Annotated in this window: 50 protein-coding genes (1 of these 50 running past the window's edge); 26 read left to right on the forward strand and 24 right to left on the reverse strand. The window is 54.8% G+C overall.

Annotated features, from left to right (window positions below; translation table 11 throughout):
• Positions 1–718 precede the first annotated feature (718 nt).
• Positions 719–2,074, forward strand: a complete 1,356-nt coding sequence (locus LKE08_RS16655) for an AAA-like domain-containing protein (RefSeq protein ID WP_324705369.1) — start codon at positions 719–721, stop codon at positions 2,072–2,074.
• A gap of 187 nt (positions 2,075–2,261) precedes the next feature.
• Here LKE08_RS16655 and LKE08_RS16660 read toward each other — a convergent pair whose 3' ends face one another.
• Both LKE08_RS16660 and LKE08_RS16665 read right to left on the reverse strand, forming a co-directional pair.
• Positions 2,262–5,753, reverse strand: coding sequence for an AAA-like domain-containing protein (locus LKE08_RS16660; protein WP_324705370.1), 3,492 nt, complete (start codon positions 5,751–5,753; stop codon positions 2,262–2,264).
• A gap of 284 nt (positions 5,754–6,037) precedes the next feature.
• A complete protein-coding gene (locus LKE08_RS16665) occupies positions 6,038–7,462 on the reverse strand; it encodes an NADP-dependent isocitrate dehydrogenase (RefSeq protein ID WP_324705371.1) in 1,425 nt (474 codons plus the stop codon).
• A gap of 594 nt (positions 7,463–8,056) precedes the next feature.
• Here LKE08_RS16665 and pckA point away from each other — a divergent pair.
• Positions 8,057–9,778, forward strand: a complete 1,722-nt coding sequence (gene pckA / locus LKE08_RS16670; RefSeq protein WP_324705372.1) for a phosphoenolpyruvate carboxykinase (ATP) — start codon at positions 8,057–8,059, stop codon at positions 9,776–9,778.
• A 185-nt stretch (positions 9,779–9,963) separates the two neighbouring features.
• Here pckA and cysS read toward each other — a convergent pair whose 3' ends face one another.
• The 4 genes from cysS to LKE08_RS16690 form a co-directional block, all read right to left on the reverse strand.
• Entirely contained in the window at positions 9,964–11,514 is a 1,551-nt protein-coding gene (gene cysS / locus LKE08_RS16675) for a cysteine--tRNA ligase (RefSeq protein WP_324705373.1), read from the reverse strand.
• Position 11,515: 1 nt separating this feature from the next.
• Complete coding sequence (gene hisI / locus LKE08_RS16680) at positions 11,516–11,860, reverse strand: phosphoribosyl-AMP cyclohydrolase (RefSeq protein WP_324705374.1); 345 nt, start codon at positions 11,858–11,860, stop codon at positions 11,516–11,518.
• A 280-nt stretch (positions 11,861–12,140) separates the two neighbouring features.
• A complete protein-coding gene (gene cysK / locus LKE08_RS16685) occupies positions 12,141–13,082 on the reverse strand; it encodes a cysteine synthase A (protein ID WP_324705375.1) in 942 nt (313 codons plus the stop codon).
• A gap of 112 nt (positions 13,083–13,194) precedes the next feature.
• Entirely contained in the window at positions 13,195–13,632 is a 438-nt protein-coding gene (locus LKE08_RS16690) for an Rrf2 family transcriptional regulator (protein WP_324705428.1), read from the reverse strand.
• 404 nt (positions 13,633–14,036) lie between these two features.
• Here LKE08_RS16690 and LKE08_RS16695 point away from each other — a divergent pair, with 404 nt between their 5' ends.
• From LKE08_RS16695 to LKE08_RS16715, 5 genes are all read left to right on the forward strand, one after another.
• Positions 14,037–15,017, forward strand: coding sequence for an SDR family NAD(P)-dependent oxidoreductase (locus LKE08_RS16695; RefSeq protein ID WP_324705376.1), 981 nt, complete (start codon positions 14,037–14,039; stop codon positions 15,015–15,017).
• A gap of 1 nt (position 15,018) precedes the next feature.
• Positions 15,019–15,843, forward strand: a complete 825-nt coding sequence (locus LKE08_RS16700) for an SDR family NAD(P)-dependent oxidoreductase (RefSeq protein WP_324705377.1) — start codon at positions 15,019–15,021, stop codon at positions 15,841–15,843.
• Positions 15,840–17,186, forward strand: a complete 1,347-nt coding sequence (locus LKE08_RS16705) for an NAD(P)-binding domain-containing protein (protein ID WP_324705378.1) — start codon at positions 15,840–15,842, stop codon at positions 17,184–17,186. Before LKE08_RS16700 ends, LKE08_RS16705 begins: the two co-directional genes overlap by 4 nt.
• 159 nt (positions 17,187–17,345) lie before the next feature.
• Positions 17,346–18,995 (forward strand): BCCT family transporter, encoded by a 1,650-nt coding sequence (locus LKE08_RS16710; protein ID WP_324705379.1) that lies wholly within the window; start codon positions 17,346–17,348, stop codon positions 18,993–18,995.
• Positions 18,996–19,055: 60 nt separating this feature from the next.
• A complete protein-coding gene (locus LKE08_RS16715; protein WP_324705380.1) occupies positions 19,056–19,985 on the forward strand; it encodes a universal stress protein in 930 nt (309 codons plus the stop codon).
• A 3-nt stretch (positions 19,986–19,988) separates the two neighbouring features.
• On the opposite strand, the gene LKE08_RS16720 is transcribed toward LKE08_RS16715, so the two are convergent.
• On the reverse strand, positions 19,989–20,411 hold the full coding sequence (locus LKE08_RS16720; protein WP_324705381.1) for a hypothetical protein: 423 nt from the start codon (positions 20,409–20,411) through the stop codon (positions 19,989–19,991).
• Positions 20,412–20,823: 412 nt separating this feature from the next.
• On the opposite strand from LKE08_RS16720, the gene thiO reads away from it, so the two are divergent.
• From thiO to LKE08_RS16750, 6 genes are all read left to right on the forward strand, one after another.
• Entirely contained in the window at positions 20,824–21,933 is a 1,110-nt protein-coding gene (gene thiO, locus LKE08_RS16725) for a glycine oxidase ThiO (RefSeq protein WP_324705382.1), read from the forward strand.
• A 16-nt stretch (positions 21,934–21,949) separates the two neighbouring features.
• The gene (locus LKE08_RS16730) at positions 21,950–22,528 is read left to right on the forward strand and encodes a hypothetical protein (RefSeq protein ID WP_324705383.1); all 579 of its coding nucleotides are present in this window, start codon (positions 21,950–21,952) and stop codon (positions 22,526–22,528) included.
• 165 nt (positions 22,529–22,693) lie between these two features.
• The gene (locus LKE08_RS16735) at positions 22,694–23,755 is read left to right on the forward strand and encodes a potassium channel protein (RefSeq protein WP_324705384.1); all 1,062 of its coding nucleotides are present in this window, start codon (positions 22,694–22,696) and stop codon (positions 23,753–23,755) included.
• Positions 23,752–25,332 carry an ammonium transporter gene (locus LKE08_RS16740; RefSeq protein ID WP_324705385.1) on the forward strand — a complete coding sequence of 527 codons (1,581 nt, stop codon included), beginning with the start codon at positions 23,752–23,754 and terminating at the stop codon, positions 25,330–25,332. Before LKE08_RS16735 ends, LKE08_RS16740 begins: the two co-directional genes overlap by 4 nt.
• Positions 25,329–25,529: a hypothetical protein gene (locus LKE08_RS16745; RefSeq protein ID WP_324705386.1), complete on the forward strand. Its 201-nt coding sequence runs from the start codon at positions 25,329–25,331 to the stop codon at positions 25,527–25,529. Before LKE08_RS16740 ends, LKE08_RS16745 begins: the two co-directional genes overlap by 4 nt.
• A 59-nt stretch (positions 25,530–25,588) precedes the next feature.
• The gene (locus LKE08_RS16750; protein WP_324705387.1) at positions 25,589–25,975 is read left to right on the forward strand and encodes a hypothetical protein; all 387 of its coding nucleotides are present in this window, start codon (positions 25,589–25,591) and stop codon (positions 25,973–25,975) included.
• 25 nt (positions 25,976–26,000) lie between these two features.
• Here LKE08_RS16750 and LKE08_RS16755 read toward each other — a convergent pair whose 3' ends face one another.
• On the reverse strand, positions 26,001–26,996 hold the full coding sequence (locus tag LKE08_RS16755; protein ID WP_324705388.1) for a LysR family transcriptional regulator: 996 nt from the start codon (positions 26,994–26,996) through the stop codon (positions 26,001–26,003).
• Between the two features lie 306 nt (positions 26,997–27,302).
• Between LKE08_RS16755 and LKE08_RS16760 the strand changes: the two genes are divergently transcribed.
• From LKE08_RS16760 to LKE08_RS16770, 3 genes are all read left to right on the forward strand, one after another.
• Positions 27,303–27,764 (forward strand): SRPBCC family protein, encoded by a 462-nt coding sequence (locus LKE08_RS16760; protein WP_324705389.1) that lies wholly within the window; start codon positions 27,303–27,305, stop codon positions 27,762–27,764.
• Positions 27,748–27,936: a CPXCG motif-containing cysteine-rich protein gene (locus LKE08_RS16765; protein WP_324705390.1), complete on the forward strand. Its 189-nt coding sequence runs from the start codon at positions 27,748–27,750 to the stop codon at positions 27,934–27,936. Before LKE08_RS16760 ends, LKE08_RS16765 begins: the two co-directional genes overlap by 17 nt.
• Before the next feature lie 269 nt (positions 27,937–28,205).
• A complete protein-coding gene (locus LKE08_RS16770) occupies positions 28,206–29,444 on the forward strand; it encodes a permease (RefSeq protein ID WP_324705391.1) in 1,239 nt (412 codons plus the stop codon).
• A gap of 97 nt (positions 29,445–29,541) precedes the next feature.
• On the opposite strand, the gene LKE08_RS16775 is transcribed toward LKE08_RS16770, so the two are convergent.
• The 6 genes from LKE08_RS16775 to LKE08_RS16795 form a co-directional block, all read right to left on the reverse strand.
• The gene (locus LKE08_RS16775; RefSeq protein WP_324705392.1) at positions 29,542–29,877 is read right to left on the reverse strand and encodes a DUF3082 domain-containing protein; all 336 of its coding nucleotides are present in this window, start codon (positions 29,875–29,877) and stop codon (positions 29,542–29,544) included.
• A 31-nt stretch (positions 29,878–29,908) separates the two neighbouring features.
• The gene (gene ispE / locus LKE08_RS16780) at positions 29,909–30,850 is read right to left on the reverse strand and encodes a 4-(cytidine 5'-diphospho)-2-C-methyl-D-erythritol kinase (RefSeq protein WP_324705393.1); all 942 of its coding nucleotides are present in this window, start codon (positions 30,848–30,850) and stop codon (positions 29,909–29,911) included.
• Between the two features lie 44 nt (positions 30,851–30,894).
• Positions 30,895–31,791 carry a 16S rRNA (adenine(1518)-N(6)/adenine(1519)-N(6))-dimethyltransferase RsmA gene (gene rsmA, locus LKE08_RS16785; RefSeq protein ID WP_324705394.1) on the reverse strand — a complete coding sequence of 299 codons (897 nt, stop codon included), beginning with the start codon at positions 31,789–31,791 and terminating at the stop codon, positions 30,895–30,897.
• 358 nt (positions 31,792–32,149) lie between these two features.
• Complete coding sequence (locus tag LKE08_RS29310; RefSeq protein ID WP_375341437.1) at positions 32,150–32,410, reverse strand: type II toxin-antitoxin system RelE/ParE family toxin; 261 nt, start codon at positions 32,408–32,410, stop codon at positions 32,150–32,152.
• A complete protein-coding gene (locus tag LKE08_RS16790) occupies positions 32,403–32,654 on the reverse strand; it encodes an antitoxin family protein (RefSeq protein WP_324705395.1) in 252 nt (83 codons plus the stop codon). The genes LKE08_RS29310 and LKE08_RS16790 overlap by 8 nt, the downstream gene beginning before the upstream one ends.
• Positions 32,655–32,837: 183 nt before the next feature.
• Entirely contained in the window at positions 32,838–33,077 is a 240-nt protein-coding gene (locus LKE08_RS16795; RefSeq protein WP_324705396.1) for a hypothetical protein, read from the reverse strand.
• Here LKE08_RS16795 and LKE08_RS16800 point away from each other — a divergent pair.
• Together LKE08_RS16800 and LKE08_RS16805 are read left to right on the forward strand one after the other, a co-directional pair.
• On the forward strand, positions 33,067–34,008 hold the full coding sequence (locus LKE08_RS16800; protein ID WP_324705397.1) for a hypothetical protein: 942 nt from the start codon (positions 33,067–33,069) through the stop codon (positions 34,006–34,008). The two genes, LKE08_RS16795 and LKE08_RS16800, sit on opposite strands and share 11 nt — an antisense overlap.
• A gap of 205 nt (positions 34,009–34,213) precedes the next feature.
• Positions 34,214–35,050, forward strand: coding sequence for a Uma2 family endonuclease (locus LKE08_RS16805; RefSeq protein WP_324705398.1), 837 nt, complete (start codon positions 34,214–34,216; stop codon positions 35,048–35,050).
• Positions 35,051–35,109: 59 nt separating this feature from the next.
• On the opposite strand, the gene LKE08_RS16810 is transcribed toward LKE08_RS16805, so the two are convergent.
• On the reverse strand, positions 35,110–35,892 hold the full coding sequence (locus LKE08_RS16810; RefSeq protein ID WP_324705399.1) for an MBL fold metallo-hydrolase: 783 nt from the start codon (positions 35,890–35,892) through the stop codon (positions 35,110–35,112).
• 224 nt (positions 35,893–36,116) lie between these two features.
• Here LKE08_RS16810 and LKE08_RS16815 point away from each other — a divergent pair, with 224 nt between their 5' ends.
• The 3 genes from LKE08_RS16815 to LKE08_RS16825 all read left to right on the forward strand — a co-directional run bounded on the left by LKE08_RS16815 (position 36,117) and on the right by LKE08_RS16825 (position 38,622).
• Positions 36,117–37,343 carry a hydrogenase gene (locus LKE08_RS16815; protein ID WP_324705400.1) on the forward strand — a complete coding sequence of 409 codons (1,227 nt, stop codon included), beginning with the start codon at positions 36,117–36,119 and terminating at the stop codon, positions 37,341–37,343.
• A 263-nt stretch (positions 37,344–37,606) separates the two neighbouring features.
• Positions 37,607–37,945, forward strand: a complete 339-nt coding sequence (gene rpsF, locus LKE08_RS16820) for a 30S ribosomal protein S6 (protein WP_324705401.1) — start codon at positions 37,607–37,609, stop codon at positions 37,943–37,945.
• Between the two features lie 119 nt (positions 37,946–38,064).
• Entirely contained in the window at positions 38,065–38,622 is a 558-nt protein-coding gene (locus LKE08_RS16825; protein WP_375341438.1) for an Npun_F5560 family protein, read from the forward strand.
• A gap of 40 nt (positions 38,623–38,662) precedes the next feature.
• Here LKE08_RS16825 and LKE08_RS16830 read toward each other — a convergent pair whose 3' ends face one another.
• From LKE08_RS16830 to LKE08_RS16840, 3 genes are read right to left on the reverse strand one after another with little or no spacing between them, the layout of a single operon-like run.
• Positions 38,663–40,690 (reverse strand): response regulator, encoded by a 2,028-nt coding sequence (locus tag LKE08_RS16830; RefSeq protein ID WP_324705403.1) that lies wholly within the window; start codon positions 40,688–40,690, stop codon positions 38,663–38,665.
• Between the two features lie 46 nt (positions 40,691–40,736).
• Positions 40,737–41,372, reverse strand: a complete 636-nt coding sequence (locus LKE08_RS16835) for a chemotaxis protein CheC (protein WP_324705404.1) — start codon at positions 41,370–41,372, stop codon at positions 40,737–40,739.
• A 12-nt stretch (positions 41,373–41,384) separates the two neighbouring features.
• The gene (locus LKE08_RS16840; RefSeq protein ID WP_324705405.1) at positions 41,385–41,756 is read right to left on the reverse strand and encodes a response regulator; all 372 of its coding nucleotides are present in this window, start codon (positions 41,754–41,756) and stop codon (positions 41,385–41,387) included.
• 579 nt (positions 41,757–42,335) lie between these two features.
• On the opposite strand from LKE08_RS16840, the gene LKE08_RS16845 reads away from it, so the two are divergent.
• Positions 42,336–42,887 carry an ADP-ribosyltransferase gene (locus tag LKE08_RS16845; protein WP_324705406.1) on the forward strand — a complete coding sequence of 184 codons (552 nt, stop codon included), beginning with the start codon at positions 42,336–42,338 and terminating at the stop codon, positions 42,885–42,887.
• 222 nt (positions 42,888–43,109) lie between these two features.
• Here LKE08_RS16845 and LKE08_RS16850 read toward each other — a convergent pair whose 3' ends face one another.
• The 3 genes from LKE08_RS16850 to LKE08_RS16860 form a co-directional block, all read right to left on the reverse strand.
• Positions 43,110–43,499, reverse strand: a complete 390-nt coding sequence (locus LKE08_RS16850; RefSeq protein WP_324705407.1) for a DUF1667 domain-containing protein — start codon at positions 43,497–43,499, stop codon at positions 43,110–43,112.
• A gap of 198 nt (positions 43,500–43,697) precedes the next feature.
• Positions 43,698–44,960, reverse strand: coding sequence for an FAD-dependent oxidoreductase (locus LKE08_RS16855; RefSeq protein WP_324705408.1), 1,263 nt, complete (start codon positions 44,958–44,960; stop codon positions 43,698–43,700).
• A 152-nt stretch (positions 44,961–45,112) separates the two neighbouring features.
• On the reverse strand, positions 45,113–46,540 hold the full coding sequence (locus LKE08_RS16860) for an NAD(P)/FAD-dependent oxidoreductase (RefSeq protein ID WP_324705409.1): 1,428 nt from the start codon (positions 46,538–46,540) through the stop codon (positions 45,113–45,115).
• A 639-nt stretch (positions 46,541–47,179) separates the two neighbouring features.
• On the opposite strand from LKE08_RS16860, the gene LKE08_RS16865 reads away from it, so the two are divergent.
• A complete protein-coding gene (locus LKE08_RS16865; protein ID WP_324705410.1) occupies positions 47,180–47,593 on the forward strand; it encodes a hypothetical protein in 414 nt (137 codons plus the stop codon).
• Between the two features lie 110 nt (positions 47,594–47,703).
• Here the strand turns inward: LKE08_RS16865 and LKE08_RS16870 are convergent, their stop codons facing one another.
• Positions 47,704–52,194 carry a response regulator gene (locus LKE08_RS16870; RefSeq protein WP_324705411.1) on the reverse strand — a complete coding sequence of 1,497 codons (4,491 nt, stop codon included), beginning with the start codon at positions 52,192–52,194 and terminating at the stop codon, positions 47,704–47,706.
• A 539-nt stretch (positions 52,195–52,733) separates the two neighbouring features.
• Here LKE08_RS16870 and LKE08_RS16875 point away from each other — a divergent pair.
• Positions 52,734–53,255 carry a DUF4330 domain-containing protein gene (locus LKE08_RS16875; RefSeq protein ID WP_324705412.1) on the forward strand — a complete coding sequence of 174 codons (522 nt, stop codon included), beginning with the start codon at positions 52,734–52,736 and terminating at the stop codon, positions 53,253–53,255.
• 171 nt (positions 53,256–53,426) lie between these two features.
• On the opposite strand, the gene LKE08_RS16880 is transcribed toward LKE08_RS16875, so the two are convergent.
• A complete protein-coding gene (locus LKE08_RS16880) occupies positions 53,427–54,272 on the reverse strand; it encodes a cyclase family protein (RefSeq protein ID WP_324705413.1) in 846 nt (281 codons plus the stop codon).
• 190 nt (positions 54,273–54,462) lie between these two features.
• On the opposite strand from LKE08_RS16880, the gene LKE08_RS16885 reads away from it, so the two are divergent.
• Together LKE08_RS16885 and LKE08_RS16890 are read left to right on the forward strand one after the other, a co-directional pair.
• The gene (locus tag LKE08_RS16885) at positions 54,463–54,717 is read left to right on the forward strand and encodes a hypothetical protein (RefSeq protein ID WP_324705414.1); all 255 of its coding nucleotides are present in this window, start codon (positions 54,463–54,465) and stop codon (positions 54,715–54,717) included.
• A complete protein-coding gene (locus tag LKE08_RS16890) occupies positions 54,714–54,875 on the forward strand; it encodes a hypothetical protein (protein WP_324705415.1) in 162 nt (53 codons plus the stop codon). The genes LKE08_RS16885 and LKE08_RS16890 overlap by 4 nt, the downstream gene beginning before the upstream one ends.
• Here the strand turns inward: LKE08_RS16890 and metH are convergent.
• A protein-coding gene (metH, locus tag LKE08_RS16895; protein ID WP_324705416.1) for a methionine synthase crosses the window boundary here: on the reverse strand, positions 54,872–57,671 show its 3' portion. 749 nt of this gene lie beyond the right edge of the window; 2,800 of the gene's 3,549 nt are visible here — the last part of the coding sequence; the start codon falls outside the window, past its right edge; its stop codon occupies positions 54,872–54,874. The genes LKE08_RS16890 and metH overlap by 4 nt on opposite strands.

The raw sequence follows: 57,671 nt of genomic DNA on the forward strand, positions 1-57,671 counted from the left end.
CTAAAGACGCGGGGATTCTTAAGCCGTCCAAAACTGAACTCTTAAAGGCATAGTCAATGTGCCTCTACCAACTCCTTGAAGAGAAAATCCTCAAGTTGTTGCTACTTTTGTAAGCCGGTTTTCCGAAGCCAAAAGACACCTTTGCGATCGGTGAAAGCTTGAGAAAGTTGTGACATAAATCAGCATATTTGAAATGGTCTTAATCTGTCAAGGTCAGAAAAGTCAGAAATTTTTATCTTACCTTTCTTACCTTCGATCTGACCTTTTCGACTCAAAAATCTTACCTTTCTTACCTTCGATCTGACCTTTCGGGTGCAAAAATCTTACCTTTCTTACCTTTTTGGGCGATCGCCGGGAAAAGGTCAGATCGGGGTCGGATGCGATCGCGTCCGGTAGCCGGCTAATCGGGATGAGTCAAAATAACTATTGCGATCGGGGGGGCTCAAGCCCAACAACGAATGGGCGGTGGGGTGCGATCGCGTGCGGTGGCCGGCCAATCGGGATGGGTCAAAATAACTATTGCGATCGGGGGCTAAAGCCCAACAACGGGTGACGGGTGGGGTTCAAGCCCAACAACGGGTGACGGGTGGGGTGCGATCGCTCAATGATAAGGGGAAGTTTCGATTTGATATTGGGCAACTGAACCGAACATGATATGATAGTCCTGGATGTGAACTTCCGTCAATTCTTGTCACCGTTTCGATGCCTTTCCTTACAAATGAATAGCCACAAAAAAGCCCTGCAATGGATTCAAAATGTTTTGGCTCCCCAAGAACTCACCCAGTTGGAAGAAGTTGTATTGCAGATGACGTTTGCCGGTCAATCCTATCAACAAATGTCTCAAGAAACGGGATATCATCCCGGTTATCTGAAAGACATCGGTTCCCGGCTGTGGCTTTCCCTGTCTGAACGGTTGGGCTGCGAAGTCAAAAAGCGAAATATTGTGTCGATTGTCAGCCAATTTTCTCGGGGCAATCTCGAAAGGTCAAAGTTTGTCGAAACTCTGCCGAATTCCGGTTGGGAGAAACTGAATTTTCCGGGCTGTCCGCTGGTGTTTAACTCGCCTTTATATATCGATCGCCCTCCCATCGAAACCTGGGCTGTTACCACCCTCCGACAACCCGGAAGTCTGCTCCGAATCAAAGCACCGCATCAAATGGGTAAAACCTCTTTAATACACCGCCTGAACGGCATTGCAGAGCGGGAGGGAATGCGAACGGTTGTGGTCAATATGCAACAGGCTGACCCGACAACCATCGAAGATTTAGAACGATTTTTGCGCTGGATTTGTTTGACGATAACTCAACAGTTAAATTTGGCTCCAAATTTGGACGATTATTGGATTGAGGGGGCGGGGAGCAAGACCAACTTTACAGTTTACCTACAAGAGTATGTTTTGGAAGAATTGAAAGAGCCGCTGGTTCTCGCTTTCGACAAGGTTCATTCACTGTTTAACATTCCCGAGTTGGCCGGTCATTTTTTGGCGATGGTGCGGTGTTGGTACGAACAATCGCGCACGCAAGATGGATGGGATAATTTGCGGTTAGTTCTCGCCTATTCCGGAGAATTAACCTTGCCGATACAGACCAACCAATCTCCCTTTAATGTCGGAATTTATTTGAAACTGCCGCCCTTCACCGCTTCGCAAATTTGCGAGTTGGCAGAGCGCTACGATCTCGACCCGGGGGAGATGGAAATGCTGGACTATTTGAAGCCTTTGCTGGATTTGGTGGGGGGTCATCCTTATCTGTTACAATTGGCGTTTTACTGGCTGCGATCGCACTATTGGTCTTTGACTCAACTCGTCGCGGAGGCCCCGACGGATCGAGGGATTTATGGGGAATATTTGGGTCAACTGCGGCTGGCTTTGGAACGCGATCGACGGTTATATCAAGGATTTTATCAGGTGTTGTCGAGTCCCGAACCGGTGCCCCTCGATTCGGATGTCGCCTATGCTTTGGAAGGGTTGGGTTTGGTGAAACTCAAACAACTGATGGCGAGTCCCGCCTGCGAACTCTACCGACAATATTTTTGGAGGCACTATCACAGCGAGAATTATCTCAAATCGGTTTGATTTTCGCCCCTTGATAAAATTCAAAAGTTGCCTATCACCCATCACCCATCACCCATCACCCATCACCTATTACCTATTACCTATTACCTATTACCTATTGCCTATTGCCTATTGCCTATAACCCATCACCTATAACCTATTGCCTATTGCCTATAACCTATTGCCTATAACCTATTGCCTGCCATACTCACTCCTCATCGAGTTGACAGAGTGCGCGATCGCCGTCCGTGACGCGGGGATTGGTGTTCAGATAATCCGCCACCCAATCGCAGGCATAATCCAACGGTTGCAGGTTCAAAATATTGGCGATATTCCAAAACACCACTTTTTTATCATCTCCGGCGGAGGCCAAAACGTTTCCATCGGGCCGAAAAGCCAAGCTGCGAATTCCCGACGTATGACCTTCTAGGGTGGTCAACAATTCCCCTTCCATCGTCCAGAGTTTGACCCTTTCATCGATACTGCCAGTCGCGACCAAAGAGCCGTCGGGATTAAATGCCACCCCCCAAACTGCCGCCTGATGTCCTTTTAACGTCGTCACCAAAGTTCCGTCTTTGCGCCAGATTTTCGCCGTTTTATCGCCACTCCCGGAGATGAGATATTCCCCGTCGGCACTGAACGCCACCCGCCACACGGCCGAATCATGTTCGAGGGTGTGGAGTAACTCGCCTTCCCGACTCCAAAGTTTCGCCGTACCATCGTTGCCTGCGGTGGCAAACTGACTGCCGTCGGGACTGTAAGTGATGTCCCAAATCGGGGCGGCGTGCCCCGACCAACGGTCAAGTTGTTTTCCTCGGCTATTCCAGCGATAAATAGAAGCTGAGGCGGTTGCCGAGACGATTTCCTCGCCACTCGGATGCCAATCGGCTCCCATCACGGCTTCGTCATGGTCGCCAATCGTTTGCACAACCGTTCCGTCCAACCGACGGATGGCGATCGTCCGATTTGTCCCGGTAGATAATATCTGGTCTCGGGTCGGATGCAATGACAAATTCGTGACGACTAACTGTTGAGCATCTACAGATTGAATCGTCAAATCGGCGATCGATGCCAACAGAAGATTATCTCGATCTCCAGTTGTTATCAAACGTTGTCCGTCACGGCTGTAAATCGCACTTAATGCCCTTCCCCCCATTCCGTGTAAGTTGCGGTGGAAAGGATGGTGAGTTTTCCAAAGCAGGACTGTATTATCTGCTCCAGTTGAAGCCAGCATCTCGCCATCGGGACTGATAGCGAGGCCCCAAACGGCAGATTGATGCCCTTTGAAGGTGTCGATCAACGTGCCGTGACGAGTCCAAACCGAAAGGGTTTTGTCGTAGCTGGCGACAAAAAAGGTTTGCCCGTCGGGATGAAAATCGATATCCAAAATGCCCGCCGCATGATGGGTCAAGGTTTGGATTGAAGTTCCATCGCCGTGCCAGAGTTTGACGGTTTGATCTTGGCCACCCGTGACCAATCGTTCTCCATCGGGACTGAAGGCGATGGCATTAATGGCCGCCTCATGAGCTTTGATGGTCCGTTGCCGTCGTTCATCGAGGTCAAAAAAAGTGATTTGACCGTCATTTCCTCCGACGGCGATTTGATTTTTATCGGGATGGTACGCGACCGATAATGCCCCCGATGCTGCGATCTTGAAGCGGTCGATCGGGGAACCGTCAATTTGCCACAATTCTACCAGATGGGGACTTCCGACCGCCACCAAAGTTTGTCCGTCGGGACTGAACGCGAAATCCGACATCCCATTTAAACGAGTGGGAATGCTGCGTTTAAACCGACCCGAGGGAGTCCAAAATTTCATTTTTCCGTCATCTGCCCCCGTCACCAAAAATTGACCGTCTGGGCTAAATTTTAGAGCTCGAATCGTCGCCGAATGTCCCTCAAATTTCGAGAGCAATTTTCCCTCTCGATTCCATAATTTGACTGTGGTATCGACTCCCGCCGTGGCGATCGTTTGTCCGTCGGGACTGATATCAATTGTCAGGACTGCGGCTTCGTGACCATCTAAGCGGTTGCGCTGATTAATATTTAAAATTACCTGTTCTAGTATGGCATCGGCTTGAGTTTGTAATGCCGGGTTCACCCGTTGCCAGCGTTCGAGTTGTCGTTGACTCCGAATCGCTTCTAACAAAGCCTCAAAGGAGCGATCGGAGGCGAATAGGGCTTCGGCCGCTTGGGCGACGGCTTCGGCTTCCCGCAGGGAGGCGAGACGATATTGATACCGGGCGACCATTCCGAATCCCGCCGCGATCGCCAACGCGCAACTCACCCCCGCCAAAAAGATGCGCTGCCGCCTCAAACTGCGCCGCTGTTCTTCGCTGCGCTGACGTTCCGCCGCCAGCCGCGCTTCGACTTCTTTTAAACGGGCATTTTCGGCTTTGGCGAGGCTTTCCTGTCGGTCTAGGGCTTGGCTGGCGGCGAGGAAGCGGTAATCCATATCGCCGAGGCTTTGATTTTGTCCCCAAGCCAATATTTCTTTTAACGCCTGTCCCCTCAGCAGCCAGGAGTCATCGCTGCAGTCGGAGGCGACCCAGGCATTTAAGGCTTGAGAATAGGGGCGCAGTTGGTTCAATTGTTCTCGAATCCATTCCTCGTTGAAAATGGCTCGATAAATGGGGTTTTTGACCTGCAATTTTCCGCGCCGTTTGGCGACCAATCCCGACAGCAGCAGTTCCGTCTGTTCGGGACTGTCGTCGCTGACCACGCCGCCGGTTTCTAAAATGTTTTGATACAATCCCAACAGCCGCCCGGCCCGCCGTTCGTCGTAGAGGAGGCGATTGCGGATGGTGCGGAGATGTTCGGGTTCGTCTCGGGATTGCCAATTCTCGACGATCTGGGTTTTGACCATTTTTTCGATCCACTGGTCTTCCGTTCCCGGCGCCAGGTTGAGACGGGATTCCCTGGCGTCCGAAGTCAAAGAAGTGACGGTTTTGCAGAGTTTTTGGGTTAAAAAAGGTTGCCCCCCCGTCCAATGTAAGATGGCTTTCAGGACGGCGGCGCAATCGGGGAGGGTGGCGGGCAAGAATTGCAGCAGGGGTTGGGCCTGTTCAAATTGAAAGTCTTGCAGGTCGATCGCGCGGCCGATGTTGAAGGGGGTGCGGGTGCGATCGCGGATCAAGTCGGAGGGGGTGGCGACGCCGAAAAATGCCCAAGTCAACCGCCGATAATTGGGTTGGTGGGGGCGCAATTCGTAGCAGAGGCGGACGAAGGCGAAAAAGTCGTTGACGGGAAATGGCAGGCTGAGAATGCTATCGATTTCATCGATAAAAATAAACAGTTTGGTGTCCGGAATTTGTTCGAGGATCTCGTCAATCAACAGACTCAACTGCTGGACGAGGGGCAAGTTGTCCCAGTCTTTCCAGCGCTGTTTGAGGGGGATCTGTTTCGAGAGTTGAAATTTGCTCAACAGAATGAGCATGATCCCCCGATACCACTGCCGATAACTGACATTTTCGGTGCCCAACTGAGTCATGTCGAGATAAATGCAGCGATATCCCTGTTGCTCTAGCCGTCGTCGCATCTGGACCCGCAGGCTGGATTTGCCCATCTGTCGGGCGTTGAAGACGTAGCAGAACTCTCCGGCTAGGAGGGCTTCGTAGAGGAGGCGATCGGCCGGACGGGTGACGTAAGTTACATCGTCTACCGCCAGACTCCCACCCACTTGGTAGGGATTTTTAATCATGGATGCCAATTGAAGGCGGTGGGACGATTCAACTCAATTGGAGTCTATCACGTTTCTTTCAATTTGTCCGGTGTCGCGATCGCCCGTCGTTCGGGGGAATTGCTATCAGTTGGATGCCCACCCCCAGTGGCGGGGGGAGGGGAAGAAATGCGATCGCCCATTTGTTATTGCAACAGACAGAACGAACATCAACGGTTTTCCTCGTCAGCCTCGATCATTTTTAACCGAAAATGAAACGCCCCCCCGATAAAACGGGGGGGCATCACAGTCGGTTTCGCTGGCAATTAATCGTCAAAGTGACTGATAATTGCTTCGCCGAATTCGGAACATTTCAGCGGTTCGGCGGGGGGGTCCATCAGTCGGGCGAGGTCGTAGGTCACTTCCCGGTTGGAGATGGCGGCGCCGATGCCTTTTTTAATTAAATCGGCGGCTTCTTGCCATCCGAGATATTCCAACATCATCACCCCGGAGAGGATGAGGGAACCGGGGTTGACGCGATCGAGTCCGGCGTGTTTGGGCGCCGTGCCGTGGGTGGCCTCGAAGACGGCGCAGGTGTCGCCGATGTTCGCCCCCGGACCCATGCCCAGACCGCCCACCATCGCGGCGGCGGCGTCGGAGAGGTAGTCTCCGTTTAGGTTCATGGTGGCGAGGATGGAGTATTCGTTGGGACGGGTTTGGATTTGCTGGAAGATACTGTCGGCGATGCGATCGTTGACCATGATCTTATCTTTCCACTTGCCGTCCCCGTGGGTGTCCCAGATGGTATCGAGTACGCCTTTCACTTCGTCGCAGATTTCTTGGCGCTTTTCGGGGGTGAGGGAGTCGAAACCGGGTTCCACCTTGCGGGCGTTATCTTCTAAAGAGATATCGGGGTTGCCCTCCTTGTTGCTGAGAATCCAGGATTCCCGCTCGGTGATGCACTCGTCCCGAAACTCGGTGGTGGCGAGTTCGTAGCCCCAATCCCGGAAGGCGCCCTCGGTGTATTTCATGATGTTGCCCTTGTGGACTAGCGTCACCATCTGTTTTTCTTTGGGGAGGGTGAGGGCGTGTTTGATGGCGCGGCGGACGAGGCGCTGGGAACCCGTCTTGCTGATGGGTTTGATGCCGATGCCCGAGTCGGTGCGGATCTGCTTTTTGCCGTGTTCGGGGGTGGCGGGGATCAGGTCGTCGTTGAGCAGGTGGATCAGCTTTTGGGCGATTTCGGTCCCTTCTCGCCATTCGATGCCGAGGTAGATGTCTTCGGTGTTCTCCCGGTAGATGATCACGTCGAGTTGTTCTGGGTGTTTGTGGGGGGAGGGGGTGCCGGAGTAGAAACGGCAGGGGCGCACGCAGGCGTAGAGGTCGTTGATTTGACGCAGGGCGACGTTGAGGGAGCGGATGCCGCCGCCGATGGGGGTGGTCAGGGGGCCTTTGATGGCGACGCCGTACTCCCGGATGGCGGTGAGGGTGTCTTCGGGGAGGTATTGGTAGGTCCCGTACTGTTCGCAGGCTTCGTCCCCGGCGTAGATTTTGAACCAACTGATTTTGCGCTGGCCGCCGTAGGCTTTTTCGACGGCGGCGTCAATGACGCGCTCGGTGGCCGGCCACAGGTCAACGCCGGTTCCGTCCCCCCGGATGAAGGGAATGATGGGGTTGTCGGGGACGATGGGTTCTCCGTCTTTGAAGGTGATGGTTTCGCCCGTCGTGGGGGGGGTGATTTTTTCGTACATATCGCTTCACACTCTAATCCGTGGGTCTACCTATTCTGTCACGATTTTTTACGACATGAGGCGGCGATCGCGACAGAACCCCATGATTTCTTCAGAATTGCCGCCGGGCCCATCCGGTGTCAAGCACAATTCCTCGCGCAATTTCGGTGTATGATGATGCAAAACCCGCATCGTCGATCAAATCTTCAAACTTTTCAATAAAACTACAATTACAACTTAAAAAATTGTAACAGCACATCCCGAGCGATGGGTGTAGTATTTCTAAGTAAAGGTAACGTACATAGCAGATTTTCCCAAACAAAGTTACCGGCATTACAAAGCGATCGGGCATTGAGAAAAGACATCCGAACACGGCTCCGCGGCTCCCAACCCAACCGTTCACTCAATCTTTCACGCTTTCTGTTGGAATCTGCCGCTCACGAAACGAGCTCGGGATAGAAGCTTGACATTCAAACCAGACCCTTGGGGTTAAGATTTATTTAATAATTCGGACTCCCCAATTCCAGTTTTTCTCAATCCATCATCCCACCCCGATCAAAAAGTTGTCATTCAGAAGATAGCGGGTTCTCTTCAGCACATTGGAGGCTATATATCATGGATAACGTCAGCACGGTCAACCGCAATATCTATCAGGATGTCTCCGTTTCGACCCTGATCAACAGTCGCTTGGCCGACCAAGACCAAGTTTTCCCGGTCAGCGAGACGGCCAAATCGAGCGATCGCCCCCTGATGGGAGATCCCAGCTACGGTTTGGACACCCTCGGACTGAAAAACGTCGGTCACGTCTACCACAACCTCCCCGTCCCCATCCTGATCGAACACGCGATCGCCCGGGCGGAAGGAATTTTAGCCTCCAACGGCTCCCTGTGCGTCAAAACGGGCAAATACACCGGCCGATCCCCCCACGACAAATTCATCGTCGATGAACCGAGCAAACACAACGAAATCCACTGGAGCAAACTCAACGTTCCCATCCCCGAGAAAAACTTTGATCGCCTCTACCGCAGGGTCCGCTCCTACGTCCAAGGTAGGGATCTCTACATCTTCGACGGCTTCGTCGGCGCCGACCCCAACCACCGTTTCGGCGTCCGCATCATCAACGAGGGAGCCTCCCAAAACCTGTTCGCCCACCAACTGTTTATTCGGCCCACCGACGAGGAACTGCAAACCCACCGGGCCGATTTTACTGTGATCGCGGTTCCCGGACTCCACGGCGACCCCGAAGATGACGGCATCAACAGCGAAGCGTTCATCGTCCTGCACCTGTCCAAGCGGCTGGTGATCATCGGCGGGTCCAAATATGCCGGGGAAATCAAGAAGTCCGTCTTCTCCCTGATGAACTACTTCATGACCAAAGCCGACGTCCTCCCCATGCACTGTGCCGCCAACGTGGATGACGCTGGTAAAACGGCGTTATTTTTCGGTCTGTCGGGCACCGGAAAAACCACCCTTTCGGCCGATCCCGATCGCTATTTGATCGGCGACGACGAGCACGGCTGGTCCGAAGAGGGGATCTTCAACTTCGAGGGAGGATGCTACGCGAAAACCATCCGCCTGTCCCGGGAAAATGAACCGCAAATTTGGGATGCCATCCGGTTCGGTTCGCTGATGGAAAACGTGGTCCTCGACCGCCACAACCGCGTCCCCGACTACGATGACGGCACCCTGACGGAAAACACCCGGGTCGCCTACCCCATCGACTACATCCCCAACGCCGTCATCCCCGGCATCGCCGACCACCCCAAAACCGTGATCTTCCTGGCGGCGGATGCCTTCGGAGTCCTGCCCCCCATCGCCAAACTGACCCGCGAACAGGCGATGTACCACTTCATGTCCGGCTACACCAGCAAGGTGGCGGGGACGGAACGGGGCATCAAAGAGCCGGAAGCGACATTCTCCGCCGGGTTCGGAAAATGTTTCCTTCCCCTGGAGGCGGCGGTTTACGCCAATTTGCTGGGCAAACGCCTCACCGACCACCCCGAAACCAACGTCTATCTGGTCAATACCGGCTGGTCCGGCGGTCCCTACGGCGTGGGTTCCCGGGTGCCGATCAAGTACACCCGCGCCTTGGTGTCGGCGGCGGTGAACGGAGATTTGGATAACGTGAGTTTCCACCCCCACCCGATCTTCAAAGTGTTGGTTCCCGACGCGGTGCCGGGAGTCCCCACCGAACTCCTCGACCCGGTGAAAACCTGGGCGGACGCCGGGGAGTACGAAAAGCAGGCTAAATACTTGGCGAAATTGTTTGTGGACAATTTCCAGAAGTACGAGAATGTGCCGGAAGCGGTGATCGAAGCCGAACCCGCGATCGGTTAATTTTAGAGGGGGGAAACCCTTCATTTTCCCCCTCCGTCCGAGTTACCTTCCCTAGCTCTTACATTCACGGTTTTCAACCTTTGAAGCCGTGAATTTTTTTGGGGGAGTAGAAACCGGGTTTCTAGGTGAAAATTGGGTGGGGAAGTCGAAACTCTCGTAGAAACCCGGTTTCTCAGGGGCAACTTTTAACGGTGCCAGATGGTTTCTCCGCCGGGGCGGTCAATCAGGGTTATTCCCAATTCTTGAAGTTGGTCGCGGATGCGATCGCCCTCCGCATAATTTTTCGCTTTCCGGGCCTCCTGCCGCCGCTTCACCAACGCCTCTATTTCCCCATCGCCCATCCCCTCTGTTTGAGATTCCGTTTCCGCTTCCGGCGAGGCTTTCAAACCAAAAACCCCCGCCAATTCGACCAAGATTTTCCATGTGGAATAGATGCGATCGCTCGGCGTTTCCGTCTTCCCTTCGTGCGCCAACAAATTGCGTTCCCGCCGCAACTCTTTCGCCAATTCAAATAACACCGCCAATCCCCCCGGCGTATTGAAATCGTCATCCATCGCAGTCCGGAACCGTTCCACCGCCTCCTCTTTCCCCCCCTTACCAAGGGGGGTTAGGGGGGATTCTTTCTGAGGGGTTAGGGGGGATTCTTTCCCCCCCTTACCAAGGGGGGTTAGGGGGGATTCTTTCTGAGGGGTTAGGGGGGATTCTTTCCCCGGCCAACCCAGGCGATCGCCGTATTCTTCCCCAAACAATAACCCATCTTTCAACGTCGCCCAACCATTTTCGGCAGATGCGATCGCTTCATCGGTAAAATCCAGCGGTTTGCGATACTGAGCCTGCAAAATAAACAGCCGCACGACCATCGGTTCCAAAGGGCGATCCAACAATTCCCGAATCGTGGTAAAATTGCCCAAAGATTTGGACATTTTTTCGCCCCCCACCGTCACCATGCCGTTGTGCATCCAATATCGCGCCAGGGGTTGGCAAGTCGCCGCCTCGGACTGGGCGATCTCGTTTTCGTGGTGGGGAAATACCAAATCACCGCCACCGCCGTGGATGTCGATGGTTTCGCCGAGGAGTTCCCCCACCATCGCCGAACATTCGATGTGCCACCCCGGACGCCCCGGACCCCAAGGAGAATCCCAGGCGGGTTCCCCCGGTTTCGCGGCTTTCCACAGGGCAAAATCGGCGGGATCTTTCTTCTTCGTCCCCTCCCCGCCGGCGGATACCCGGCCGCTGGCGCCGGCTTGCATATCTTCGAGTTTCCGACCGGAAAGTTTGCCGTAGTCGGGAAATTGGCGGACGCTGTAATAGACGTCGCCGCCGACGGCGTAGGCGTGCCCGCTGGCTTCGAGGCGACGGATCAGGTCGTGGATGGCACTGATGTGGTTCGTCACTCGCGGATAGGCGTCGGCATCCCGGACGTTGAGGCGCCGCAGATCTTCAAAATAGGCCTCGATGAACTGTTCCGAAACCACATCCATTGTGGTGTCCCGTTCTTTGGCACGGTTGAGGATTTTATCGTCGATGTCGGTAAAATTCTGGACGTAGTTGACATCATATCCGCACCATTCGAGATAGCGGCGCACCACGTCCCAAGCGATGTAAGATCGGGCGTGACCCAAGTGGCAATAGTCGTACACCGTCACCCCGCAGCAGTACATTTTGACCGTTCCGGGTTCGATGGGGGTGAAGGTTTCTTTTTGGCGGGTTTGGGTGTTGTAGATTTGCAGAACCATTTTAAAATTTCAGCGGAACGGCATTGAAAAAACAGCTTCTCGCGCCTGTGTGACAGGCGACGTCGCCGACTTGCTCGATTTTCAGCAGCAGGGCATCGGCGTCGCAGTCATAGTATAAACCTTTGAGCTTCTGAATGTGCCCCGACGTGGCACCTTTGTGCCAAAGTTCCGATCGCGATCGACTCCAGTAGTGTACTTCGCCGGTTTCCAGGGTTTTTTGCAGGGAGTCCCGGTTCATCCAGGCCATCATCAACACGGTTCCGTCCCGGTGGTCTTGGGCGATCGCGGGAATTAAACCCCGTTCGTTGAATTTTAACGCTTCGATCCACAATTTGTCTTGGTTCATAATATAGCAGTTTTCGATCTAGTGCGATACATTCGATCCCCCCCAGCCCCCATCCCCCCCTACCCCCCTTTGTAAGGGGGGAGATAAGGGGGGAGGTCGGCTTACCGTGGGGGCAACCTTATAGGGTTGCCCGATGTTTGAGCATTCAACCGAATTTGATATGAGAAACGAGGAGCGAGGAGTAAGGAATTTTTCACTTCTCACTTCTGTTGTCTGACTTCTTTTTTCTCCCTACACCCTACACCCTACACCCTACACCCGGGCACAGCGCTATAAAATCCTAAAATTCCAGGTCTTGAAATAGGGGCGTACTCAGATATCGCTCCCCGAAACTGGGTTGGATCATCACGATCAATTTGCCGCGATTTTGCGATCGCCGCCCCACTTGCAACGCCGCCCACAATGCCGCCCCGGTGGAAATTCCCGAGAGTAATCCCTCCTCCTTCGCCAACCGGCGTCCGCAGGCGATCGCATCCTCGTCCGTCACCGCAATCGCCTCGTCAATCAGATCCACATTCAGCACCGGGGGAATAAATCCCGCCCCGAGTCCCTGGATTTTGTGGGGCCCGGGCTCTCCCCCCGACAACACCGGACTGCTGGCGGGTTCCACCGCGATCGCCTGGAAGTGGGGGTGGCGATGTTTCAACACTTCCGCCACCCCCGTCAGGGTCCCCCCCGTCCCGATACCGGCGACCAAAATATCCACGTTGCCGTCCGTATCGGACCAAATCTCCTCGGCGGTGGTGCGGCGGTGCATTTCCGGGTTCGCCGGATTCTGAAATTGCTGCAACATATAGGCGTCGGGGAGGGTGTCCGCGATTTCCCGGGCCCGCCGGATACAGCCGCCCATCCCCTCGACTCCCGGCGTCAGTTCCAGTTGTGCCCCGTAGGCCCTCAACATGGCGCGGCGTTCGCAACTCATCGTATCCGGCATGGTGATGATCAGTTGATAGCCCCGGGCCGCCGCCACCATCGCCAGGGCGATGCCGGTATTCCCCGAAGTCGGTTCCACCAACACCGTTTTGCCCGGTGCGATCGACCCCTCCCGTTCGGCCGTTTCGATCATGTTCGCGCCGATGCGATCTTTCACCGATGCCGATGGATTCATCCCCTCCAATTTGACCGCAATTCGAGCCACGCACCCCTCCGCTTTGGGGATGCGGTTCAGTTGCACCAGGGGAGTCCGCCCGACCAATTCGGTAATATTATTCGCAATTCGCATCTTTGAGCTTTCCTTTTCCTATTGCCGATCGCGTCTCGACTCTTGCCTTCCCCATCCCCCAGAATTGGCGGGTTTGATAATTATCAATGATCAATTCTCAATTCTCAGTTCCTCAGATGTAATACATGAGGTTTTTCGGGCGGTGGGCATCTAATTTTTCACAGAGATCTTTGAGGGTATATTTCTCAAATACCGCATTTGCCATTTGGTGAGCTTCCTGCCAAACCTCGAAAACGACGGCATTTTCCGGGGTTTGGGGGGAAGAATCTCGGGCCACTTGATTGCTGTTCGACCCTTCGAGACAGTTGATAATTTCCAAAAGGGTGATTTTCCGGGGGTCCCGGGCGAGGAGGTAGCCCCCCTTCGCGCCCCGCTGACTTCGGACTAACCCGCCCCGCCGCAGGGTCGCCAACAGTTGTTCGAGATAGCGATCGGGTATATGATGTTGGGCGGCGATTTGGCGAATTTGCTGCGGCTCCCCTTGGGGGTAGCGGGCGGCTAACTCCAAGAGGGCGAGCAGGGCGTATTGACTTTTGCTGGACAGTTCCACAGGCGAGATGTTCGATCGGTTCGACTCCTGTTCCAGTATACCCCGGTTTTCCGCTGGGGTTTGTTGTTTTTGGCGCGATCGCCGACTTTCTGTCCGATGGCCGGGGGGTCCGCGCTCGGATTTCGGATTTCGGACGATCGCAATTCTGGCAATCTTTGGATTTGACAAAATGATCGATTTATTGTAGAATAATATTCCGAAAAAAATGTCTCATTAAAAATATAGCGATCGGAAACCATTTGTAAATGGTCGCGCCCCCAAACCCCCAATTCTGGGGGCTTTGACCGGATCGAGTTTTCACTCATCATTTCACACTGCTATAGATTGTTTTTGGTTTTCGATTGGGCGCGATCGGTGGCGCTGAAGCGCAACAACGGGCGATAAAATCATTCATTATTTATATTATGAAAAAATTGGACGGAAAAATTGCCCTGGTGACGGGGGCATCGAGGGGACTGGGGAAAGGCATCGCCATTGGTTTGGGAGAAGCCGGGGCGACGGTTTATATCACCGGACGCAGTTTTTCCGAGGCGAAAGATGCCGTCGGGGGGAGCTTGCAGGAAACTCAGTTGGAAGTGGAAAAAGCCGGGGGGAAATGTATCGCGATCGCGGTCGATCACGGGGATGACGCACAGGTGCGATCGCTGTTTGAACGCATCGAAAACGAGCAGCAGGGACGGTTGGACCTGTTGGTGAACAATGTCTTCGGCGGGGTTCGCGCCTTGGGCGAATTGGGGGGGAAACCCTTTTGGGAGGCGGAACCGGAACTGTGGGACCGGGTGAACGATGTCGGGTTGAGGAGTCACTATGTCGCCGGAGTTTTGGCGGCGAGACTGATGGTAAAACGCCGCGAAGGGCTGATCTGCACGATCGCCTCTTGGGGTGGATTATCCTACATTTTTGGAGCGGCTTACGGGAGCGGAAAATCGGCTTGCGATCGCCTCGCCGCCGACTTCGCCACGGAATTGAAACCTTACAATGTCGCCTCCGTTTCGGTGTGGCCGGGAATTGTGGGAACCGAACAAATTTTGCGGGTGGTGGGGGAAATGGACGCAGAAAATTCGACCTCAGATTCGGCTCAAATTCGTTCGATGCGCGATCGCTACAATTGGGAAACACCGTTATTAACCGGACGGGCGATCGCCGCTTTAGCCGCCGATGCGGATATCATGAAGCGGACGGGACGGGTGCAAATTGTTGCCGAACTCGCCAAAAAATATGGGTTAACCGACAAAGATGGCGATCGCCCGGTTTCGCTGCGATCGCTGCGTTTTTTACTGCCGATGCTGCGGCCGAAATTGCAACATTACGCCCGGTTCATTCCCGACCTCAACCTCCCCTGGTGGCTGCTATTATTGACGATGCTGAGATCTCCAAAAGTTTGACATGACCGAATTTAAGAATGCCACAATTTTGATCACCGGCGCGGCGGGGGGATTCGGGCAAGAATTGACCCGCCAGTTGTTGGCTGCGGGGGGCCGTTTAATTTTGAGCGATCGCGACGAAACCCTCCTCCGGCAGCGGGTGGAAACCATCCAAAATGAAGTCAAATCCGGGGATATAATCGCCTGTTTTGGGGCGGATTTGTCCGATCAGCAGGGGTGCGAAATTTTGGGCGATCGCATCAAATCCTTAAACATCCCCATCGACATTTTAATTAACAACGCCGGACTGGGTTTGTTCGGGCGATCGGACGAAGTTCCCGCCGAAAAATGGGAAACCCTGATGCAGGTTAATCTCCTCGCCCCCCTGCGCTTAACCAACCAATTTTTGCCGGACATGATCGCCCGAAAACAGGGTCATATCGTCAATATTTCCTCCGTCGCCGGTTGGAGTGGCAGGGCGGGTTTGGCGCACTATTGCGCCAGCAAATTCGGATTGCGGGGCTTCAGCGAAAGCCTGTTTGATGAAGTCAAACCCTACAACGTCAAAGTCACCGCCGTCTATCCCTTTTTCAGCCGCACCCCCATTCTCAAATCCGAAAAATATGGAACCCTCGCCGACAGTTTGAAAGATTTGCCGGATGGTTGGCTAACCGATCCGGCCGAAGTCATGAAGGCAACTTTAAAAGGAATTCGATATAATAAACTGCACGTCTTTCCAGACCGGACGGGGAATTTAATTCATCTCGCCAAGCGGTACGCCCCCTCTTTGTTAGATCGAATTTCAGTGTTGGCCAATAATATTATTGTCGATCGCGATAAAAAATGACTGTATCAAAAACCGAAACTAAACACTTAATAATCGGCGCCGGTTTTGTCGGATTGGGAATGGCACAAGGGCTGCAAGCCGCCGGGATTCCCTACGACCAAGTCGATGCCAGCGACGATATCGGCGGCAATTGGTATCACGGCGTTTATGAAACCGCCCACATCATTTCATCCCGAAAAATCACCCAATTCACCCATTTTCCCATGCCGGAGGATTACCCGGACTTTCCCAGTGCGAAGCAAATGCGGGACTATTTGAACCAGTTCGCAGACCATTTTAATTTGCGTCAAAATATCGAACTGCGGCGCACCGTCGCCCTCGTCCGTCCCGTCGAAAATAATCTGTGGGAGGTGACATTTGAGAACGGGGAGAAGCGCATTTATAAAGGCGTTTTGATCTGCAATGGACATCACTGGTGCAAGCGCTTGCCGGAATTTGAAGGACAATTTAACGGCGAAATTATCCATTCCAAAGATTACAAACATCCCGACCAACTCAAGGGGAAAAAACTGTTGGTCATCGGCGGCGGCAATTCCGGGTGCGACCTGGCGGCGGAGGCGGCGCGGGTGGGCGAAAAATCGGTTTTGAGCCTGCGAAATTCCGTCTGGTTTATTCCCAAGTCTTTCGCGGGGGTTCCCGTTTCCGATCTGGTTCGCTGGTGGATGCCGGAATGGTTGCAGCGGTGGATAACTTACGGCATCATCCGGCTGACATTTGGCAAACATGAAAGTTACGGTATGCCCGAGCCGAGTTATCGACTTTTTGAGAAACATCCGACATTAAATAATGAGGTTCCTTATTATATCAAACACGGCCGGATCGCGCCCAAGCCGGGGGTGAGTCGGTTGGACGGCTGGGAAGTGGAATTTAGCGATCGCACCCGGGAAACCTTCGATTTAATTGTCTGCGCGACGGGTTATCACCTGTCCTATCCCTTTTTACCCCCGGAATTGCGGCGGGTGAAGGGGGCAACCGTCCAATGTTACGGCGGTACATTTTTGGACGATTATAAGGGATTGTACTATATCGGTTGGGGGCAGGCGCGGGGGGGCGTCGGTTCCCTAATCTCCGCTTACGCGCCGATGTTTTGCCGCTGTCTGCAACTGCAAGATGAAATTAACGTTCCCCTGGGTTTGGTGTTGAAAGAAATGGGGCAGTCTTTGCCCGAAACCCACCTTTCCGACCCCCAGCAGGCATTCCGGCAGTTGAAATTTTGGCATCTATTGTTCGATGGGTTTGCCAAAAAAGCCCGCCAAATCGATCGCCGCCACCCCGATTTTAACAATCTTCCGATCGCGGAGACAGAAATTCAAATGAGCGATCGCGAAACAGTCGTCCGATGAGTCGGGTTCGGGGATTCGGGGCGATCGGCGATCGCCCCAAATCCCCGCCGATATTCCCGATATTTCTGCAAAATTATCGCTTCCCACGGGATTTCCGGTAGCCAGATAGCGCGATCGATGTCAGGATAGAAATAAATCAAGCGAAGGAGAGCAATAATTATGAGTTCTCAAGGATCGCGACCTGAGACGATCCCCAAGAAGAGACATCGCGTACCGGGCGATACCAATATCAAAGGCAAGGGGTTCGATCTTCACCCCCAAGTGGCAATCAGTTCGGCGGCTTTAATTGTCCTGTTCGTCGCATTGACCCTCATATTTCGAGAACAGGCTGACCAAATATTCCAGGCAATTCAAAACACGGTTTCCAATATTTTTGGTTGGTTTTTTATCCTCGTCGCCAATATCTATCTCGGCGTTGTCGTTATTTTGTCATTCAGCAAATACGGCAAAATCCGCCTCGGCGGTCCGGATGCCAAACCCGAATTTTCCACCTTCGGTTGGTTCGCGATGCTGCTGAGTGCCGGAATGGGAATCGGCCTGATGTTTTGGAGCGTGGCCGAACCCGTCTACCATTTGGGCGACCCGGCCCCCTTCTTCGGAAACGTCGCCGACGGCAGCACCGCGGCAGCCCAGGCGGCGATGGGGATCACCTTCTACCACTGGGGACTCCACGCCTGGGGAATTTACGCCCTCGTCGGCCTGTCCCTGGGCTTTTTCGCCTTCAACCGGGGCCTCCCCCTCACCATCCGCTCGGTTTTTTATCCGATTTTGGGAGAGCGAATCTACGGCTGGCCCGGAAATGCGATCGACATTCTCGCCGTCCTCGCCACCCTCTTCGGTTTGGCGACATCCCTCGGCTTCGGCGCCGAACAGGTCAGCGCCGGGTTGAATTTCCTGTTCGACTCCCCCGATACCGTCTGGGTGCAAGTGATTCTCATCGCCATCATCACCAGTTTCGCCACCGCCTCCGTGGTGGCGGGATTGGACAGCGGCGTGCGCTTCCTGAGCGAAATCAACATCTACATCGCCGCCGCCTTCCTGGTGTTTCTGTTGTTGGCCGGACCGACCCTATTTTTGCTCAGTTCTTTGGTGCAGAATTTTGGCTACTACGCCTCCATTTTTCCCGGCCTCAGCTTTTGGACGGAAACCTTCGACGGCGGCCGATGGCAGCAGTCCTGGACGATCTTTTACTGGGGATGGTGGATTTCCTGGTCGCCCTTCGTGGGGATGTTCATCGCCCGGGTGTCCAAGGGCCGCACGGTGCGGGAATTTATTTGGAGCGTTTTGTTCATTCCGTCTTTGCTATCTTTTATGTGGATGTCGGTGTTCGGCGGCTCGGCACTGAAGCTGATTTTAGATGGGGTGGGGGACCTCGGCGCGGCGGTTCAGGAAAATGTGGCGACGGCTTTATTCGTGATGTTGCAGAACTTTCCTTTCACCGGGTTGAGTTCTTTTCTGGGGGTGGTTTTGGTGGTGACGTTCTTCGTCACTTCTTCCGACTCCGGCTCCCTCGTCGTCGATCATCTCACCTCCGGCGGAAAGTTGGATTCCCCGGTTCCCCAGCGCATTTTTTGGGCGGTGACGGAGGGGGTCGTCGCTGCGGTGTTGCTGCTGGGCGGGGGGTTGAAAGCCCTGCAAACGGCCGCGATCGCCACCGGTTTGCCCTTCGCGATCGTGCTGCTGGTCATGTGTTTCAGCCTCTATCGGGGGTTGGCTGAAGATGCGGCGGAACTCGAAGCCCGAAAGTTGCAAGCCACCGAAAATCCACCGGCGGCGGGAGGAAACGGGGGAAAATTAATTGAGAATTGATCGTTGAGCATTGATAATTTTCCCCACCGAGCACACCCTAACGTGTTAGAGGACAGGACGATGTATCAAAAAATTCTGGTTCCTTTGGACGGTTCCGAACTCTCGGAAACGATTGTTCCCTACGTGGAACAGTTGGCGACGGGGGCCGATGTCAAGATCGTTTTAACTCGGGTGGTAGAACCCCTGATTCGGAGCGCCGTCCTCGACATCGACCAGGATATGGAAGTCGAATTTCCGTCGCAGAAGGTGAACCACGTCCGCGATTACCTGGTGGGGTGGAAGCAGTATTTTCGCGATCGCGGCTTGGCGGCGGACACGCTTTTCCTGCAAGGAATTGCCGTCGATTCCATTTTGCAGGCGGTGCAGATGGTGGGGGCCGATCTGGTGGCGATGAGTTCCCGGGGGTTGTCGGGGTTGGCCCGGGTGTTGTACGGCAGCGTCTCCTCCGGCGTCCTCAACCGGGCGCTGTGCCCCCTGCTGCTGACCCGTTCCCCCCAACCCCAGGCCTGGAAAGGCATCAATCGCATCCTGCTGCCCCTGGACACCTCCGTGCGGGCGGAGAAGGCGATCGCACACGTCACGGCGATCGCCGGCCACCACGGGGCTGAGATCGTCCTCTTGCACGTCGTCCGCACCACCCATCAAGTCACCTCCTTCGGAGATTTGCAAACCGAGCTCGAAGAAGAATTGGTTTCCAAAAACCTGTTTTCTCAATTGGGGGAACATCAAAAACTCGAACAAATTCGCGAAGCCCGACGATACATCCTGAAGCTGCAAAACCAACTTCGCGATCAGGGATTCTCCGCCCGAGGTTATCTGATGTACGGCCGGCCCACGGAAAGCATTCTCACCCTCGCCGACGAGATCGAAACCGACTTAATTGCCATCACCAACCTGGGCCGCACGGGTCTAGCCAAGGTGCTTTACGGCAGCGTCGCCTCGGCCATTCTCAACAGCGGTTCCTACCCCCTGCTGATCGTCCCCGTCTGAATTTTATTGGCTGAAATTGATAGAAAAGCGATCGCCATTCAGGGTCCCGGCGACGAAAATCGAACCGATCGCATTGTCGGTGGAAAACTGGACATCCGCCGTCCCCCTCAAGTCCGCAATATTCGCCCCCGTGACGCTGATTTTCACCCCGAAGGGAACCCAGCGAGTCACCTCCCCCGTCAAAGTGACGGGGTTTTCATTTTCATCCCAAAACGTCAGTTCCGCATTGCCGTCGTCGTCGATGGTGACGGAGGCGGCGGTGATGAATTCCCGAAAGCGACTGTTGAGGGAATAGACCCCATTGCCCGCCTGCACGATTTCCAGGGCTTCCCCGGGCACTCGTTGGGCGATCGCGATCGGGGCCACGGGCGATATTCCCACCGACAGGGCGGCAACAAGAATGGCCAAAGCTCGGTAAATATTCATTTCAGTTTTTCTCCACAACTGACTCGATTTCAAACCGTCGAACCGTCACTCCCATCCAATTGACGGCCGAATTGCGATCGTCTATTATCTTCGCATCTTAGAACTTTCAACGACGATTGAAGATCGTTTTTGTTTCCGGGCGTAGATTTCATGATCAGTCCGCAAAAAACGGGCGAAAAACAATTTTTTGAAAAGATCTAAATTAGATTGAAATCATAAGGATCGTTTGTCAAAAGTGAATGGAGCCGCCCGATCGCGCTTCCCCGGTTCGTGAGGTACATCGGGCTGGGGGGAACCGGGCGAGAATTGACAATTGATAATTATCGATGCTTCCCCGAATCTCGATTCCCAAAATCCCGACTCCCATTTTTCCCCCCACATTTTCGCTACAATCGGGGATGTTCAAATCGAAATGGGTATCACCGTGATGGGTGGGCGAAGCGATATCATCATTGTGGGTGGCGGCATAATCGGCTTGTCGGTGGCGCTCGAACTGAAGATGCGGGGGGCGAGCGTCACCGTCCTGAGCCGCCATTCTCAACAGGCGGCGGGTTATGTGGGGGCGGGGATGTTGGCGCCCCAGGCGGAGAGAATTCCCCCGAGTCCCCTGCGAGATCTGGCCCTCCGCAGCCGATCGCTCTACGAAGGTTGGACGCAGAAACTCGAAGCGATCACGGGTTCGGATGCGGGATACTGGCCCTGCGGCATCCTTGCCCCGGTTTACGATCGCCCCGAAAGTGTGGAACTGCCCCAAACTCCCGACTCTCCCGCCATCTGGCTTGAAGGTGCGGAGCTCGATGAGCATCAACCGGGGTTGAGTTCGGAAGTCGCCGGGGCCTGGTGGTTTCCCAAGGACGCCCAGGTGGACAACCGCCGCCATTTGATGCGATCGCTCCTCAGTGCGGCCCGGGAATTGGGGGTCGATGTGCAAGAAGGGGTGGCCGTCAAAGATATCGTCACCGACGGCAAAGCCGTGCAGAATGTGGCGACTGACGGGGGTGCGATCGCGGGTTACCACTACATTCTCGCCGCCGGGGCCTGGTGCGGTCAACTCCTCTCCATTCCCGTCCGTCCGATCAAAGGCCAGATGCTCTCCCTGCGAGTCCCCGACTCGGTTCCGAAACTCCCCGTCCGGCAGGTTTTGTTCGGGTCCGGCATCTACATCGTCCCCCGCCGGGACGGGTTGATCGTGTTGGGGGCCACCGTGGAAGATGTCGGCTTCGACAACAGCCTCACCCCCGCCGGCATCGATACCCTCCTATCGGAAGCGATGCGGCTGTATCCGGGGTTGCGCGACTTCCCCATCCAGGAATTCTGGTGGGGATTTCGGCCCACCACCCCCGACGAACTGCCCATCCTGGGCCCGAGCCCCTTTCCCAACTTGACCCTCGCCACGGGCCACCACCGCAACGGCATTTTGCTGGCCCCCGCCACCGCCGAGATCGTCGCGGACTGGGTGTACTCGGGTCGCGCCGATCCCCTCATCGGCCATTTCCGCTGGAACCGGTTTTCCAAGTCGTGACCCGGATCGGCTCCAGATGCAGACAGAACGGGACTTTTGGACGCAGTGGACGGCCGTCACCCTCGCCGGGTTCCTCCTCAGCTTGCTGTGGGTGCAGGTGGGGGAACGTCCCCATGTGGGGACTTTTGTGGGGGCGATCGGGGGGTTGAGCGTGGGGACGGCCCAGTGGTTCGTCCTGCGGAATTACATTTCTCACCCGTGGCGGTGGATCGGAATGACCGCGATCGCCTGGTGTCTGTTGGGGTTGAGTCCCCTGGGGGCGATCGGCTGGATGGCCCCCCGCACGCCGGCGATATCTGTACGAATTTTATACGGATTGATCGAGGGGGTTAAAGTCGGAATTTGGCTGGGATTGTGCCAGTGGCTCGTGATCCGAAACTCGGTTTTCGGGGGCTGGCGGTGGGTGTTGGCGAGTCCGCTGTGTTGGGGGGTGGGACTGCCGCTCGGGTGGGTTTTGGGGGGCATTTTGCGGGAGTTGACGGGCTTTTTTTTGGGGGAAGTGTTCGGTTTGATGCTGACTTGGGCGATCGTCGCCGGACTCACCGGAGTGGGGTTAATTCAACTCTTTTGGATCGATGTAAAAATTGGGGATTAATGTCATATCAAATCTCTTTCTTCCCTACACCCTACACCCTACACCCTACACCCTATCCATTTCCCCACACCCCACCGACGCGCGATCGCCAAAAAGTAACCCCCGGCACTGTCCGAATTGTCCCAAATGTGCTAAGACTGGCGAGAATTCTCACCCGTCGGGACAATGCAAGGGTCAGCCAACCGCATCCTCACCGGAGTCATCTTTCTCGCCGCCACCATCGCCGTGGCAATCCTCGGCTATATCGGGTTCGGCTGGACTCCCCTGGAAGCCATTTACATGGTCGTGATCACCATTTTCGGCGTCGGCTACGGGGAAGTCAAACCCCTGGAAACGTCCTTCCAAAAAGTCTTCACCATCCTGGTGATTATCGCCGGAACCACTTCGGCGGTTTACATTGTCGGAGGATTCGTACAAATGATTACGGAGGGGGAAATCCACCGCGCCTTGGATACCCAGCGCAAACAGCGCAGCATCGCCAACCTGCAAAATCACGTCATTATTTGCGGCTTCGATCGCATGGGAAAAGTCTTGGCGGGCCAACTCGACCAAGCCAAACAACCCTTCGTGATTGTCGATAGCCGCGCCGAACAAATTGAAGTGGCGGAAGCCGCCGCCTATTTAACTTATCGGGGTGAAGAATCAGACGAAACCACCTTGGAAGCCGTGGGAATTGATAAAGCGGCGGCTTTGGTGACGGTTTTGCCCGACGATAAAGCCAACGTTTTTATCACCCTCACCGCCCGAGAATTGAACCCTAAACTAAAAATTTTGGCGCGGGGAGAACTGCCCTCGACGGAGGGAAAATTGCGGCTGGCGGGGGCCGATCATATCGTCTTGCCCGACACCATCAGCGCCATTCAAATGGCAAATTTGATTACCCGCCCCACCGGAATGGATTTTTTAAATCGGGCCGACGAACGCAGTTATTTAAACGAACTTCTCGCCAACGTGGAAGTGCAGATGGAAGAACTGAAAATCTCCGAATCTTCCCGGGCGATCGGTAAAACGGTGATGGAATTTCAAGTCCGAAGTCGGGGTGCATTTATCGTCATCGCGCTGCGGTTCGCCGACGGCCGCATCAAGTTTCACCCCCACCCCTCCCAAATGCTCGATCGCGGAGACACGTTGATCGTCATCGGCCACCGGGATAAGCTGCCAGAATTTGCCAATCAATACGGTTTGCAACGTTATTATATTTCTCGTCAAAGGATGCTGAATTCATGATCGATATCCTGTGGATGCTGCTGTGTTCCGGCCTCGTTTTTTTGATGCAAGCGGGGTTCATGTGTTTGGAATCTGGGATGACCCGATCCAAAAATAGTATCAATGTCGCCGTCAAAAATTTGGCGGATTTTGGGGTATCGGTGAGTTTGTTTTGGGCCTTCGGATATGCGCTGATGTTCGGCGCGTCGGCGGGGGGATGGTTCGGCACGTCTGGCTGGTTTCCCTCGTTGAACGATGACCCCAAATTGGCGGTATTTTTCCTGTTTCAAGCCATGTTTTGCGGCACGGCGACCACGATCGTTTCCGGCGCGACGGCCGAACGGCTGCGGTTTTTCGGCTATTTGGCGATCGCTGCCCTGGTGTCGGGGGTGATTTATCCCCTGTTCGGCCACTGGGTTTGGAACGATATTTTGCCGGGAAATTCGGGGGGTTGGCTGGGCAATTTGGGATTTATTGATTTCGCCGGATCGACCGTGGTGCACGCCGTCGGCGCCTGGTCGGGACTGGCCGCGATCGCGATCATCGGCCCCCGCAAAGGACGGTTTTCCCCCGGCAATTCCCACCGCATTCAGGGGGCAAATATGCCCTTTTCCGTGTTGGGGGCCCTGCTGCTGTGGTTCGGTTGGATCGGCTTCAACGGCGGCAGCACCCTGGCGTTGAATAACCAGGTGCCCGGCATCGTCGTGAATACGGTTCTGGCGGGTGTGGGGGGGATGATGATGGCGGCGGTCCTCAGCGGTGCCCAACATCGCACCATCCACGTCGAGGAGTTGATCAACGGTTCTCTGGCGGGTTTGGTGGCGATCACCGCCTGTTGCAACGCCGTGACGACTCCCCTGGCGGGGATCGTGGGGGCCACGGGTGCCGCGATCGCCCTTTTGGTGTCCCGACTCCTCGTCCGCCGGCAAATTGACGACGCGGTGGATGCCTTCGCGGTGCACGGCGGCGCCGGAATGTGGGGGGCGCTGTGCGTGGCGTTATTCGGACAATTGGATTTAATTGGAACGGGATTGAGTCGGGGGACGCAGGTTTTAATTCAGCTTTTTGGAGTCGGTGTCGTCGCCGTCTGGACCTTCGGCGTTGCCTGGGGTATTTTGACGGTTATCAACCGAGTTTCTCCCCTGCGAATTTCCCCGGAAGAGGAGGAAATGGGCCTCAATATTTCCGAACACCGGGCGAAAACGGAAACCTACGATTTATTTGAGGTGATGGATCGCCAAGCCAGCACCAACGATTTGAGTTTGCGGGTGCCGGTGGAACCGTTCACGGAAATCGGACATATCGCGGTTCGTTACAATCAAGTGATGGATGCGTTTGAACGGCGGCAGCGGGCGAGTGCGGAGGATTTGGAGCACATTTATTATGTGACGGCGGCTTTGGCGGCGGCGATCGAAAATAATAGTTTTCAGGCGGATAATTTGGGCTTGGAAGAAGTCGCCGATCGCTCCGACGAGTTGGGGGCGTTGGCGCGGGTGATTCTGAATTTGGTGGAAATCGTCCAGAAGCGCGATCGGGAACTGGCGGCGTTGAAGGGCGATTGCACAACGCTTTCATCTCAGCGATCGACTGAGATTTGAAGCGAATTGATGATTGGGTGAATGAAGAAATTCTAGACAATCTCAATCGCCTGAAAGAATTTAGCGATATAATTCGGTCGATCTTGAAAATTTTTCAATATAATAATGGCAAACAAAGGAGAGAGTTAGATGGAGGTGGAAAGTTTAATTTTGTCAACCAAAGAATTGATAATAATTCCAGCGATCGCCTGATTTGAAACAATTCTATCAATATCCGATCATGCTAGATTCGAGACAATTTTCGGAGGACTTTTAGATGACAAGCGAACAGCAAGAACTTTTATCCGAACTTTTGACAAATATGATGGAGACAACGCCGGATCTTGAAGACAACAAAAATTACGGCCAGGAGTATCTCGATCGCCTCAAATTAGCCGGCGAAAACTTCCTCAGCAAAGAGGAATTTGAAGTGGGGCAAATCGTCAAGTGGAAAACAGACTTGAAAAATCGAAAACTTCCCCGCCGGCACCAACCCGCGATCGTCATTTCGATACTAGATGAACCGATAACCAACCCCAACGACGAATCAGGCAGTCCCTATTTTCTCGAACCATTGGATATCGTTCTCGGCGTGATCACCGATGACGATAATTTTTTGACCTTCTACTATGACAGCCGCAGATTTGAACCCTATTCAACTTGAGGAAACCGGTCTGGTATTGCCCCCATCACCCGATCAAACATTTCAGACCGATTTCTTCCAACTCCGAATCCATCTCGGGGGGAATCAATTCGTGGACGAGTTTCCAGAAATATTCGATCGGGGGAATTTGGATGCGATCGCGGGTGGTGACGATCGCCACTTCCCGAGTCCAGGTGGATTCGGACCCACTAAAATAAGATGACCGAGAATTGCCGTTGGAATTGACCTCCGCCGCATCGATGCCCCGGATGGCTAGGGTCGGATCGGTGCGGGCCTCCACCAGGGCCGATCGCGGCAGCAGGGCGATCACTTCCCCCTGGCGGACGATCCCCCGAAACGCATCCAACGTATTCAACTCCAAAACCGCCTTCAATTCGGCGCCCGCCTGGGCGAATTTTTCCTGCACCAGCCGCTGCATCCCGTAGCCATCTTTAAACACCACCTGGGGATACCGGATTAACTCAGTCCAAGGGATGTGAGTATATCGCGCCAGGGGATGGTTTTTCGCCATCAACACTTCGATCGCTTCTTCGTAGAGAACATCCACCAACAGATCGACGCCGGTGGTAAACGAGCGGTTATTCATGACGATCGCCACGTCCACCAACCCATCTTTTAACACTTTCAGGGCGCGATCGCTCCCCAAGGCCGTCACCCGCAACTGCACTTCCGGGAAAGCGTAGCCGAACTTCCGCAACACCGGCGGCAAATAGGAGGCGCACAGGGAATGAATGGCGGCGACGCACAATTCGGGCTGTTCTCCCGCCAGCAAGGCGCTCAACTCTTCCCGGGCATTCTGCCAAGCCTGCCAGATTTTGCGGGCGTAGGGCCAAAATCGCTCCCCCCCCACGGTCAATTTCGCCTGGGCACTGCGGTGAAACAGCGGCAAACCGAGTTCCGCTTCGAGCCCCTGCACTTGCCGGCTGATGGTGGATTGTGTCACACTGCATTTGCGTGCCGCCTGCTGGAAACTCCCAGTTTCGGCGACACACAAAAAGGCTTGAAGCTGCTCTAGGCGCATAGACGTCTGTGGGATCGAGGTGGCAACGGTAGCATTCACCGATATTAGCCAATTTGCCGAAATAATTCGGTAAAAATCGATACCCATTTCGACACGTCAAGTCAATTGTAGGGTGTGTTCCCAACTCGGGCTGACCCGGTGGACCGACAATAGATGAGTGGGAACGCACCGTCCGAAAAATATCTGGCCCCCAAACCCCCAATTCTGGGGGCTTTAAGTCAATTGTAGTTACCGACTCGATACTAACTATCGATACCCATTTCGACACGTTAAGTTTAAATAGAGTCGATCCCGAATCCAGTTACCATGTTGCATTTCAAATATTCCTCCCTCATCGATGCCCCCGTCGAACTCGTTTGGGACTTCCACGCCCGATCCGATATCCTAGAATTGCTGACCCCACCGTGGCAACCCGTGGAAATCGTCCGCCGGGAGGGCGGTTTGGAGGTGGGGGCGGTGTCCGAATTTCGGATTTTCCTCGGCCCGGTGCCGGTGAAGTGGGTGGCGGTGCACACGGAGTGCGTCCCCGGGCGACTGTTTACCGACGAACAGCGGGAAGGCCCGATGGCGTCGTGGGTTCACCGACACCAGTTTTCCGAAGAAGACGGCCAGACGCGGCTGACGGATGCGATCGCCTTCAGTATACCCGGCGGCCCGGCGATCGACAATTGGCTGGGATGGTGGGTTTATTCCCGCCTCGAAGATATGTTCCGCTACCGCCACGAAGTCACCAAAACCGAATGCGAAAACCATGCAAAATACGGCTGAATACACCTGCGCCTACTGCGGGGAAGAAAATGTGACGTTTGTCGATTTCAGCGCCGGGGGACAGCAATCCTACGTCGAAGATTGTCAGGTTTGCTGCCGCCCTAACATCCTCTACATTCGCATCGATGAAGAGACGCTGGATGTCGAAATTGATACGGAATATGAAGGATGAACAATTGACAATTAAACTTTTTTGGGAGGGCGGATCGGGAAAAATTTCGATTCGCTCCTCCGAAAATCGTCGGACTCGAACTTTCTGATTATCAATAATTTGCCGTAAATTATCAATTATTATTTGAATTTGACCGTGTTGGGTTTCGTTCCAAGAACCCAACCTATGGTTTTAGATTGGTGTCGATATTAAGAGTTTATCTCTAAAGGCAGATGTGGGCGATCGCGCATTTCCGTAAAGTTGCTCTCAGACGAATTCAGTTATGTTAAATGAACGAAAGTGGATTTTGGAGTCAATACAGCGACGCCGTACTGACTTCGTTGAGTTTTTTCTGGAAAGCGCTGTGGGCGTTTATTCTCGGTTATATTATTAGCAGTGCCATTCAAGTCTTTGTCACCCGCGAACGTATGCAGCGGACGATGGGGGAGGCGGGAAAAAAGAGCATCGCCCTGGGAACGTTCTTCGGATTTATTTCCAGTTCGTGCAGTTTCGCCGCCCTGGCATCGACCAAATCATTATTTAAAAAAGGGGCAGGTTTTGTCCCCTCCCTGGCGTTTTTGTTAGCCTCCACAAACTTGGTGATAGAATTGGGATTTATTATCGCCATCTTCCTGGGCTGGCAGTTCGTCGTCGGGGAATATTTGGGGGGAATTATCCTGATTCTCTTGACGTGGCAGGTCGTCCGCTTCACCCGCCCAAAGGAATTGATTAAAAAGGTGCGGAGGCGGCTGAACGAAAAGGAAGGGACGGAAGAAAACCAACAGGATGTTCCCAATTGGAAAGAGAAAATTCAAAGCAAACAGGCTTGGAAAAAGGTCGCCAAAAAATATTTTATGGAGTGGAAGATGGTCTGGAAGGATGTTATCTTTGGTTTTACCATTGCGGGCATTATTTCAGCCTTCGTCCCCCGATCCTTTTTTCAGACACTATTCATTGGTTCCGGGCTGGATACCTCCCCCGGATTTTTTGCCATTTTGGAACATACCATCGTCGGCCCCGTGGCAGCATTTTTCACGTTTATCGGTTCGATGGGTAACATCCCCCTCGCCTCGATTTTATTCGCCAACGGGGTCAGTTTTGCGGGGGTGATGGCTTTTATTTTCAGCGATTTGGTGGTGTTTCCCGTCATTCGGATTAACGCCAAATATTACGGCTGGAAATTGGCGCTTTATATTGTGGGGGTGTTTTTCGCAGCATTGATCGGAACTTCCCTGCTTCTGCACTACGGTTTTTCCCTGTTCGGTTTGTTGCCGGAAGCGACGGGTCAGAGTGCGGCTCAAAGCGAACGGTTCGCGATCGACTATACCTTCTGGCTGAATCTCATTTTTCTGGCAATTACCGGCTTTCTCGCCTGGTTGAATTTCGGTCAGAAACGGGAAGAAGAAGGGCACGGCGGACATCACGACCACGGCAAAAAAACTGGAATTGTCGAGAAAATTATCTTTTATTTGGCACTGCTCAGTATTGTTTGGTTGGTCGGTGGCGGCATCGCGGCGGTTACGGTTTGAAGAGTTTGACAAAGAAACCGGGTTTCTATGGGAAGTTTGGGTGAGAAATTGAGAGGCTTCTAGAAACCCGGTTTCCCCACATCATCGACAGGTCTTTTTAAGACTCTTTTTGTCTCAGACGGACGAATAGAATTTGAACGCTCAACGCCAACAAACCCAAGGAAGCGATCGCAAATATTCCCGTCCCCAACGCGCAACCCCCCACCACCAGGGTGCGGACGGCGGCGGAAATTGAAATGGCGGTTTGGTTGTCGGAGGTGATGGGTTTGTTGGCGAAAGTGGTCGCGATGGAGGCGGTGAGGGAATAGAGGGCGATCGCAAATCCGCCGGAAATTAACCCCCCAATTATCGCCCGCAGCGGGTTGGCGGACGCCAGATCGGGGGCGGAATTATCGACCGTTTCGGGATTGGATTTGGATGGTTTTTCAGACATAATTTAATTTCCGATATTCTGCAATTTTACATCAAGCCAAATGGATGCCGTTGGGGACAAATTGAGCCGTCCAAAATGCCAGATCCGGGTCTGCCATTTGACCGCGAACGGCCCCCAAAACGCGATCGGCTTCGGTTTGATTTGCCACCAGGGCGAACACCGTCGGCCCGGAACCGGACATCATCGTTCCCAGCACGTTTTGGGCGGCAAAGGCATCTCGTAGGGCTTGAATTTGGGGATATTCGGGGAGGGCGACTTTCTCTAAATCATTGTGCAACAACCGGCCGATTTTTGCCCCGTCCCGCTTCACGATCGCCGAAACCATCGATCCGGAATGGACGCGATCGTGCCGACTTTGCAGGTCTTGGGGGGCGGAAACGTAGGTGTGACCGAATTGCTGGCGGTAGGTTTTGTACGCCCAAGGTGTGGAAATTGCCAAGTTTTTATATTTCGCCAACACCACATACAAATGATCTAAATTCATCAGCGGGGAAAGCACCTCTCCCCGCCCCGTTGCCAAAGCAGTCCCCCCGGAAATGCAAAAGGGAACGTCCGAACCAATTTGGGCGGCGAAGGTTTGCAATTCTCCCTGAGTCAAACCGAGATCCCACATCAAATCTAACCCCACAAAAACGGCGGCGGCGTCCGTGGACCCCCCGGCGAGTCCGGCGGCGGCGGGAATTTGTTTGTGAATGTCGATTTCGATGCCCCCGTGGCGGGCCATCATGTCGGGAAATTGGTCCACCATCAGGGCGGCGGCGCGGTAGGCTAAGTTGGTGCGATCGCTCGGAATGGTGGGATCGTTGCAGCGAATGGTTATCGCGTCGATACCGATGGGGTTGATGGTGACGCGATCGCTCAAACTGATACTTTGCAAAACCATCGCCAACTCGTGGAAACCGTCGGCGCGATCGCCGATAATTTCCAAGTATAAATTAATTTTCGCCGGGGCAATCAGGGAGTAAGAACGCATTGGGTAATTTCAGATTGTAGGGGCGCAAGGCTTGCGCCCTCATTTTATATGTCAGATTCCTCCTGGTTTTCCTGGGGCTTCTCGCCGACTTCCGCCGAGTCTTCGCCGTCGGGCGGCGGTGGGCTGGAAAATAACAGGTTGCTCAGGTTGACCCACTGTTCCACACCGAGATCTTCGGCGCGAACTTGGGGGTTAATCTCTAATTGTTCCAGGAATTGGGTCAGGCGATCGCGATCGACCCGACTTTTTAAATTATTTCGTAACATTTTCCGGCGGCTGGAAAACCCCTGTTTCACCAACCGATCCAAAAATTGCGGGTCGAGGGCGGGGGTGGCGATGGGGCGCGGACGCAGCCTGACGACGGCGGAATCGACCTTGGGGGGCGGATAGAAGGCTTTGGCGGGGACGTGGCAGATCCACTCGCATTCGGCGAGGTACTGCACCCGCACCGACAGGCCCCCGAAGGCTTTGGAACTGGGGCGGGCACAGATGCGATCGCCCACTTCCTTCTGGACCAACAGCACGATCGCCTCGAAGGGCTCCGGGTTCGGTGCGGCGATCGTTCCCAGCAGTCGCTCCAAAATCGGCCCGGTAATATTATAGGGGATATTGGCGACGACTTTATTGGGATTTTGAAATGGGGGAAAATTCGCCAAATTGGCATCGAGATCTAAATCCAAAATATCCCCTTGCAGCAGCAGGAAATTCTCGCGATTTCCGAATTTTTTCACCAGCCGCCCGCACAGATCCCGGTCAATTTCCACCGCCACCACCGCCCCGGCCTCGGCCAGCAGGCGATCGCTGAGAATGCCCGTCCCCGGCCCGATTTCCAGGATGCGATCGTCTTTGCACAGATCGGCGGCTTTGAGAATGCGATCGAGGGCGGCGGGGCTGCGAAGCCAGTGCTGGGCGAATCGTTTGCGGGGTTGGGGGGAGGGCATGGGGGAAATTGAGAATTGATAATTGATAATTGTTAACTATCGCGGATCGCTTGTCAATTTGAAATTTCCGGGCAAGCGCAGAGGCTTGCCCCTACAACTCTTATTATCTGTATTATCTGTGGGGGCAACCTTATAGGGTTGTCACCATTTCAAATTTCCGGGCAAGCGCAGAGGCTTGCCCCTACCATTCTTATGATCTCTCGCTTGCAGTGTAATTGTCATCATTTTGGGGTGAATACTCGAGTTGGAAGTCAATTATAGGCGATCGCACCCCCTGTGTTTTTGGGAGGATGCGATCGCGGATCGATCCAGAAGATTTTTCAAATTGCGATCGTACTCCCGTCCGATTCCAGAAAATTTATTGATAAGCTTCACCCCGATGAACGATCAAACTAACAATGACTTTATTTTTATCATCATCAATCTGATAAATAACACGATAATCACCGATTCGATATCGATACCGACCGGAAAGACTCCCTTTGAGCGATTTAATATTGGGATGACTTCGGGGTGTTTGTTCCAGAACTTCTAAGCATCGGGCAATTTTGCGAGCCAGAGGACGATTGGCTGATGAATAAAACTTTTCGGCTTTCCGTGTCAACAGAACTTTATACATCTTTGCGAACGTCTCGCCAGTCTGTCAATTTATCCTCGGCAATATCTCGCTCGGCTTCTTCTAAAGCACCGCTAAAACCGGGAATAGCCAATAATTCTTGGGTGGCTGTTTCTTCACTGTCTTCCTCCTGGATAAAGTCATTGGCAGTGATAATCACTTGGACTGGCGTTCCTTCGGGCAAGTCTAGCGGCTGCATGAGTCGTAACGTCCCTTGCTCATAAATTGCTTGCAGTGTAATTGTCATCGCTTGGGGTTGAATATGAAAGTTATCTGAAGTTAATTATAACCGATCGCGCTACTCTCAACGAAAGCGATCGCACCCCCTGTGTTTTTGGGAGGATGCGATCGCAAGAGATGAAGCCGGACGAGAATTATCCTCAGCCTGGATTGCTTGAGAAAGAATCCAGGTGAGTTAGTCAAACCTCTGTTAGAAAAGAAAATCAGGCGTGTAATCGGCAAACATGGGATCGCCAGCCCAATCCAGCATGGGAGAACCCCACATATCGACCTGAACTAAGTGGGAAGCTCCTTCACTCCAGTCTACCAAGAAATCGTCACCGGCATAGTTCGGATCTCCAGGATAGTAAGAAAAAGGTTCAAACGTCCACTGATCGTAGGCATTATAGGAGCCATCCCACTGAAGAATTGGATCGATCTTGGCTTCCAAACTGCTGCGGGAGGTGGCGGGAGACTTCGATCGCGTCATTTGGCGGAGTCTCGATTGCACCCCACCTTTAATTGATATTCTTTCACAACTGATTGCATTTCTATCAGCGGATGGAACAACCTCATCGAACTTCCATCAAAGCTGTGAGTCTGTAAAGGCAGCGATCGCGCTCAGAGTGCGATCGCTGCCTCACACCGTCCCGGAAAATTCCCCCCCAGACGGCAATCCCGACTGTCTCAATGAAGGACTGCGAGAATTGATCGACTGCTTGCAACGGCAGCGTTGTTTGCTGATCTTCGACAGATGGGCCAGCCTGTTTGCCGAATGCGCCTTTGCCGGAACCTATCGTTCAGAATGTCGGGGGTACAGCGAACTCCTGCACCAAGTGGCGACATTACCCCATCAAAGTTGTATCGTTCTCACCAGTGCGGTCGTGCCAAAAGCGATCGCCACACTTTCCGGCTCTCAGCGACCCGTCCGCGCATTCAAACTTTCCGGTTTGCATGAGGATGCCAAATATTTACTTCAAGATAAAGGTCTTTGGGAAACGGAGCGATATTCCGATTTAATTGCCGCCTACGGTGGCAATCCCCTGGCGCTACAAATTGTCTCCACCACAATCTGGGAAATGTTCGGGGGTCAAATTTCCGAGTTTTTGAAATATGATTGGTTTGTGGGAGACTACGACGATCGCATCGCCCGACACTTTCGGCAACTGACTGATTCGGAATGGGCAATCCTGAATTACCTGAAAAAGAAACCGCAACCCGTCACTTTGATCGAGATCGCGTCAACCTGCGAAACCGACCAAGAATTACAGGCTCTAGAATCGCTCCAACGGCGATCGCTGGTGAAACAGATTCGCCAAAATAATCAAGTGAAATATACCGTACCCAACCTGGTGAGACACTGCGCGATCGCACAGGATTAATCAAAATCCTCTGTAATGGCAATCGTCTCGGGTTGCCACCATTTGAAATTCCCGGGCAAGCGCAGAGGCTTGCCCCTACCATTCTTATTATCTGTGGGGGCAACCTTATAGGGTTGCCCAAATAACATTCAATCAGTAGTTGCCACAATCCGATTGAATCAAATGCTATACTTTTCCCATATCTTGCGATGAGAAACCATTTGCCATGACCATCGCCAAATCTTCCGAACTCGGAATTACCTCACTCCCGGATCACACCCAACTCCCCGACTCCGATGGTACGTTCGTGAAAAACTTTCAGGAGCACCCCCAGAGTATTTTACTCACCGATTCCATTCAACCGACACTTGATCGCCTCCATCCGGACGGACAATATGCGATCGGACAAGATTGCGGCATCTACTGGCGGATGACGGAACCCCCGGAAAAAGGGGCGGAATGTCCCGACTGGTTTTATGTTCCCGAGGTCCCCCCCACCCTGGAGGGACAGGTGAGGCGTTCTTACGTCCTTTGGCAGGAATTTATTCCCCCGTTAATTGCCATCGAATTTGTTTCCGGGGACGGTTCGGAAGAGCGCGATCGCACCCCCCTGGCTCAACTCTCAAAAACCCGCCAAAAACCGGGGAAATTTTGGGTGTACGAACGGATCATCCGTCCGGCTTTTTATGCCATCTATGAAGTGCAGAAATCCAGTGTCGAGGTGTATCATTTAGTTGAAAATCACTATGAATTGATCTCCCCCAACGAGCGAGAGCATTATCCGATTCCCCAAATGGGTGTCGAGTTGGGAATTTGGCGGGGACGCTACGGCAATTTGGAGTTGCCTTGGTTGCGGTGGTGGGACAGTGAAGGAAACTTGTTATTGACGGGAGACGAACGGGCTATAATTGAACGACAGCGGGCCGAACGAGAACAACAGCGGGCCGAACGAGAGCAACGGCGGGCCGAACAAGCCGAACAGGAGTTGCAGCAGGAACGACAGCGGGCCGAACGATTGGCGGAATTGCTGCGATCGCGGGGCATCGATCCGGAAGAATTGTAAACGATTTCGGAGGGCGCAAACCTTGCGCCCCTACGGTGTCGAAATTCCGCACCTCGATTTTATGCGACCGACGTTTCCCGCCGTTCCAACTCCACTTCAAACCGTTCGCCCGGTTGGGGTTTGAGTACCCGCGTCGGGAGATTTTTTCGGGCGAGGGAAGAGCGAAAATCTTCGACATTTCCCACCGCTTTTAATGCGGAAATCAACAACCCTTCGTAGGTGACATCCCCGGCTTCCGCCGTCGGCAACATCACCTGGGGGCGCACCCGTTCCGCCAGTTCCAAAGCGGATTTAGTGCCTTGGATGATGGAGCCGACCAGGGGTAATTTTAAATCGACAATGGGGGTAATTACTACGTCGATAGGCGCCAACTCGTCGAGGGCGGATGAGTGGTAGCCGTGGGGTTCGTAGTAGAGGCTATAATTGGTATCACGATCGCGGATAACGTAGCCATTTTCCACCAACATCGGGCCGATGGGGGAACCGGGGACGGCGCGAATTTCGACGCGATCGCCCAACTGAAATGTCGCCCCGTGAGCCAGTGCGGTGACTTGGGTATAGCCGAGATCTCGGGCGACTTGGGCGGCGTTGGGAGACGCCACGACCGGAATGTTTTTGTCGAGTTGTTTCAACGTGGGGGTGTGGGCGTGATCCTCCAACCCCTGGGAGAGTAAAATGATATCGATGCGATCGGGAATGGGGCGGGGGGCGTGTTTTTCTCCCTTGAACAACCAGGGCAAATTCCCGAATACCAGAGAGCCGACGAGCCAGGGATCGACGAGGATTCGCTTTTCACCTATCTCGAATAGCCAAGAATTACTGTCCAACCAAGTAAAATACATAAAGGATGATTGCGGATGACATCATCTTTTATTGTGACATCCCGTCGCGACAATATCGATCGCCCCCCGGACGCGACGATTTTTTTGTCTTCCGGTCGCCCCCCGAGCATCTATAATCGGCAAGTGAGCCGATCCCGACCGCAACGGGATGTCATTTTCATCGAGAGTGACGAGTCGCGGTGCATCCGAGTGCCGATTGTCGATAGTTTATGGAGGGGACGCCGATGGAACCAACGAACGATAACTTACAACAACAGCTCAAGAGTTTGTCCGATCGCCATTCTCAACTCGGACAGGAGTTATCCCAAGCCGCAGTCGCCCTCGAAGCGTTCGGGACGCCCATCGGCGAACCGATGCTGCAAGCCCTGGTCAAATACAACCGCGATTTTGCCGGCGTACAACAGAAATTGCAAAGTCTGGGAGAGCCCACCGCAGGGCAGGCCACATCCGTCGCCGCCCTGGAGCGGTTATGCCAAACCGTCGGTCGTCCCCCCGGCGACCCCGCCTCCGAAAAAGCGATCGCCCTTCTCGACCGGGTTCTCAGCCTCACCCACGGCGACCAACCGGACTTCGCCCCCCTGCAAAAAGCCCGGGAACAGGCCCGCCAACTCAAACAAAAACTGGCGATCGCACCCGCCCCGGAAGCCCGGGAGTTGGCCGACAACCGCCACCCCCTCGCCGTCCTCCTCACCCTGATCGACAGTGCGGACACCCTCGATGACGAACGGTGGGCGACCCTGGCCGAAACCGTCGAAACGGCCTTCGGGAAAGCTTTGGCCGTCGCCATTTCCCGGGGTAAAATCGCCCCCCCCTCAGCCCCTCCCGAGTCCGAAGCCCCCCCCGTCGAACGGAAAACCGTCAACCCGGATCTCGTCATTTTGGAAGAACCGGGCAGCACCGCCACACCCCCGGACGTGATCATCGTCCCCAGCGTGGAGATCCCCCAAAAACCCCCCACCATCGACGGCAAACATATCGTCTTCGGCAATGTCCCCATCGCCGGGAAGGCGACAGATCCGGCCCCAACCGGGCTGGCATCCGTGGGGTTGCGAGTCAGAGTCCACCTGCATGGATTGGGCGATCGCGACTTTGGCGCCCGGGAATATGCCGGAACCCGGGGACAGGGGCGGCGCCTGGAAGCCTTCCAAATCGCGATCGATCCCCCCGTACCCGGCTTGGAGGTGCGGTACATGGCCTACATTTCCGGAGTGGGAGATACCCCCAAAGTCTCCGGCGGCCAGCGGGTCGGGGAACCGGGCAAAAATCGCCAGATCGAGGGATTTGGCATCGAACTCGCCGGCCCCCAAGCCGCCAATTACGATATCTGCTACAACGCCCACATCCAAAATAAAGGCGATGTCCCCGTCTGCGCCAACGGCCAATACTGCGGCACCCGAGGTCAATCGCTCCGGGTCGAGGGGATCAAGGTTTGGGTGCAGCCGAAACGGTAGTTGGAGTGGGGAATAGGGAATAGGGAATAGGGAATAGGGAATAGGGAATAGGGAATAGGGAATAGGTAATAGAGAGAACAGAGAACAGAGAACAGAGAATAGGGGTACTCCTTGCTGCTCACTCCGCCCTCAACGGGGAATCTGCAATCAGGGCGCAAGCCAGGGGCCCCTACGATTGAAAATTTCCCCACCGAATTGGTGTACAATGGATAGTTCCTTGCTTCCGTGCGGAAGCCTGAATGGTCCACAAGGAGAATCATTGTATGAAATCGTTCGTCTACGAAACCATGTACATCCTGCGCCCCGACTTGAATGAGGAGCAGGTCGAAGCTGCGATCGGCAAATATCAGGATATCCTCCGGGAACACGGCGCCCAAAATTTGGAAGTCCAACACCTCGGCAAGCGCCGTCTGGCTTACGAAATCGCCAACCACCGCGAGGGCATCTACATCCAGATGAACTACGAAGGGGGCGACAGCAAGCAGATCGCGGTCATGGAACGGGCGATGCGGATCAGTGATGACGTGATTCGCTATCTGACGTTGAAAGAAGATGTCGCCGCGGTTCAAGCCGAACCGGAACCGGAAGCCCAGGGAGTTTAGTCCCCCGGCGATCGCAGCCTCTCAACCCGTACCGCGTTCCGAGGGTCCCTCACTTGCCGATCGCGCCGGGTTGAGAGTATTTTGAAAACATATGTTTGAGGTTATAGGAGCGATCGGTTATCGTGAGTCAGACAAATCATGGAAGCCAACAAGAGCTTCAAGCTGAAGTCACCCGCCTGAGCGAAGAGTTGAAAATGCGCGATCAACTGGTGCAGCAACTCTCCCAGGAGTTGTTCCGTCTGGTCAAGGGCAACACCTCATTGATGCCCGACCCGGAACTCACGGAGCGCCACCAGGCCCAGATGAAGTCCCTGCGCGACCAATTGCAGCAGGTCGAAGAACAGGTTAAGTTTTATCAAGAGCAGATCGCCGATCGCGATTCTGAGGTGTACCAACTCCGACAGTCCGTCCAAGAACTGACCGATCGCTCCCGGATGCTCGAACAGGTGGTTCAGGAACTCCCCGGCGTCTACCGCCAGAAATTCTCCGAACGCCTCGAAGAAGTGATGGAAAAGGTGGAAAAATTGCAGCGGGAAAACCGCCAACTGCACGCCGAACTCCAGAGCGTCAGTTACCGTCTGGCCCAAAAGAGCCGCCGTCCCAGCGGTCTGGATTTGCCCAGCTTCCAACCGGGGACATCCGCTCCGGTGGAGTTCCCCAGCTTGGGAAACGCTTGATCGGGACTCGACTCCGAGGGCCAAATGTTGACCATCCTTCCTAGATTGAGATCTCGGAGGGATATCCCATCGAGGGGAAATTCGCCCGCCGATTCAGGAACTCCCGGAGTACCTGCAATAACTGCGGCGTGGTGTAGGGTTTCGCCAGAAACGTCGTCACCCCCAACTCCGCCACCTCCGCCGCGACGGAGGCGGAACAGTAGCCGCTCACCGCGACAATCCGCACTCTGGGATTGAGGGACTGGAGGGCGACGATCGCATCCTTGCCCCCCATGACGGGCATCATCATGTCCAACAGCACGCAGTCGATGGGATCGGGCGATTTCTCGTACAGCTCGACCGCCTCCAGACCGTTACCCGCCACCGCGACCCGGTAGCCGAAATTTTCGAGAGTGGTTTGGGTGATTTCCCGGATCGGTTCTTCGTCGTCAACCACCAAAATTAACTCGCCCCGTCCCCCACTCAATTCCAAACCTTCGTCCGCGATCGGTTCGGTATCTTTGGAGGCGGGGAGGTAGACCCGGAAACGGGTTCCCCGGCCGAGCTGGGTGTCCACGTCGATAAAACCGTTGTGTCCCTTGACGATCCCCATCACCGTCGAGAGGCCCAAACCGCTCCCCTTGGCGAATTCCTTGGTGGTGAAAAAGGGCTCGAACATCCGGTCGGCGACCTCCGGTTCGATACCCGTCCCCGTGTCGGCGACCGCGATCGCGACATAACACCCTTCCCTGGCGTCCAGATTGAAACCCGCTTCCCGTTCGTCCAATTCGACGTTTTCGGCCGAGAGAACTAGCTCACCGCCCTCCGGCATCGCATCCCGGGCATTCACGCACAGATTCATCAAAATTTGGTGCAGTTGGGTCGGGTCGCCCTGAATCGTCCACAGGTCCTTGGGAACCCGACTGCTAATTTCGATGGATTTGGGAAAGGTTTCCCGGGCCACTTCCGCCACTTCACTAATTAAATGTTTGACCTGAAAAATCTCCAATTTCCCTTCAAAACCCCGGGCGAAGGAGAGGACTTGCTTGATCAAATTCGCCCCCCGCTTGGTATTCATTTCGATCAATTTCAACATTTTATTTTGCTTCTCTTGGGAGACACCCAATTGGAACATCTGCACCGAGGCGAGGATGGGGGTGAGGATGTTGTTGAGGTCGTGGGCGATGCCGCTGGCGAGGGTGCCGATACTTTCCAGACGTTGGGCCCGCAGCAGTTGCGTTTCCAGTTTTTTCTTGTCGGTGATATCCAACAGGACGCCGACGATTTCTTCCGGTTTTCCCTCGGCATCGCAGGCGAGTTTCATCTCATCTCGCAGCCAGCGATAGGTGCCGTTTTTATGTTGAAAGCGGTATTCTAAAATGAGGTGCTTAAATTGCCGGATCTGCGATCGCCGATTCCAGGTTTTTTGCAAGTCGTCGGGGTGGATGCGATCGCGCCACAGGTCGGGGTGCTCCACCCACTCCGCCGCCTGATATCCCAGTTGGGTCGTGAGGTTGTCGCTGACAAATTTATGGGGATAATTTCCCCGGGGATGGCAGGTGTAAATGATCGCCGGACTCGATGCCAAAAGATGTTCGAGTTGGGCTTGCGTCAAACTCAATCTCGTCTCCGTTTGCTCCAATTTTCTGATTTTTTGTTGCAGTTCCATTTCCCGCAAAACCCGTTCGGTCACATCTTCGATCACCGTGATGGTTCCGAAAATTTCCCCCTTTTCGATCAGCGGCGCGACCCTGACGCTCTGCTGCATCTGCGACAAAGACGGGCTGCTGATACTCGGCGGCAGTTCGATCAAATGAGAGTGCAGGCGTTGGGATAAAAAGACGACTTGACCTTGCAGCGCCTGTTGGTAAATCCGGTCGAGTCCCCGCCGTTTCAGGTCGGGATAGACGGCGAACAACTGATGTCCGACCAAATCTTTCGCCCGATGTCCGCTCTGGAGTTCCAACCAATGATTCCAACTGAGAAGATTCAGGTCGATATCCGTCGTAAAAATTCCTTGCTCCGCAAAATCATTCAGCCATTTGAGAAGGGCTCGAGTGTGGGAGCGGTTGATGTTGTGGTCGTTCATGATCGTCGGCAATAAACATCCCAGAATTAGTCAATCACATCGGGCTTTAACTGTAACTTGAAGGTTGAGTCGCCAGATCGGCCCAGTCATCGATCAGTTCCAATAATTTCTCTAAGGAAACCACTCCTAAAACCATGACGAGATACCCGCTGATCGAATTTTCGCGCATTTTGAATGAGGTGTACATCACCATCGCATAGCGCACTTCTTCTTTTCCGATCATTAAAGAATGAATCAGTCCGTCGAGGGCTTCGAGGTAGAGGCGGGGGACGGAAAAGGAAATTTGGATTTGCAGGAGGTTGCCAAAGACACTCAGACAGGAGTTGAGGAGGATGTTGCCGATTTCGGTGAGCACTTCTCCGGTGGGGACGTCGATGCGATCGCTGGCCGGACTCCCCTCGGGCGCCACCAACTGGGACAACATCATCGCACCTTCGTAGTTCAACAACAGCAAGGCGTTGCCGGACACCGGACCGGTAAAAATCTGCTGGACGGTGGCAATTTCACCGCTCACGAAACTGGCCAGTTTGGAACCCAGTTCCCGGATGGGGTGGATGGAAACTTCGGGGACGTCAAGCAGAACGCGATGACCGGTCAACTGAGAAAGAGAAGTGGCAGTCCGGGCAAAACCGATGTTGATCAATTCAGTCAATGCGTCATTTTGCTTTTCAGTCAGGATCATCGCAATACCTCCTCAGAGCTGTGGTCCGGTGACGAGGACCTGATTGACCTGTTCCAGAACCGCTTCAGGGGCGAAGGGTTTGGTGATGTAACCCAGGGCTCCGGCGGCTTTGACGGCCCTTTGAGTCAGGTCTTGAGCATCGGCACTGGCAATAATTACCCGTGCCTTTTCGTCCATTTCCCGCAGTTTTGTCAACACTTCGGTTCCTTGCATATCCGGCATGGCTAGGTCGATCAAAACCAGGTCGGGGTGGTCGATAAAGTAACGTTCCAGGGCTGCGAGTCCCCCGTTGGCTTCCAAGACTTCGTGTCCTTCCGTTTCTAGGATGCTACGCATAATCTTACGGGAGAGACTGGAATCATCAACGATTAAGATTTTAGCCATTACTGGATCTCCAAAACCGTTGGTCCGATTCTGCTTTAGAATCAAATCGGGCCTGCCTCAAGTCTATTCTGGCAGAAAAGTGGCGCTTCTACCTCGTTTTCATACAAATTGTAACGTTCGTGCATTGGGATTTAAAACTTCATAAAACTCGCGTCAAATGTTACGAAACTTGAATGTCTGTGAGCAATTTTTTCCATTGTCCTCCGGTGGCGATCGCACCCTGATCGCCCCAAATGCTTGCGGTTAAAGGCACTCAGCCGTTTCGACCTCCGCCCCGTCGGCGATCGCGGCCGATCCCCCCTATCCGGCCGGCAATCTTTTCGCCACAACCGCTATGAATCTTGAGATCGGGGCGGATCTCTCCGTATTTTCCCCGGGACATTTTTTATTGCTTTCCCAAAAAATAAATAAAATTCCGTAAAAATACCCTTTGGAAACCAGACCACCAGTCGTTAGCTTTGTAGTAGAGACTACAAAAGGTCGGGTTCGCCCGACCGGGTGACATCTAAAAACCCGACGGTACGAAGATTTTAGGGTTGAAATCAATCGATAATTTAAACAAACGTCAGGCTCCCAACCATGAATGAAGTCGAAGTTGAACTCGAACTCGATCCCAGCTTAGTCCGGCACGTCCACGATTTGACGGGAATGAGCGATGGAGATGTCGAACAAGCCTTAAACGCCATTTCAGGATTTACCCGTTCCGAATACAATTCCATTCGCCACCTCGAAAGCCACGGACAAACCAATTCCAAAATCCTCCTCATCAATCAACTGATCCGCCGGATGCCCTACTTCCAAGGCAAAATCTATCGCGGACTCCGATTTTTTAAAGAAGAAAAATTTCGGGAATTTATCGAGAATTTAAAGCGCGATCGCATTTTAACTTTGGACGCGATGAGCAGCTTTACCAGCGATTTGCTAGTCGCCGAAAGCTATTCCGTCTCCCGATATCCCGTCGTTTTGGAAGTGCGGGACAACAACTCGGGAGTTGCGATCGAAGAATTTGCGGCCATGTACGTCGAACACGAAGTCTTGGCGCCCCGGGGAACCCGCTACGAAGTCACCGACATTTCCCCCGCCGAAGAACCGGGCGACATCACTTACATTTACTTGCGCGAAATTCGGTAAGATAGCGGTCAGCTTTCAGGTATCAGCAATCAGCCCGGATACAGCCATTTTCAAATCAGTGAGGTACGAGGACTGACTTAAAGTCCCCATCCCCCCCTACCCCCCCTTTGTAAGGGGGGAGATCAAGGGGGATAATGGCGGATCGGAGCGTATCGTGGTGCATAGACAACCGCTATAAGTAGGGGTAATTCGCGAATTACCCCTACAAATTTTATCGAACTCTCAGGCGACGGGCATATCGCGGGATGCCACCACGTCGATACCCGTATCCAGGGCGTTGGAAAGGATGGTATCTCCCATGTGAATTGGCGCCGTCACCTTCACTTTTCGCAGCCGTTCGCACAATTCCATCATCCGTTCTTTGGGGATGGCTTCCGTCGTTTTAACGGGCAATTTAGCCCAGCGTCCGTTCTGCACGCGAACCGTCGTCGTCACCATGCGGCGGGGTTCGACGTGTTCCTGTTTGGCGTATTCTTCGCCCCGCTTGCAGGTGAAGCCGCGAACTTCCACAATGTGCCCGTCTTCCTCCTCGACTTCCAGGCGACAGCCCATCGGACAGCCGATGCACAAATAATGGTAAATTTTATCTTCGTTCTGAGTCGCTGAACTCATTTTTTTTCCTCCATAAAATTGGCGATCGCACGACTGGACTGTTTCATCTTAAACGGTGGGTGACGGCGGATTTCTAGATGGCTCTCACAGCCTAGGTTTAAGCTGCCTAACCCACCCGACTGGACTGGATCTGAATCCACAGGCAAGATGCCCGATGCTCCGTTTGGAATTTTGCCTCATTTGAGCCGAAACGGTCTACTACTCGACGGGCAAAACGTCAACCTTCAACGCATCCCCGTGGAAATTCTGCAAAAATCGCGGTTTGACTTTCAGGTTCACCATCTCCGCCGGGAAGACGTACCGCAGTTTTTTCTCGTAGACATCCCCCAATTTCAAAACGCTCTGTTTGAGGGGTTTGCGAACCCGCATATAAACGGTGTGGTCGCGATCGCTCGAAATCGTTTGCGGCACGCAGTAGGCGACATTTTCCCCGGGAATCAAACGGATATTGTCCGCCGGCGGCCGGTTTTGGGTGGCGTACAGTCCCGCATTCCGTCCTGCGAGTAACGCTTCCTGGCTGACGAAATCCACCAGATCGTGGATGTGGACCACATTTCCGCAGGCGAAAACCCCGTCCATCGACGTCTCCATCGTGCTGCTGACGACGGGCCCGTTGGTGATGGGATCGATCCGCAACCGCAACTGTCGGGACAACTCATTTTCCGGTATCAAACCGATGGACAAAAGCAGGGTATCGCAGGGGATATACCAGCCTTTTTCGGGAATGGGTTTGAAGCCGTCCACCGGGGCGACGGTGACACCCTCGATGCGATCGCGTCCGTGAATTTCCGCCACCGTCGTGGACAGGTAAAGGGGAATATCAAAGTCCTGCAAACACTGGACGATATTCCGGTTCAACCCGTTGGCGTGGGGCATAATTTCAAACACCCCCGCCACTTCCACGCCTTCGAGAGTCAGCCGTCTGGCCATGATCAAACCGATATCGCCGGAACCGAGAATCACCGCCCGATTTCCGGGTAGAAATCCCAGCATATTTACGAATCGTTGGGCGAGCCCCGCCGTCAACACTCCGGAACAGCGGGTTCCCGGCGTGCGAATCGCCCCCCGAGTCCGTTCCCTCGCACCCATCGCCAAGACGGTTGCCTTGGCGGAAACGACCTGTACGCCGCGGGTTCCGGACATCAATTTCACCCGGCGATCGCGATCGATATCCAAAACGTAGGTATCCGCCGCGATGTCGATATCTTCCGAAATCGTCTTTTCCAAAAATCGCTGGGCGTATTCCGGTCCGGTGAGCTCTTCTTTGAAGTGTTGGAGGCCGAAACCGGGGTGGATACATTGCAGCAAAATGCCGCCCGCCTCCTTTTCGCGATCGACGATCAAAACCTTTTCGGCGCCGGATTCTTTCGCCCCTAATGCCGCCGCCATCCCGGCTGGCCCGCCGCCGACCACCACCACGTCATAGTCCCGTTTTAAGTGGGTAACAGTTTCGGTAATCATGATGTGTTCTCATTACAAATTTCGACAAAAATATCAAATGGAATTGGGAAGGGAGAATCGGGTTTCGGGAATGAGGTGGCAACCCTATAAGGTTGCCCCTACGGCGTTTTTTTGATCTTTTTGCCTACACCCTACACCCTACACCCCACACCCTAATGAACCGGTTCGCGGATCACCCACGTTTCGCCGCCGCGTTTGGTGACTTCCGTCATGGACAGATTGCATTCTTGCGAGATCAATTCCATGCAGCGTCCGGTACAAAAGCCGCCCTGACAGCGGCCCATGCCGGCCCGGGTGCGGAATTTAATGCCGTCCAACGTGCGGGCACCGCGGCGGATGGCGTCGATGATTTCCCCTTCGGTAATCAATTCGCAGCGGCAGATGATGCGGCCGTAACTGGGATTTTTTTCGACCAGTTTAATTTGTTCTTCGGTGGAGAGGGAGGCGAAATGGACGGGTTTGGGAACGGAAGGAATGAAGTTATCTTTGGGGTCGAGAGATAGACCTTCTTCCCGCAAAATATCGGCGACCATTGTGGCGATCGCGGGGGCGGCGGTGAGTCCGGGAGATTGGATGCCGGCGACGTTGATAAATCCTTTTTTGCCGGTGGTTCCGATGATAAAATCTTCCCCTTCCGCCACGGCCCGCAGTCCGGCAAATTCGGCGATACAATCCCTCGGACTGATGCCGGGGACGGTGCGGGTGACGGAGGAAAATACTTTTTGGCCGCCTTCCTGGGTGGTGGTCAGATCGGTTTTGTCGTCCACCATTTCGGCGGTGGGGCCGACCATCAATGTCCCGTCGTAGGTGGGGATGACCAAGATACCTTTAGAAACGGGCGTCGGACAGGGGAAAATCACCCGCTTCACCAGTCCCACCAAGCGTTTGTCGAGGAGGTATTCTTCGCCTTTTCTGGGTTTGATGGTAAAGTTTCGGACTCCGGCAAATTCCGCGATCGCGTCGGCGTAGAGTCCGGCGGCGTTGATGACGAAACAAGTGTTGAATTCGCCCCTGGGGGTGTCGATCGCCCAGGTACTATCGGCGGTTTCTCGCAGTCCCGTGACGGGGCAGTTTGTAAATAAATCCAAGCCGTTCAAAACGGCATTTTCAATTAAAGAAAAGCAGGCTTCGTAGGGGTTGACGACTCCGGTGGTGGGGGCGTGCAGGGCGGCGATCGCTTCGGAGGAAATGTGGGGTTCTTCGGTTTTAATGCGGTCAGAATCCCACATTTCCAAGCCGGTAACGCCTTTTTCTTGCCCCTGTTTTTGCAGTTTTTCTAAGGTGGGAAGTTGGTCGTCTTCGAGGGCGACGGTGAGCTCCCCGATGCGTTTGAAACCGAATCCGAGTTCGTCGCAGAGGGGGTCCCACATCTGGTTTCCCTCCCATTCCAGCTTGCCTTTGAGGGTGTCGGGGGAACTGTGGTGTCCGCCGTGGATGATGCCGCTATTGGCTTTGGAGGTTCCGAAACCGACCTCGACTTCCGATTCGAGGAGGGCGACTCGGAGGGAATATCGTATCAGTTCTCGGACGATGGCACATCCGGTCACGCCACCGCCGATAACGATCGCATCGTACAGCATGATTCTATCCTTGTGAGTGTTTGCCTGGGGGTCATACAGCCTTGAATGGATGGGCAATTCGGGTGAATGAAACAGCCAAAGTTTGTCAAGCTGTGGGTGTCAGCGTTGGCCCCGCACCGAGGCGCAACACCCAAATTCGGGTGCGGTAGGGTTCTGTAAGTTAGGGAGTGGAAAGCATTTCGGGCGATCGCGGCGATCGCACTACCGAACCCTCTATTTTCAGTATATGGCGATACAGATTATTAGTCAGGGGTGTGTACGTTAAGTCTTTTTAAGCGCCATCCCGGGCCGAAAATGTCATGATGCGATCGCAGAAGTGGGGAGTCGGGAGTCGGGAGTCGGGAGTTGGGAATGGGGAATGGGGAACTCAAACTGCTTTTCGATCGGGGTTTTAACAAGGGGATGGAGCCCCTTGTTTACCTCATTTTACCGCAACCACTTGCCTCGCTCATGACTCGAGATCGCAAGCATCGGGCTTTCCAGGTTTTTCTGCCTTTCCGAAACGGTAAAAATACGGGCGATAGTCGCCATATTTTTCCAGATTTGGGTCGGTTTTGTTTTCGGGAATAAACGACCGGATTGCCGCATCACCATTGCGTATAATTGAACGGTTAAACTTGGAAAAATTGGGGGCGATCGATGCAACTTCAAATCACCGACAACCGTCTGAGAATCGAACTCGAAGGTGTCGAACACCTGCTGGCATTTTATTGGGGTTCGGCGATCGAAATCCGCCTCGATCGCATCCGGAGCGTTTCCACCGAAAAACCCGCGATCGACTGGTATCGGGTCATCCGCGCCCCCGGCACATTTGTCCCGGGCGCGATCGCCGCCGGAACGTATTATACCGAAAGGGGGCGAGAATTTTGGTACGCGACGCGATCGCGGGATTTTCTCGTTTTGACCGTCGCGGACGACTATTTTAAACGGATCGTCCTCACCCGGGAAGACCACGAATTTTGGGCGGATAGAATCGCCAAAAATCTGCCCAATTTGACGGGTATAGCGATGGGCGCTTCTGAGTCGGGAGTCGGGAGTCGGGAGTGGGGTTGAGGGTGTGGGAAAAACCCATTCCCCATTCCCTTTCTACAATAGCAAAGTCCTAACCATTCTGTCAGTTGCCATAAAATCCACAATTCCCAACCCCTGACAATGGCGGTGAATTATCCGGATTTGATCTCATTAATCTCCGCCTTGAGAGACTCTTCCACCCGCGCCCATTCCGCCTCCGCCGCGGCGAACCGCTCCGCGGCCGTTCCGGCGACAAAACAGGCTGCGATTTCATCCTCATTTTCCATGCCGGCGCGGCCCATATATTCGAGTTCCTTGCACAGTTCCGAAAACCGGAGCGCCCCCAACTGGGCGCTGCTGGACTTGAGGGTGTGGGCCGACTCCTTCAACCCCTTGGCATCCCGGGCGGCGATCGCATTTCGGATGCCATCAATATGCTGGGGTGCCTCCTGCAAATAAGTGGCGATCAACAAATCCACAAACGGATCGTCCTCATCGTCATATTCCCTCAAATTGCCCAAAACTTGGTAATCCAAAGGGCTGCCGCTCATCAATTCCTCCTCGTCGGTATCAGTATCCAAAACTTGATGTCCGTTCGTCTCGCCGACGACGACGGCCACCCCCCGTCCATTTTCACCCCCCACGGCTTCCGTCCGGGAAGCCACCGTCGCCGACGCCGGACAGAATCCATTTTCGACTGGTGCCGCACCCTCAGAAACCGCCTCGCACAGGGGCTGACACCTCGCCAGAGCTTGGGCGAGGGCCTCCCGGTGGATGGGTTTGGTGAGGTAGTCGTCCATCCCGGCATTCAAGCACATTTCGCGATCGCCCTGCATCGCGTTCGCCGTCATGGCGATGATCCAGGGCTTGCGGGGGCGGACGTCCGTCCCGTCGCCGAAGGCCGCGCAGATGTGTCGGGAGGTTTCCAACCCGTCCATCTCCGGCATCTGCACGTCCATCAACACCACATCATAATTCTGTCGGTTCAGGGCATCCAACACCTCCAACCCGTTGCCGGCCACGTCCGCCCGGTATCCCAAGCGCTGCAACACCTTGAGCGCCACCTTTTGGTTGGTGACATTATCCTCAGCCAACAAAATCCGCAAACTCGACGGCGGGCCGTCCTTCACCCAGGCGCCGTCCGCCATTTTCATCTTGTAGCGCTCGTTGATGATGTCGTTGTCGGCGAAAATCTGCATCAGGGTATTGTAAAACTGGGACTGCTTCAGGGGCTTGTTCACGAATCCCGCCACCTCGACGCGCTTGCGCTCCAACCGTCGCACCACCTCCGTATTGCTGGCGTAGTTAAACATCACCACATTGAAAGGTTTCTGGCGGCGCTCCGTTTTGAGCATCTCCCGCTCCAACTTGCGAATCCGATAGGCGAGTTCGCTCTCCTCCATGTCGGGCAAATTGATGCCCACTAGGATCAAATCCAGTTCCGGATTGCCCTGGAGTATATTCAGGGCGTCGCCGGCCGTTTTGACGCAGGTGGGGACCATCCCCCAGGATTTCACCTGGCGGGCGAGGACCGTCTGGTTGATTTCGTGATGCTCGACGATGAGGACCCGCTTTCCGCTGAGGAAATCGTCGCCGAACTCGTCCAACTCGGGGGTGACGACGGCGGCGGTTTGGATGGTGAAGTAAAAGGTCGAGCCGGTGCGCCCGAAGGCCGGCCGCACGAAGTCTTTGGGGGGGTAGCCCGAGATGCTCGAGACGATGGAGTGGGAGTCCTCGTCGTCGATGTCGTGGGTTTTGTCGAGCAAATTCACCCAACTGACCACCCACATTTGTCCCCCCATCAGTTCGCTCAACCGCTGGGAGATGGCCAGCCCCAGGCCCGTGCCGCCGTACTGGCGGGTGGTGGAGGCGTCCACCTGGGAAAAGGCTTTGAACAGGCGGTCCATGCGATCGGGGGGGATGCCGATGCCGGTGTCCCTGACTTCAAATTGCAGGATGTAGCGTCGGCTGGCGGTCGGGTGGGTTTCCTCTCCCGTGGGGGTTTCGGCGTCGGCCGTCCCCCCGTCTCCGGGGATGGGGGTGGCCTTGACGGCGACCACCACTTCTCCATCGGCGGTGAACTTGATGGCGTTGTTGGCGAGGTTGACGATCACCTGCCGCAGGCGGGTCACGTCTCCGAGGACGGTTTCCGGGGTGTCGGGGTCGATGATGTAGGCCAGTTCCAGGTTCTTTTCGGCGGCGCGGGTGGAGAGGAGTTCCAGGGACTCTTCGACGCAGGTCCGCAGCTTGAAGGGGTGGCGTTCGAGTTCCAGCTTGCCCGATTCGATCTTGGAGAAATCCAAAATATCGTTGATGATGGTCAGCAGGGCGTCGCCGCTGGTGCGGATGGTTTCCACGAAATCCCGCTGTTCCGGGCTCAGCTCCATGTCCAGCAGCAGGCCGGTCATGCCGATGACGGCGTTCATGGGGGTGCGGATTTCGTGGCTCATGGTGGCGAGAAATTCGCTCTTGGCGCGGCTGGCGATTTCGGCCGCGAGTTTGGCCTCCTCCAAGGCCTGGTTTTTGGCTTCGAGGGCGCGGTGGCTTTTGACTTCCGCCTCCAGGAGTTTGGCCTGGGCGATGGTGATGCCGACTTGGGAGGCGACGTCTTCGAGGAATTCGATTTCTTCTCGGTTCCATTCCCGCATCTGCTTGCACTGGTGGAGCATGATGATGCCGTTGGGTTCGTCCTGGTAGGAGGTGCGGACGGCCAGCATGGATTTGAGTCCCATGTTGCGGCACAGGGGGACGGAGGATTCGAGCAGGGGTTCGGAGAAGACGTCGGTGGAAGCGATCGCACGATCTTCGGCTAAAAGGGCTTCGATGTAGGGGTTGTAGGCGACGGAGATTTCCAGTTTCAGGGTGGATTCGTAGCCCGCCTCCAGGTATTCGGCGACGCAGGCGAGGTGGGGGTAGGGTTCGGGGATGTAGGTGTAGATGGAGCAGCGGTTGACGCCGAACACCCGGCCGATTTGGGTGGCGGTGGTCTGGAAGACTTCCTGGGTTTCGAGTTTGGAGCGGACTCTGTGGGTGATCTGTTTGAGCAGCAGCAGGTGTTGATTTTGCCGTTCCAGGGCTTCCCGGGCCTGTTCCCGGGCGATTTCGCCGCCGATGTAGGTGGCCATGAGTTTGACGATTTCCCGCTCGACGGGGCGGAAGGGCGATCGCGGCCGGTGGCTCTGGAAGCTGACGGTGCCGTAGTCCCGCCCCCCGACGGCGATTTGGGCGCCGAGGTAGGCTTCAAAGTGGCGGACGGTGCGGGCGGGGTGGTTTTTCCAGCGGGAGTCTGCGACCGAGGGAATGTCCACCACTTCCGGGGAGCGGGCGGCTTCCCCCTCGAAGGTCTGGTCGAGGGCGAGGGTGTCGCCCGGGGCGAAGCCGAAGGCGAAGTCGTCGGGGACGCGGGCGGCGATGACTTCGTAGCGTCCGGCCCAGACGCGCCCGACCAGGCCGATTTCCAAGTTGAAGCGATCGCACCCCATCAATAGCAGTCGGGCGACGCGGGTTTCAAAGTCGGCGTCCGATCCGATGGTGGCCTCGTAGAGTCGGGCCATCGCCTCGGTGCGCTCCCGGAGTTCGTCGGTTTCCGGGGTGGGGGGTTCGGGGGCGGCTGTCGGCGTCCCGGCGGGGGCGGCGGCCGCGTCGCCCCGATCTTGGCAACTCAGCAGGGTGGCGTGCATGGATTGGGGCCGCAACGCCAGGAGCAGGATCGTGTCGGGGGTGAGGACGCGCATGGGGTGGGGGCGATCGCGGGGTGCGGCTTCGTCCAGGACGATCAGGGGCAGTTGGTTGTAGTACCGGTTCATCAACTGCACCGCCACCCCCAGGGTGGCCCGCGATCGCACCAGGACGGGGGGCGCGTTCCGGACGGACTCGGCGGCGGTTTTCTCGAAGTCGAGGCCGAGGGCGAGGAGTTGGATGATATCCTGGCTCGTGATCGTCCCCACCAGCCGACTCGCCGGTTTGTCGGCGGTTTTGCACGGGGGCGACAGGGTTTCCGTTAGCACCACGCAGGAGGCCCGGTATTTGCACATTAACTGCGTCAGGTGGTAGATGGACGACCGCGAGGGAGCGTGGATCATCCGGGAGGCGGGCAGGGGGGCGATCGGGTTGAGTTGAATCAGGCGCTCGGGAATCAGGGTTGGGCCGCCCGCGGCGAGAGCCCCGTTGCGGGAGTTGAGGCGCTCGGGCATCGGTGTCGTCCGGGACGGGTTGGGATGGCCGGGTAAAAAATATTGGGGGCGGACGATCCCGACGAGTTCGCCTTCGTCGTTGATGACGGGCAGGTGGCGGATCTGGTGGCGTTCAAAACAGGCGAACAGCGCGAAAATGTCGGTGAGTTCCGATTCTTTGGCGACTACCACGGAGCGGATCATGATCCGGGAAATGGGGAATCCCGAAAGGCGATCGTTGATCGAGCAGAGTTGGATGATGTCGTGGGCTGTAAAAATGCCCGCCAACACCTTCGGGGGGTCCTGAAGCGTTGTTTCCCCCTCACCTGTGGCGGCTTCCCGCTTCTCGACGATCAGCGCGTAGCTCGAGCGGGTGCTGCTCATCAGCAGGATGACATCTTCCACGGGGGTGTCCGGTGTCGTCGTCAGAGGGTTGCGGTTGATGGCTTGACCGATGGAGGAAATAAACATGGGAGGGGCAACTGGTGGGTTCGGGTTGGAGAAGTCGGCGCTGGGGGTGAGGTCGCGGCTTTAACATAAAAGTGGCTTTCATACCTGGGGGGTTTGACCCATTACTACCTCCAGGATAATTGGCAATGTGAGCAGATGTCCGCTTCAATTTTCTCGCGAACTCCGACTCTCCGCCAGACAGGAGCGATACAACTGCGATCGCACCCGGATTGGCTCCGCTGAGGATTCATCCGACCCCCACCGTTTCCGGCCCGGGAGCGGGTCTCGGCTTTCCCGCCGCAATGCCGGGTGCAGGGATCGCAGCGGCCGACCCGTCCGCAACCTCGCCGACAAAAAGAAAAACCCTATTCCTATTTTGAACCCAAGCTGCGATCTCCCCACAAATGGGCGATCGCCCATTCCCGATCGAATCGGCCGGATGGTATGCTCGACAATATCCGCCCCCATTCAAAATCCCTCCGAAATTCCCCTCAACCGGCGGATTTGAGGTCTGGGATTGTACCATTATCAATCAGTGAAAAACTGCTCGATCGCGTTCTATGGTTATTTTGGATTCTAAAGGTCGCCTGTTTGGTAAAGTGAGTTTGCTCGATCTCGGTGCCGCGGCGGTGATCGCCCTGGCGATCGTGGGGATTTTCTTTTTCCCCGGAACGTCCGGTTCGGTCGCCCAAGTCGGAGTCACGACCAAACCCGTGGAAGTGGATGTCATCGCCTTGGGGTTGAGGGGACGTAACCCGGAGAGTTTATTTAAAGTCGGAGACAAAACCAACCTGATCATCCGCAATCAACCCTACGGCCAGGTGGATATCAAGGCGGTCGAATTTCTCCCCCGCACGGTTCCCGTCACCCAACCGGACGGCAGTGTAAAGGCACTCCCCGACCCGACGGCTGACACGACTTTCAGTAACAATGTCCTGCTGACCCTGGAAGGAAGGGGACAGATCACCGACGACGGCCCGGTTTTGGGCAATTCCAAAATTAAGATCGGCGGCACGGTGGAACTCGAGGGCAAAGCCTACAACTTCAACACCAGCGTCATCGATGTGCGGGTGAAGGAATAATTAACCATTAATAATTAACCATTAATAATTAACCATTAATAATGGTTGATTGATGGCTCCCCTCACGGTAGAATGGCGAAAACTCGGGCGGGGAAGCCGGAGTCGCGTTGGGGTTATTAACAATTAACAATTAACAATTAACAATTAACAATTGTTGATTGATGGCTCCCCTCACGGCAGAATGGCGAAAACTCGGGCGGGGAAGCCGGAGCCGCCTTTGGGTTTGGGAAATGTCGCCACGGCCAGGGCGCCGGCTTCCGGGACTCGATCTAAGTTGGCAAGCAATTCGATTTGGTAGTGGTTTTGGCCCAAAACGTAGACTTCGCAACTGTAGTCGTCCCGACTGGTGGCGACGCCGGGGTCGGTGTCGGTGGGTTCGTGGCCGGAAGCGGTGATTTGGCGGTCTTCGTAGAGATACTGTAAAACCTCCAAACTCCAACCTGGATAGTGGGCGACTCCGGCCGCGTCCCGATTCGCCATCGCCTCGGGGTCGGGCCAGCGTTTCGACCAGTCGGTCCGCATCGCCACGAAGGCGCCGGCCGGGATGGGGCCGTGTTCGGCTTCCCAGGCTTCCACGTCGGCCATTTGGATGGTGTAGTCGGGGTCGCGGGCGGCTTTTTCGTGGACGTCGATGACGACCAACGGCAGGATCATTTCTTTGGGGGAAATTTCGTCGAGGGTCCGCAAACCCCGGACAAAGTGGGCCGGGGGGTCGGCGTGGGTCCCCCACTGGCCGATGAGGGAATAATATTGGGCGAAAAAGCCGGAACCCCGGGTTCCGATGCCCGGTTCGTACCAGTAGGCGGTTTCAACTTTTTGGTCGGGAAAGCCTTTCCAGTGGGGAATTCCCGGTTCAAAGCTGTGGGTGAGATCGACGAATTCCCGGCTTTTGATGATTTGGTAGGCGTCGGCGAGACTGAGTTGGAGATTGTCGGCCCAACTGGGATTCACAAATAGCGTCAAGGCGAACAGGAGGGCGATCGTAAAGATTTGTAAAATAGACTGGAGCACGGTCACGGGTTAATTTTCTGAATGGTCATCCTCAATTTATAACGGATGGGAGGAATTTCGGAACATCTTAACTAGAATACGAACAGAAGGCCCGCACTCTACCGCAGGTGAGCGTCGGGAGTCTGTCCAAAGTGTCGTTGCAGGAATTCGGATGATTTGAACCCCAGTCGTCATTATCAAAGCCGGAGTGACAAACATGAAAACGATTGAAACGATCGCGACCATTAGTCCCAGTGGAGAAGTACAGCTTGCGAATTGTGAAAATGTACCCGTGGGGCGCTTTAAGGTTGTTTTGGTGATTGATGAATCGCCGCTCTACGAAGAACCAGAAGCGAACCCACCTGAAGACTCATTTTTGGCTGCAACCGCTGACTTGATCGGCTCTTTAGAAGGTTTACCGTCCGACTTGTCGGTTAACAAGGACTACCTGGAGGGATTGGGGGAAGCATGAGTCAGTCAATTTTAATCGATACATCTGTTTTAGTTGCCTTACTCATTGGAGGGGCGATGAAGCACCGGATCGTCTGCGCGATCGCACCTTTAAAAACCTTCAAAACAGGACAAAAACAATCCGATCCCCTCACGGAGATCGGATTGATTGTCGGTTAGGCGCTAAAGTATTTAGCAACGGGATGATAAGTGACGATCGCGGTCGTTGACTGTTCCGGATAAAGCTGTTCGCTCTCATCCATGTACAACTCGATGCGATCGCTCTTCAACAGGTCCAATTGCTTGTACTGATCCTGCATATTCGGACAAGCCGGATAGCCGAAACTATACCGAGATCCCTGATAGCGCTGCCTCAAGATATCCCGGATGTTGTCGGCATCCTCGGCACCGAAACCCAACTCCCGGCGGATGCGAGCGTGCAGCCATTCCGCCATCGCCTCGGCTGTCTGCACCGCCATGCCGTGGAAATAGAGATAGTTGGTGTAGTCGTCCGCCGCGAACAGCTTCTGGGCGTAGTCCGTGGCGACCTGTCCCACCGTCACCGCGTGCATGGGGAACACGTCGAATTTGCCGCTATCTTTGGGGGCGAAAAAGTCGGCGATACACAGCCGCCGTCCCGATCGCTGGCGGGGAAATTCAAAGGTTTCGATGGGTTCGGTGGGATGTTCTCCGGCCTGCACTTTTTCCGGGTCGTAAATCAACAGCGTATTCCCCTCCGCCTGACAGGGGAAATAGCCGTAGACCGCCCGAGGATGGAGCAAATTCTCGGCGAGAATCCGCCCTTTCCACTCCGCCAAAATCGGATAAACTTTCTCTTCCAAAAAGGCGTCGTACTCTTCCCGAGGCTGTCCCTGCGGCTTGCGGAACTGCCACTGTCCGGCGATCAAAGCCTGCAAATCCAAATACCAGAACACCTCATCCAGAGGAATGTCGGCGGGTTCGAGAACCTTCGTTCCCCAGAAAGGTGGAGTGGGGCGATCGATATCCACATCCACAGCCTCCGATCGCCGGGTGTCCACTTCTTTCGGTTCGGCGGGTTGGGCTTTTTCCTTCTTCGCCTTCCGTTCCCGGTGGCCGTTGCCGGTGTCGGGTTCCCCTTCGGCAAACTCGTCCAAAAAGCCCTTCAAATCGTCCCACTTGCCCGCCGTTTTGGCCGGCATCAACTTATCCATGAAGGTGAGGTCGGAAAAGGCATCTTTGCCGTAAATCACCCGGCCTTTGTAGGCGTTCTGACAGTCCTCATAGACGAATTTGGAGGTCAGTGCCGCGCCGCCGAGGATGACGGGAACGGTAATTCCCTCCTGGTTGAACGTCTCCAAATTATCCTTCATGAACGCCGTGGACTTCACCAGCAAACCGCTCATGGCGATGCAGTCGGCCTGGTGTTCCCGGTAGGCGTTGATGATGCTATCGACGGGCTGTTTGATGCCCAAATTGACCACCTTGTAACCGTTATTGGAAAGGATGATATCCACCAAGTTTTTGCCGATATCATGCACGTCGCCCTTCACCGTGGCGATGACAAACGTGCCCTTGGCGTTATTCCCCGACTCGGATTTTTCCATGTGGGGTTCCAAGTAAGCCACCGCCGCCTTCATGGTTTGGGCGGACTGCAACACGAACGGAAGCTGCATCTGGCCGGAACCGAACAGTTCCCCCACCACTTTCATGCCGTCGAGGAGGAAAACGTTGATGATATCCAGGGGCGGATGCTGTTTGAGGGCTTCTTCGAGGGCGTCTTCCAACCCGATGCGTTCCCCGTCGATAATATGTCGCTTCAAGCGTTCTTCGACGGGGAGGTTGGCGTCGGCGGAGCGATCGCGCTTGGTGGTTTTCCCCTCAAATAAAGTGGTCAATTTCGTCAGGGGGTCGTAAACGCAGACGTCCCCTTCAAACTGCCGGCGATCGTAAATCAAATCGCGGCAGACTTCCTGGTGTTCCGGGTCAATTTTCGCCAGGGGCAAAATCTTGCTGGCGCTGACGATCGCCGAATCCAACCCCACGGCCATCGATTCATGCAAAAACACCGAGTTCAACACCTGTCGCGCTGCCGGGTTCAAGCCGAAAGAAATATTCGACACCCCCAGCAGAATGTGACACCCCGGAAGTTCCTCCCGGATGCGGCGGATGGCCTCGACGCTGGCCTTGCCATTTTCCCGGTCCTCCTCAATACCGGTGGAGATGGGGAGGGCGAGGGGGTCGAAAAAGATCTCCGTGGCCGGAATTCCATAGGCGATCGCATCATTATAAGCCCGTTTGGCAATTTCAAATTTCTTGTCCGCCGTCCGGGCCATGCCGTCTTCATCGATGGTGCCCACCACCACCCCGGTGCCGTAGCGTTTTGCCAATTCCAAAACCTGATAAAATCGCGGTTCGCCGTCTTCGTAGTTGGTGGAGTTGAGCAGACATTTCCCCCCCGCCACCTTCAAACCGGCCTCCATTTTCTGCCATTCGGTGGAGTCCAGCATCAAGGGGAGATTCACGTTGGTCACCAGGCGGGACACCAACTCGCGCATATCCTTCACCCCGTCCCGGCCGACGTAATCGACGTTGACATCGAGAATTTGTGCCCCTTCCTTGACCTGAGCCTTCGCCAGGGCCACCAACCCGTCCCAATCTTCCGCATTCAGCAGATCCCGGCATTTTTTCGACCCGCTGGCGTTGAGGCGTTCCCCGACGATCAGGAATGAGTTTTCCTGTTCGTAGGTCATGGTACTGTAAATGGACGCCGCCGAGGGGGTGATTTGGGGTTGGCGCTGTTTGGGTTTGAGAGTCCCGGCGATTTCTGATAGCGCCTTGATGTGGTCGGGGCGGGTGCCGCAGCAACCGCCGATCACTTGCACCCCCAGGTCTTCGATGAAGTGCATCAGGGCCATTTTCAGTTCCAGCGGCGTGAGTTTGTAGTGGGCCTGGCCGCCGACGTTTTCGGGCAGTCCGGCGTTGGGGACGCAGGAC

The sequence above is a fragment of the Lyngbya sp. CCY1209 genome (assembly GCF_035615495.1).
GTDB lineage: Bacteria > Cyanobacteriota > Cyanobacteriia > Cyanobacteriales > Microcoleaceae > Limnospira.

Coding starts and splice junctions, on each gene's coding strand:
- LKE08_RS16830 (WP_324705403.1), bottom strand. CDS start 40,690: ATGAACGACCACAACATCAACCGCTCCCACACTCGAGCCCTTCTCAAA.
- LKE08_RS16695 (WP_324705376.1), top strand. CDS start 14,037: ATGAAAAAATTGGACGGAAAAATTGCCCTGGTGACGGGGGCATCGAGG.
- rsmA (WP_324705394.1), bottom strand. CDS start 31,791: ATGCCCTCCCCCCAACCCCGCAAACGATTCGCCCAGCACTGGCTTCGC.
- LKE08_RS16760 (WP_324705389.1), top strand. CDS start 27,303: ATGTTGCATTTCAAATATTCCTCCCTCATCGATGCCCCCGTCGAACTC.
- LKE08_RS16850 (WP_324705407.1), bottom strand. CDS start 43,499: ATGAGTTCAGCGACTCAGAACGAAGATAAAATTTACCATTATTTGTGC.
- LKE08_RS16790 (WP_324705395.1), bottom strand. CDS start 32,654: ATGACAATTACACTGCAAGCAATTTATGAGCAAGGGACGTTACGACTC.
- LKE08_RS16735 (WP_324705384.1), top strand. CDS start 22,694: ATGCAAGGGTCAGCCAACCGCATCCTCACCGGAGTCATCTTTCTCGCC.
- LKE08_RS16815 (WP_324705400.1), top strand. CDS start 36,117: ATGGAACCAACGAACGATAACTTACAACAACAGCTCAAGAGTTTGTCC.
- LKE08_RS16890 (WP_324705415.1), top strand. CDS start 54,714: ATGAGTCAGTCAATTTTAATCGATACATCTGTTTTAGTTGCCTTACTC.
- thiO (WP_324705382.1), top strand. CDS start 20,824: ATGGGTATCACCGTGATGGGTGGGCGAAGCGATATCATCATTGTGGGT.
- LKE08_RS16660 (WP_324705370.1), bottom strand. CDS start 5,753: ATGATTAAAAATCCCTACCAAGTGGGTGGGAGTCTGGCGGTAGACGAT.
- LKE08_RS16700 (WP_324705377.1), top strand. CDS start 15,019: ATGACCGAATTTAAGAATGCCACAATTTTGATCACCGGCGCGGCGGGG.
- ispE (WP_324705393.1), bottom strand. CDS start 30,850: ATGCGTTCTTACTCCCTGATTGCCCCGGCGAAAATTAATTTATACTTG.
- LKE08_RS16750 (WP_324705387.1), top strand. CDS start 25,589: ATGACAAGCGAACAGCAAGAACTTTTATCCGAACTTTTGACAAATATG.
- LKE08_RS16710 (WP_324705379.1), top strand. CDS start 17,346: ATGAGTTCTCAAGGATCGCGACCTGAGACGATCCCCAAGAAGAGACAT.
- LKE08_RS16885 (WP_324705414.1), top strand. CDS start 54,463: ATGAAAACGATTGAAACGATCGCGACCATTAGTCCCAGTGGAGAAGTA.
- LKE08_RS16665 (WP_324705371.1), bottom strand. CDS start 7,462: ATGTACGAAAAAATCACCCCCCCCACGACGGGCGAAACCATCACCTTC.
- cysK (WP_324705375.1), bottom strand. CDS start 13,082: ATGCGAATTGCGAATAATATTACCGAATTGGTCGGGCGGACTCCCCTG.
- LKE08_RS16730 (WP_324705383.1), top strand. CDS start 21,950: ATGCAGACAGAACGGGACTTTTGGACGCAGTGGACGGCCGTCACCCTC.
- LKE08_RS16840 (WP_324705405.1), bottom strand. CDS start 41,756: ATGGCTAAAATCTTAATCGTTGATGATTCCAGTCTCTCCCGTAAGATT.
- LKE08_RS16860 (WP_324705409.1), bottom strand. CDS start 46,540: ATGCTGTACGATGCGATCGTTATCGGCGGTGGCGTGACCGGATGTGCC.
- LKE08_RS16775 (WP_324705392.1), bottom strand. CDS start 29,877: ATGTCTGAAAAACCATCCAAATCCAATCCCGAAACGGTCGATAATTCC.
- LKE08_RS16715 (WP_324705380.1), top strand. CDS start 19,056: ATGTATCAAAAAATTCTGGTTCCTTTGGACGGTTCCGAACTCTCGGAA.
- LKE08_RS16875 (WP_324705412.1), top strand. CDS start 52,734: ATGGTTATTTTGGATTCTAAAGGTCGCCTGTTTGGTAAAGTGAGTTTG.
- LKE08_RS16765 (WP_324705390.1), top strand. CDS start 27,748: ATGCAAAATACGGCTGAATACACCTGCGCCTACTGCGGGGAAGAAAAT.
- LKE08_RS16705 (WP_324705378.1), top strand. CDS start 15,840: ATGACTGTATCAAAAACCGAAACTAAACACTTAATAATCGGCGCCGGT.
- pckA (WP_324705372.1), top strand. CDS start 8,057: ATGGATAACGTCAGCACGGTCAACCGCAATATCTATCAGGATGTCTCC.
- LKE08_RS16770 (WP_324705391.1), top strand. CDS start 28,206: ATGAACGAAAGTGGATTTTGGAGTCAATACAGCGACGCCGTACTGACT.
- cysS (WP_324705373.1), bottom strand. CDS start 11,514: ATGGTTCTGCAAATCTACAACACCCAAACCCGCCAAAAAGAAACCTTC.
- rpsF (WP_324705401.1), top strand. CDS start 37,607: ATGAAATCGTTCGTCTACGAAACCATGTACATCCTGCGCCCCGACTTG.
- LKE08_RS16810 (WP_324705399.1), bottom strand. CDS start 35,892: ATGTATTTTACTTGGTTGGACAGTAATTCTTGGCTATTCGAGATAGGT.
- LKE08_RS29310 (WP_375341437.1), bottom strand. CDS start 32,410: ATGTATAAAGTTCTGTTGACACGGAAAGCCGAAAAGTTTTATTCATCA.
- LKE08_RS16755 (WP_324705388.1), bottom strand. CDS start 26,996: ATGCGCCTAGAGCAGCTTCAAGCCTTTTTGTGTGTCGCCGAAACTGGG.
- LKE08_RS16855 (WP_324705408.1), bottom strand. CDS start 44,960: ATGATTACCGAAACTGTTACCCACTTAAAACGGGACTATGACGTGGTG.
- LKE08_RS16740 (WP_324705385.1), top strand. CDS start 23,752: ATGATCGATATCCTGTGGATGCTGCTGTGTTCCGGCCTCGTTTTTTTG.
- LKE08_RS16655 (WP_324705369.1), top strand. CDS start 719: ATGAATAGCCACAAAAAAGCCCTGCAATGGATTCAAAATGTTTTGGCT.
- LKE08_RS16835 (WP_324705404.1), bottom strand. CDS start 41,372: ATGATCCTGACTGAAAAGCAAAATGACGCATTGACTGAATTGATCAAC.
- LKE08_RS16865 (WP_324705410.1), top strand. CDS start 47,180: ATGCAACTTCAAATCACCGACAACCGTCTGAGAATCGAACTCGAAGGT.
- LKE08_RS16870 (WP_324705411.1), bottom strand. CDS start 52,194: ATGTTTATTTCCTCCATCGGTCAAGCCATCAACCGCAACCCTCTGACG.
- LKE08_RS16720 (WP_324705381.1), bottom strand. CDS start 20,411: ATGAATATTTACCGAGCTTTGGCCATTCTTGTTGCCGCCCTGTCGGTG.
- hisI (WP_324705374.1), bottom strand. CDS start 11,860: ATGAACCAAGACAAATTGTGGATCGAAGCGTTAAAATTCAACGAACGG.
- LKE08_RS16805 (WP_324705398.1), top strand. CDS start 34,214: ATGACCATCGCCAAATCTTCCGAACTCGGAATTACCTCACTCCCGGAT.
- LKE08_RS16845 (WP_324705406.1), top strand. CDS start 42,336: ATGAATGAAGTCGAAGTTGAACTCGAACTCGATCCCAGCTTAGTCCGG.